Origin of the sequence: Mannheimia sp. ZY171111 (genome assembly GCF_017750945.1) — a bacterium.
Classification (GTDB): Bacteria; Pseudomonadota; Gammaproteobacteria; order Enterobacterales; family Pasteurellaceae; genus Mannheimia; species Mannheimia pernigra.
Window position 1 is genome coordinate 980,411 of the sequence record NZ_CP046532.1, and the last position, 57,671, is coordinate 1,038,081.

At 40.0% G+C, this 57,671-nt stretch carries 48 protein-coding genes and 5 pseudogenes (1 of these 53 cut by a window edge); 11 read left to right on the top strand and 42 right to left on the bottom strand.

All coding sequences use genetic code 11. The annotated features are described in order from the left end of the window. Positions 1 to 103 precede the first annotated feature (103 nt). A complete protein-coding gene (locus GM698_RS04695) occupies positions 104 to 1,702 on the top strand; it encodes a glycerol-3-phosphate dehydrogenase/oxidase (RefSeq protein WP_176807861.1) in 1,599 nt (532 codons plus the stop codon). Positions 1,703 to 1,952: 250 nt separating this feature from the next. Here GM698_RS04695 and GM698_RS04700 read toward each other — a convergent pair whose 3' ends face one another. The 31 genes and pseudogenes from GM698_RS04700 to GM698_RS04850 form a co-directional block, all read right to left on the bottom strand. Then, the gene (locus tag GM698_RS04700; RefSeq protein WP_238336870.1) at positions 1,953 to 2,219 is read right to left on the bottom strand and encodes a hypothetical protein; all 267 of its coding nucleotides are present in this window, start codon (positions 2,217 to 2,219) and stop codon (positions 1,953 to 1,955) included. Positions 2,220 to 2,223: 4 nt separating this feature from the next. After that, positions 2,224 to 2,631 carry a phage holin family protein gene (locus tag GM698_RS04705; protein WP_159628874.1) on the bottom strand — a complete coding sequence of 136 codons (408 nt, stop codon included), beginning with the start codon at positions 2,629 to 2,631 and terminating at the stop codon, positions 2,224 to 2,226. A gap of 89 nt (positions 2,632 to 2,720) precedes the next feature. Next, positions 2,721 to 3,035 (bottom strand): YqjD family protein, encoded by a 315-nt coding sequence (locus GM698_RS04710; protein ID WP_159628873.1) that lies wholly within the window; start codon positions 3,033 to 3,035, stop codon positions 2,721 to 2,723. A 212-nt stretch (positions 3,036 to 3,247) separates the two neighbouring features. Continuing rightward, a complete protein-coding gene (locus GM698_RS04715; RefSeq protein WP_209289727.1) occupies positions 3,248 to 4,720 on the bottom strand; it encodes an FGGY-family carbohydrate kinase in 1,473 nt (490 codons plus the stop codon). Between the two features lie 56 nt (positions 4,721 to 4,776). After that, positions 4,777 to 5,670: an SMP-30/gluconolactonase/LRE family protein gene (locus GM698_RS04720; RefSeq protein ID WP_209289728.1), complete on the bottom strand. Its 894-nt coding sequence runs from the start codon at positions 5,668 to 5,670 to the stop codon at positions 4,777 to 4,779. A gap of 195 nt (positions 5,671 to 5,865) precedes the next feature. Continuing rightward, positions 5,866 to 6,975 carry a substrate-binding domain-containing protein gene (locus GM698_RS04725; RefSeq protein ID WP_159628871.1) on the bottom strand — a complete coding sequence of 370 codons (1,110 nt, stop codon included), beginning with the start codon at positions 6,973 to 6,975 and terminating at the stop codon, positions 5,866 to 5,868. 18 nt (positions 6,976 to 6,993) lie between these two features. Then, positions 6,994 to 8,040 carry an ABC transporter permease gene (locus GM698_RS04730; protein WP_176812106.1) on the bottom strand — a complete coding sequence of 349 codons (1,047 nt, stop codon included), beginning with the start codon at positions 8,038 to 8,040 and terminating at the stop codon, positions 6,994 to 6,996. Positions 8,041 to 8,164: 124 nt separating this feature from the next. After that, positions 8,165 to 9,673, bottom strand: coding sequence for a sugar ABC transporter ATP-binding protein (locus GM698_RS04735; protein WP_245189289.1), 1,509 nt, complete (start codon positions 9,671 to 9,673; stop codon positions 8,165 to 8,167). A gap of 189 nt (positions 9,674 to 9,862) precedes the next feature. Then, positions 9,863 to 9,982, bottom strand: a pseudogene (locus GM698_RS04740) (TRAP transporter substrate-binding protein); the annotation flags it as partial. Between the two features lie 82 nt (positions 9,983 to 10,064). Further along, positions 10,065 to 11,051 (bottom strand): TRAP transporter substrate-binding protein, encoded by a 987-nt coding sequence (locus GM698_RS04745; RefSeq protein WP_176807855.1) that lies wholly within the window; start codon positions 11,049 to 11,051, stop codon positions 10,065 to 10,067. Between the two features lie 93 nt (positions 11,052 to 11,144). Continuing rightward, the gene (locus GM698_RS04750) at positions 11,145 to 12,422 is read right to left on the bottom strand and encodes a TRAP transporter large permease subunit (protein ID WP_159628867.1); all 1,278 of its coding nucleotides are present in this window, start codon (positions 12,420 to 12,422) and stop codon (positions 11,145 to 11,147) included. Then, the gene (locus GM698_RS04755) at positions 12,419 to 12,901 is read right to left on the bottom strand and encodes a TRAP transporter small permease (RefSeq protein WP_159628866.1); all 483 of its coding nucleotides are present in this window, start codon (positions 12,899 to 12,901) and stop codon (positions 12,419 to 12,421) included. The genes GM698_RS04750 and GM698_RS04755 overlap by 4 nt, the downstream gene beginning before the upstream one ends. 8 nt (positions 12,902 to 12,909) lie before the next feature. Next, a complete protein-coding gene (locus tag GM698_RS04760; RefSeq protein WP_176807854.1) occupies positions 12,910 to 13,371 on the bottom strand; it encodes a YhcH/YjgK/YiaL family protein in 462 nt (153 codons plus the stop codon). Positions 13,372 to 13,462: 91 nt separating this feature from the next. Next, a complete protein-coding gene (yiaK, locus tag GM698_RS04765) occupies positions 13,463 to 14,461 on the bottom strand; it encodes a 3-dehydro-L-gulonate 2-dehydrogenase (RefSeq protein WP_159631205.1) in 999 nt (332 codons plus the stop codon). 279 nt (positions 14,462 to 14,740) lie between these two features. Beyond that, positions 14,741 to 16,606 carry an SLC13 family permease gene (locus GM698_RS04770; protein WP_209289729.1) on the bottom strand — a complete coding sequence of 622 codons (1,866 nt, stop codon included), beginning with the start codon at positions 16,604 to 16,606 and terminating at the stop codon, positions 14,741 to 14,743. A 99-nt stretch (positions 16,607 to 16,705) separates the two neighbouring features. Next, positions 16,706 to 17,224 carry an MltR family transcriptional regulator gene (locus GM698_RS04775; RefSeq protein WP_159628863.1) on the bottom strand — a complete coding sequence of 173 codons (519 nt, stop codon included), beginning with the start codon at positions 17,222 to 17,224 and terminating at the stop codon, positions 16,706 to 16,708. A gap of 9 nt (positions 17,225 to 17,233) precedes the next feature. After that, the gene (locus GM698_RS04780) at positions 17,234 to 18,373 is read right to left on the bottom strand and encodes a mannitol-1-phosphate 5-dehydrogenase (protein WP_209289786.1); all 1,140 of its coding nucleotides are present in this window, start codon (positions 18,371 to 18,373) and stop codon (positions 17,234 to 17,236) included. Positions 18,374 to 18,430: 57 nt separating this feature from the next. Then, positions 18,431 to 20,305 (bottom strand): PTS mannitol transporter subunit IICBA, encoded by a 1,875-nt coding sequence (locus GM698_RS04785; RefSeq protein ID WP_209289730.1) that lies wholly within the window; start codon positions 20,303 to 20,305, stop codon positions 18,431 to 18,433. A gap of 197 nt (positions 20,306 to 20,502) precedes the next feature. Further along, positions 20,503 to 21,438, bottom strand: coding sequence for a KpsF/GutQ family sugar-phosphate isomerase (locus GM698_RS04790; RefSeq protein ID WP_209289731.1), 936 nt, complete (start codon positions 21,436 to 21,438; stop codon positions 20,503 to 20,505). A 10-nt stretch (positions 21,439 to 21,448) separates the two neighbouring features. Beyond that, a complete protein-coding gene (locus GM698_RS04795; RefSeq protein ID WP_025235009.1) occupies positions 21,449 to 22,246 on the bottom strand; it encodes a DNA-binding transcriptional repressor in 798 nt (265 codons plus the stop codon). A gap of 41 nt (positions 22,247 to 22,287) precedes the next feature. Then, positions 22,288 to 22,935, bottom strand: coding sequence for a hexitol phosphatase HxpB (gene hxpB, locus GM698_RS04800; protein ID WP_176812100.1), 648 nt, complete (start codon positions 22,933 to 22,935; stop codon positions 22,288 to 22,290). A gap of 74 nt (positions 22,936 to 23,009) precedes the next feature. Beyond that, entirely contained in the window at positions 23,010 to 23,378 is a 369-nt protein-coding gene (gutM, locus tag GM698_RS04805; protein WP_176812099.1) for a transcriptional regulator GutM, read from the bottom strand. An 84-nt stretch (positions 23,379 to 23,462) separates the two neighbouring features. After that, the gene (gene srlD / locus GM698_RS04810) at positions 23,463 to 24,251 is read right to left on the bottom strand and encodes a sorbitol-6-phosphate dehydrogenase (protein ID WP_176812098.1); all 789 of its coding nucleotides are present in this window, start codon (positions 24,249 to 24,251) and stop codon (positions 23,463 to 23,465) included. A 47-nt stretch (positions 24,252 to 24,298) separates the two neighbouring features. Continuing rightward, a complete protein-coding gene (srlB, locus tag GM698_RS04815; RefSeq protein WP_176812097.1) occupies positions 24,299 to 24,664 on the bottom strand; it encodes a PTS glucitol/sorbitol transporter subunit IIA in 366 nt (121 codons plus the stop codon). A gap of 73 nt (positions 24,665 to 24,737) precedes the next feature. Beyond that, positions 24,738 to 25,730, bottom strand: a complete 993-nt coding sequence (locus tag GM698_RS04820; protein WP_209289732.1) for a PTS glucitol/sorbitol transporter subunit IIB — start codon at positions 25,728 to 25,730, stop codon at positions 24,738 to 24,740. Between the two features lie 31 nt (positions 25,731 to 25,761). After that, entirely contained in the window at positions 25,762 to 26,316 is a 555-nt protein-coding gene (locus GM698_RS04825; RefSeq protein ID WP_025235004.1) for a PTS glucitol/sorbitol transporter subunit IIC, read from the bottom strand. Positions 26,317 to 26,551: 235 nt separating this feature from the next. After that, positions 26,552 to 26,857, bottom strand: a complete 306-nt coding sequence (locus tag GM698_RS04830) for a heavy-metal-associated domain-containing protein (protein ID WP_159628860.1) — start codon at positions 26,855 to 26,857, stop codon at positions 26,552 to 26,554. 17 nt (positions 26,858 to 26,874) lie between these two features. Next, complete coding sequence (locus GM698_RS04835; RefSeq protein WP_159628859.1) at positions 26,875 to 27,240, bottom strand: mercuric transporter MerT family protein; 366 nt, start codon at positions 27,238 to 27,240, stop codon at positions 26,875 to 26,877. Further along, a complete protein-coding gene (locus tag GM698_RS04840; RefSeq protein WP_176807850.1) occupies positions 27,215 to 28,321 on the bottom strand; it encodes a transglutaminase-like domain-containing protein in 1,107 nt (368 codons plus the stop codon). The genes GM698_RS04835 and GM698_RS04840 overlap by 26 nt, the downstream gene beginning before the upstream one ends. A 165-nt stretch (positions 28,322 to 28,486) precedes the next feature. Continuing rightward, a complete protein-coding gene (locus tag GM698_RS04845) occupies positions 28,487 to 29,530 on the bottom strand; it encodes a Gfo/Idh/MocA family oxidoreductase (protein WP_209289733.1) in 1,044 nt (347 codons plus the stop codon). A gap of 103 nt (positions 29,531 to 29,633) precedes the next feature. Further along, a complete protein-coding gene (locus GM698_RS04850) occupies positions 29,634 to 29,918 on the bottom strand; it encodes a hypothetical protein (protein ID WP_176807848.1) in 285 nt (94 codons plus the stop codon). 320 nt (positions 29,919 to 30,238) lie between these two features. Here GM698_RS04850 and msrP point away from each other — a divergent pair, with 320 nt between their 5' ends. Both msrP and msrQ read left to right on the top strand, forming a co-directional pair. Then, on the top strand, positions 30,239 to 31,192 hold the full coding sequence (gene msrP / locus GM698_RS04855) for a protein-methionine-sulfoxide reductase catalytic subunit MsrP (RefSeq protein ID WP_176807847.1): 954 nt from the start codon (positions 30,239 to 30,241) through the stop codon (positions 31,190 to 31,192). Continuing rightward, positions 31,192 to 31,776 (top strand): protein-methionine-sulfoxide reductase heme-binding subunit MsrQ, encoded by a 585-nt coding sequence (gene msrQ / locus GM698_RS04860; protein WP_176807846.1) that lies wholly within the window; start codon positions 31,192 to 31,194, stop codon positions 31,774 to 31,776. Before msrP ends, msrQ begins: the two co-directional genes overlap by 1 nt. A gap of 218 nt (positions 31,777 to 31,994) precedes the next feature. Here the strand turns inward: msrQ and GM698_RS04865 are convergent. The 4 genes and pseudogenes from GM698_RS04865 to GM698_RS04880 form a co-directional block, all read right to left on the bottom strand. Beyond that, positions 31,995 to 32,234 (bottom strand): annotated as a pseudogene (locus GM698_RS04865) (asparaginase domain-containing protein); the annotation flags it as partial. Between the two features lie 442 nt (positions 32,235 to 32,676). After that, on the bottom strand, positions 32,677 to 33,186 hold the full coding sequence (locus GM698_RS10585; RefSeq protein ID WP_245189290.1) for a transposase: 510 nt from the start codon (positions 33,184 to 33,186) through the stop codon (positions 32,677 to 32,679). Between the two features lie 240 nt (positions 33,187 to 33,426). Next, a complete protein-coding gene (locus tag GM698_RS04875; RefSeq protein WP_176807844.1) occupies positions 33,427 to 35,892 on the bottom strand; it encodes a TonB-dependent receptor plug domain-containing protein in 2,466 nt (821 codons plus the stop codon). Between the two features lie 292 nt (positions 35,893 to 36,184). Then, positions 36,185 to 36,367, bottom strand: a pseudogene (locus GM698_RS04880) (IS1595 family transposase); the annotation flags it as partial. A gap of 108 nt (positions 36,368 to 36,475) precedes the next feature. On the opposite strand from GM698_RS04880, the pseudogene GM698_RS04885 reads away from it, so the two are divergent. Continuing rightward, positions 36,476 to 36,657 (top strand): annotated as a pseudogene (locus GM698_RS04885) (transposase); the annotation flags it as partial. 69 nt (positions 36,658 to 36,726) lie between these two features. Here GM698_RS04885 and purL read toward each other — a convergent pair. Continuing rightward, positions 36,727 to 40,626 (bottom strand): phosphoribosylformylglycinamidine synthase, encoded by a 3,900-nt coding sequence (purL, locus tag GM698_RS04890; RefSeq protein ID WP_209289736.1) that lies wholly within the window; start codon positions 40,624 to 40,626, stop codon positions 36,727 to 36,729. Between the two features lie 173 nt (positions 40,627 to 40,799). Here purL and GM698_RS04895 point away from each other — a divergent pair, with 173 nt between their 5' ends. From GM698_RS04895 to GM698_RS04920, 6 genes and pseudogenes are all read left to right on the top strand, one after another. Then, entirely contained in the window at positions 40,800 to 42,011 is a 1,212-nt protein-coding gene (locus tag GM698_RS04895; protein ID WP_209289737.1) for an ATP-binding protein, read from the top strand. Positions 42,012 to 42,149: 138 nt separating this feature from the next. Beyond that, positions 42,150 to 42,896 (top strand): DeoR/GlpR family DNA-binding transcription regulator, encoded by a 747-nt coding sequence (locus GM698_RS04900; protein WP_176807839.1) that lies wholly within the window; start codon positions 42,150 to 42,152, stop codon positions 42,894 to 42,896. A gap of 207 nt (positions 42,897 to 43,103) precedes the next feature. Next, complete coding sequence (gene fucI / locus GM698_RS04905) at positions 43,104 to 44,870, top strand: L-fucose isomerase (RefSeq protein WP_209289738.1); 1,767 nt, start codon at positions 43,104 to 43,106, stop codon at positions 44,868 to 44,870. A 189-nt stretch (positions 44,871 to 45,059) separates the two neighbouring features. Beyond that, positions 45,060 to 46,493 (top strand): L-fuculokinase, encoded by a 1,434-nt coding sequence (gene fucK, locus GM698_RS04910; protein ID WP_209289739.1) that lies wholly within the window; start codon positions 45,060 to 45,062, stop codon positions 46,491 to 46,493. Between the two features lie 107 nt (positions 46,494 to 46,600). Then, positions 46,601 to 46,756, top strand: a pseudogene (locus GM698_RS10590) (RbsD/FucU domain-containing protein); the annotation flags it as partial. A 59-nt stretch (positions 46,757 to 46,815) separates the two neighbouring features. Further along, positions 46,816 to 47,466: an L-fuculose-phosphate aldolase gene (locus GM698_RS04920; RefSeq protein ID WP_209289740.1), complete on the top strand. Its 651-nt coding sequence runs from the start codon at positions 46,816 to 46,818 to the stop codon at positions 47,464 to 47,466. 71 nt (positions 47,467 to 47,537) lie between these two features. Here GM698_RS04920 and trkA read toward each other — a convergent pair whose 3' ends face one another. The 5 genes from trkA to GM698_RS04945 form a co-directional block, all read right to left on the bottom strand. Next, complete coding sequence (gene trkA, locus GM698_RS04925; RefSeq protein ID WP_176807835.1) at positions 47,538 to 48,914, bottom strand: Trk system potassium transporter TrkA; 1,377 nt, start codon at positions 48,912 to 48,914, stop codon at positions 47,538 to 47,540. After that, positions 48,915 to 50,243, bottom strand: coding sequence for a 16S rRNA (cytosine(967)-C(5))-methyltransferase RsmB (gene rsmB, locus GM698_RS04930; protein WP_209289741.1), 1,329 nt, complete (start codon positions 50,241 to 50,243; stop codon positions 48,915 to 48,917). 51 nt (positions 50,244 to 50,294) lie between these two features. Then, the gene (locus tag GM698_RS04935; RefSeq protein WP_176807833.1) at positions 50,295 to 50,720 is read right to left on the bottom strand and encodes a universal stress protein; all 426 of its coding nucleotides are present in this window, start codon (positions 50,718 to 50,720) and stop codon (positions 50,295 to 50,297) included. A gap of 38 nt (positions 50,721 to 50,758) precedes the next feature. Beyond that, positions 50,759 to 53,395: a TRAP transporter permease gene (locus GM698_RS04940; RefSeq protein WP_209289742.1), complete on the bottom strand. Its 2,637-nt coding sequence runs from the start codon at positions 53,393 to 53,395 to the stop codon at positions 50,759 to 50,761. A gap of 202 nt (positions 53,396 to 53,597) precedes the next feature. Next, a complete protein-coding gene (locus GM698_RS04945; protein WP_176807831.1) occupies positions 53,598 to 54,560 on the bottom strand; it encodes a TAXI family TRAP transporter solute-binding subunit in 963 nt (320 codons plus the stop codon). Between the two features lie 313 nt (positions 54,561 to 54,873). Here GM698_RS04945 and GM698_RS04950 point away from each other — a divergent pair, with 313 nt between their 5' ends. Further along, positions 54,874 to 56,292 (top strand): YadA-like family protein, encoded by a 1,419-nt coding sequence (locus GM698_RS04950; RefSeq protein WP_209289743.1) that lies wholly within the window; start codon positions 54,874 to 54,876, stop codon positions 56,290 to 56,292. 110 nt (positions 56,293 to 56,402) lie between these two features. Here GM698_RS04950 and selB read toward each other — a convergent pair whose 3' ends face one another. After that, on the bottom strand, positions 56,403 to 57,671 hold the 3' portion of the coding sequence (gene selB, locus GM698_RS04955) for a selenocysteine-specific translation elongation factor (protein WP_209289744.1). 579 nt of this gene lie beyond the right edge of the window; only the last 1,269 of its 1,848 coding nucleotides appear in the window; its start codon lies off the right edge, out of view — the gene reads right to left on this strand; the stop codon is at positions 56,403 to 56,405.

The following is a 57,671-nucleotide window of genomic DNA, read 5'->3' on the forward strand; positions in this document are numbered from 1 at the left end:
GATTTAGATCTAAATTTTCAACAAATCTATTTGAACTCATCTTATTTTCGTTTATGCTAATAAAGTAAAAATTAAGTTCAAATTCGAGCATAAGGAGCAAGAAATGCAAAGACATGAACAAGTCGCTCAAGTGCAAAAAACACAAAAATGGGATTTTATCATTATCGGCGGCGGTGCTAGCGGTTTAGGCGTTGCGATAGATGCAGCCTCTCGAGGTTACAAAACCTTATTATTAGAAAGCCACGACTTCGCTAAAGGCACATCAAGTCGCAGTACTAAATTAGTACATGGTGGTGTTCGCTATTTAGCAAATGGCGATGTTGCCTTAGTAAAAGAAGCATTGCGTGAGCGTGGTCGTTTAGCTAAAAATGCAGCTCATCTATTTAAAAATCAAAGCTTTATTATTCCAAATTATACACTTAAAGATTGTTTAATGTACCGCGTAGGTTTGGGCTTATACGATATGCTTTCAGGTAATTTAAGTTTAGGTAAAACTCAAAATATTGATAAAGCAGAGGCCAAAAGACGTTTACCAACATTAAACAGTTTGGGTTTACGTGCGGCCACTGTGTATCAAGATGGGCAATTTGATGATGCTCGTTTAGCAGTCAATATGGCACAAACAGTCGTAGAACAAGGCGGAACCGTACTTAATCACGCTAAAGTAACTTCCCTACATAAAACCACACAGGGAAAAATTGATGGTGTTACTTTTTATGATGAGTTAAACCAGCAAGAACATCTTGTATTCGGTACTGCGGTAATTAACGCAACTGGCGTATTTATGAATGATATCCTAAGTATGGATCACGGTAGTCCAAAAAAATTCGTTGTGCCAAGCCAAGGAATTCACTTAGTGCTAGATAAATCATTCTTACCAAGTAATGATGCGTTGATGATTCCAAAAACCTCAGATGGTCGAGTGCTATTTGCTGTACCTTGGCACGAAGTGTTAGTTGTCGGTACAACCGATACCTTAATTGAACAGCCATCTTACGAGCCAATTCCACTTGAGCAAGAAGTAAACTTTATTTTAGCAACGGCAGGGCAATATCTGACGAAAAAACCAACTCGTGATGATGTAAAAGCCGTGTTTGCAGGGCAACGTCCGCTTGCTGCACCTGAAAAAGCAGGTCAAAGCACGAAAGAAGTTTCTCGTAGCCACAAAGTATTAACCGACCCAACCAGTGGTTTAATTACGATTACAGGTGGCAAATGGACAACCTATCGTCAAATGGCGGAAGATACCGTGGAAGAAGCGTTAAAAGCCCACCCACAATTGGGCAATAAGCCCTGCAGAACGGTAGATTTATCTATTCACGGCAACATTCCTGCCGAGCTGGTGAATTTACAAGATCATCTCTATGTTTACGGTGCTGACATTCCAGAACTACGTGGATTAATGACCGCTTACCCTGAATATGCAGAAAAAATTCACCCGAGACTTGACTACACGATTGCAGAAGTAATTTGGGCAGTTCGACACGAAATGGCACAAACGGTGGAAGATGTATTAGCTCGCCGAGTTCGATTACTTTTCACCGATGCAAGAGCTGCAATTGACAGTGCTGTAAAAGTTGCCGCTATTATGGCAAAAGAAATGGGTAAAGATGATATTTGGCAACAACAGCAAGTGGCACAATTTCTTGATGTAGCTAAACATTATTTACTTGTTGAATATCAACCACAATTAATCTCTTAATCCATCACAATCTTAAAAATCTGTACCCCAAAAGTTAGACTGCTGATTAAGGTACAGATTTTTTATGAATAAACATAATAGAACAATTCACGAATATAAAAATGAAAAGAAAGGACCAAGCTCTATAAAATAAAGCACTCAGTCCTTGAATTAAGACAGGCTATTTAGGGCAGATAAAAACAAGCGGTTAAAATTTATAAAAATTTTGCAATTTTTTCAGTAATTTTAACCGCTTGTATTATCTAGAAATTCACTTATTTCTCTGCAATAAATATAAGGCAACCATACCTAAAATAGAATAACCAGTCCCTTTTGCACCTAAAAATCTTTTTATAAATTGCAATGCTGCTGTCATTCCAATTGGCGATGAAATTAATGATAAACCTGTATTTCTTACTCGTTTAAAAGGTTGGACAATATCGTTTTTCGTTTTTTGCGTTTCGGCTTTAAAACGCATTCTCAAGGCACTACCTTTCATAATTAAAAGTTCTTTTTCTGTTAGTTTTAAATCTTCCATTTCATCATTCCCCATTATGCTCATTAAAATTATCTTTAAAGGTTAATGCATTTTTGAAAGCAGCAATATCTAATTTTAGCTCGCCTAACGTACTTTTCATAAAATTAGCTTGTTTTTTCAATGAGGCTAGAATTCCCCATACAAATAACAAGACTAATAATAAACTTATGCCTGAAATAGCAAAGAATACAACAACTTTATACTCAGGTAATAAATAATTATCTAAGGCAAATAATAAGCTAATAAATGACACCAATAAAAATATAAAAATTAACAACGCTAAAACCAAAACAGAAACTAATTGATTTTTTTGCTCATTAATTTCTAATCTTGCCATCTCTCCACGAACTTGAATAATTTCCAACAAAGTGACAAGGCTATTTTTAAATCCAGATTTAATATTATCTAACATATCATTCCTTGTATTAAATAATAAGCCACACCTATATAGGTGTGGCCTACTTATTTCTTCAATTAAAACATTTTAACTAAAGAAGATTATTATCTTCTAGTAACTAAAACACCTAATAATAAACCTACCACACCAGCAACAGTAATTGCTTTATATGGGTTATCTTGAACTAAGGTGTCTGTTTGTTTTGCAACTGCTTTAGCACTATCAATAGTATCATCTTTTAATGATGCAAAACGATATTTAACATCATCAAATTGTTCTGCTAATCTATGTTTTAATTTTTTATATTCTTCTGTAGATGAATCTGCAGTGCCATTAAATAATTCTTCTGCATTTTTTAAAATGTCACGAATTTCATTCGTTAATTCTTCACGTTTTGAGTCTAATAAATTCTTAGCCATAATTACTCTCCCTATCATTTAGTTAATATGACATAAAACATAATTCATTTATGTCTCGTTTGTTAAAATACCGATTCCATACCCTAATGTCAATCTTTATTTTTACACTTTATTCATTTAATTTGAAAATAAATTACAATTTAATAATAAAAATCAATCATCATTTACGCATTTTTTATAAAATAAGACCGCTTGTAAAATCGCAAATACATTTAAATCATCGCTTTAAGTGCATCAGTTAATTTTTGATAACGCTGATATTTCGTCTGATAAGCGGTATAATTTTCTTTATTTGGTTCAAATACTTGCATTTCTGCGTTCAATACTGGCTTTTGGTTAAGATCTAAACCAACACCTTGCATTGCCATTAATGCTGCACCTAAACAGCCTGTTTCTTCTACTTGTGGCACTTCAAGTCTCATTCCTGTTAAATCGGCTAGCATCTGCATCCATACTTTTGATTTAACTGGTCCACCTGTAACACGCAATACTTTGGTTTTTGGAAAGCGGATAAACATACGGTTTAAATGCGTCATTAAGCTAAATAGCACCCCTTCATAAATCGATTGTAATAAGTGCATCTGCGTATGATAAGACTGCATTCCGTAGAAACTTGCTTGCATACCTAAACCTGCATTTGAACCATACAAGAATGGCACAAATAATACTGAGCTTTGTGCAGCAGGTAACGCAGCAATTCCTTCATTGATTTCCTGATAACTTAAATGGCTCCACTGCTTCACAAACCATTCCAGATTCCCTGCGGAAGTTGGACTCGCCTCGTGTACAATAAATTTATCTGGTTCGGCATAACGTCCATACACAAACGGCAGTGCTTGGCTTAAATCAATATTATCAGTAATCCCGCTGACTACTGACCAAGTACCTAATACAACATTAAGCTTGGTTTCATCATCTAAATCCGCACAACAAGCGGTTGAGACCACATCGAACAAGCCGCCAACGACAGGTGTCCCTACAGCTAAACCCGTTAATTTTGCAGCGTCATAAGTGACATAACCTGCAACCTTATTTGGCTTAATCACTGGTGGCAATTTTTCCAATACATCAGGCATACCCAATAAATCAGCTAAACTTTGATCGTATTCACCTTTTGCCATATTATAGAGATTGCTTTCAGAGATATTCGTCTCCTCACAATGCAACTCTCCTGTTAAACAAAAACGCAAATAGTCGTGCGACATCAATACTGAACCGACTTGTGCGTAACGCTCTGGCTCATTTTGCTGCACCCATTTCAAAATAGAAACGGGATGACCTGTCCATAATGTCTGACGAGTCAGCGGATAAAGTTGTTGTGGCACACCATCTGCTTGCCACTGTTTTACAATTTCAAGCGAGCGTTGGTCAGAAGATAAAATTGCTCGCCCTAATGGCTTATTTTGTTTATCTAAGAAAAATGCACCTTTACCTTGTGCAGAAATCCCAACGCCTTTGATATCACTTGGATTTACACCACTTTTTTCAATTGTTGAACGCACTACCTCAGCACAAACAGTCCATAACTGCAGCATATCTCTTTCCGCATAACCGGCTGTTTCGCTAATAACCGAAACATTTTCTCGATGAAGTGCTTGAATATTCCCTTGATTATCAAAAAGTGCGGCTTTGATAAAAGTACCGCCGCAATCAATGCCGAGTGTGTAATTCATTTTGCTATCCATTATTTGTAAAAAATTGTGAAAAAATAACCGCTTGTAAAGGCAAAAATATTTTATCTTTATGGGTTTATTGTTAAACGATAAACGCTATTTGAGCAAGTAACAAATAGTGTATGCTCATCATTACCAAAACAGCAATTTGAAGTTGGTTTACCAAGCACAAATCGCCCAAGTTCTGTACCATCAGCCAGAAGAGCGATGATACCTTCATCACAAGAGCAAAAAATCACGCTATTTTGTTTAATGCGAAAACCGTCTGGAATACCTGGATTTATTTCAACAACATCTCGACGGTTTTTAAGTTTGTTGCCATCTACATCAAAAACGACTAAATGGTGTAAACCATCTGCATCAAACTCCACACTTGACATATCTGCCACAAACAGCTGTTTTTCATCTGGCGAGAATGCCAAACCGTTTGGTCGCATTGTGTTAAAGGTGGCAATGTTGAGTTTATCGCTTTTCGGGTCGTAACAATAGACATAACAGCCGATAATTTCACTTGGTGACTGCTTGCCCTCGTTGTCGGACAAAATGCCGTACGGCGGATCGGTGAACCAAATCGTCCCGTCTGATTTTACTACCACGTCATTCGGTGAATTGAGCTTTTTGCCGTCTATTTTTCCGACCAAGAAACGATATTCGCCACTGGGTGTCGTTAAACTAATACCTCGATTACCGTGTTCGCAAGTAATTAAGTTGTCGTTCGCATCAAAAGCGTTGCCGTTGGAGAAATTTGACGGTTTGCGGAAAATTTGTGTGCCGTTTTTTTCAGTCCAGCGGTAAAGTGTGCAGCCTTTGACATCGCTGAAATAGAGAGCTTGCTGCGGTTTGCTCCACGCTGGGCCTTCTGCCCAAATTGCTCCGTCAAACAGCTCTTCGATTTCAAAATGTGTGCCGACCAGCTCCGCAAAGCGAGGGTCGGAAATTTGGGGGATAAATTTATTACTCATTTTTATTACCAGCTATGTTTCTATTCTGCCAAATCTCCCCTCTCTTTGAGCTACGAGGGGTTAGGGGAGATTTGGCAGTAGCCATAAGCGAAGAAATTACTTCATTTTTTATTTTTATTACAAGCGGTCACATTTTACAGAATTTTTGCAAAATCCAACCGCTTGTTAAGGGCGAATTTGATTCTTCCCTACATTTTACCTCACGCCCCAGATCGCTTTATAAGCATCTTTATAACCATTTTGTGGATCGTAAAGGTTATTTACACCGCCATCATAAGCTACATTTTCTTTGGTTACTAAATGAGCTGGTGTTACATAGCCTGACGCTTTTTCATTCGCAAAAGCACGATTTAGCTCATCAACTAACTGCCAACCATGTAAATTAAGTGGCTCTGGTACAGTTGCAAACTGTTTATCTCCGTTACGAATACGCTGATAAGCCGTTACAGAACCATCACCTGCTGAAATGCTTAATGGTTTATTTTTACCTGCGGTACGTAAAGAAGGAGCCATAAAGTCAAAGTAAAGGTCATTAATCGAAAGTGCGTACTCTAAATCATCACCATATTTTTGTAATAAGTTGAAAGTTAAGTTAGGCATACGGCTTGAAGTGTCTGCAAGCGGTGTATCAATAAATTCTAATACCTTGCACTCTTTACACTTTTCGATCACTTCTTTCATCACGTTTGCTTTGCGAAGTGCAATTTCGTAAAGCGAGTCGGTTAAAATAATCGCTTTGGCTTTACCGTTAGAATCTGCCACTGCCAGCATCGCTGATAGACGGGCAATTTCATCAGAATCAGAGGTGACATTATAGAAAATGCCATATTTATCAATTGCACCTGGCTCTGGCGTTGCGTGCCACGCTACAAGTGTAATGCTATTTTTAGTTGCTTTCTGGAGTGGAATTTTCGCCACATTCGGATTCCAACCGCCAATAACAATCGCATCTGGTTTACGAGCAATCGCTTGGTTAAGAGCTGCTAATTGGTTGTTTACCGTACCTGCACCGTCTAATACATCTAACTTCCAGCCAGTTACATCTACCGCTTCTTTCATACCATCAATCACACCAAGTACACCACCGTTTTTCATATCTGAGGCGATAAAAATCACTGTTTTGTCTTTTTGTAATTGTGGGCCTGTTTTTGGGCCGTCCCATTTTTCTTGTTTTGCCGTAGCCGCTGCGACAAGTTGTTTTGCTTCTTGTACGAATGGATCCTCATTCGCAAAAGCGTTACGACCAAATGCAACTGTGGTTAAAGTTGCAAGTACGGTTAAGGTTGTACGAAATGTGCGTTTCATAATCAAATCCTCTTAGGGTTAGTTGGTTGATTTTTTCTGTACAGCTTTTTGATTTAACAAGCGTTTGCGTTGAGCATAGCCTGCGATTGTGATAGAAAGCAACAATGTTGCACCATTAAATAGCGGCTCAACCCAGAAGGCTCCACCGAATTGTTGAATACCAGAAATACCGATAGCAAGAATTGCAATACCTACTACCGTTCCCCACACATTAATACGTCCTGGACGGATAGTGGTACTTCCTAAAAATGCACCTACTAATGCAGGAAGTAAGTAGTCCATACCTACACTTGCCTGCCCTACACCTTGTTGGGCAGAAATAAGTACACCAGTGAAAGCAGTAATGACACTTGAAACCACAAACGGTACGATAGTGTATTTTTTAATATTGATTCCGTTTAAACGAGCAGCGGCTGGGTTTGCTCCTACTGCATACATTGCACGACCAGTTGGGGTGTGCTCGGTGACTAACCATAATGCAATCGCAACCGCTAATACATAAAATGCTGAAATGGGAATACCGAAAAACTCCGTACTATTGAGTGCGATAAATTCATCTGGTAAATCACCCACAATTTGACGCCCGCCTGAGTGCCACAATGCAACTGCATAAAGCACCGTACCTGAACCAAGCGTTGCGACAAAGCTGTCAATATCTGCCAAAGCAACTAAAATTCCATTTAGCAATCCATAAAGAGCAGCGATGACCAAGACGACAAGAATTGCCATATACCAAGAGAAGCCATATTGTACTTGCAAGGTAATAACTAAAATGTGCCATAACACAATACCAAAACCAACATTTAGGTCAATTTTACCAACAATCATCGTAGTCGTTGCTGCTAAAGCTAAAAGTGCAATTTTCGATTTACTTTCTAAAATTGCATTGAGTGTCAGCATTGAGGCAAAAGAATCTGTAGTAAGTGAGAAAACAATCACTAATAGGATACAAAGACCTAATAAACCATAACGAGTGGACATTTGTGAAAACCACGCCATAAAGCCATCACGAGCGATAGAAACGGGTTGTTCTAACGCCGTTGATTTGATGTTTGTTTGAGCCATATAAACTCCCTATAAATTTTTTCGTAGGGTAGGTCCTGTGCCCGCCCGATACTCAGATGATTTGACGAGTGAGCACAGGACCCACTCCCTACAAGCGGTTAAAATAGGTAGATTTTTTGCAAAATCACACCGCTTGTTTAGATTTACTATCCGACGCTAACGCCAATAAATTCGCAAAAGTTACTTCTTCATTAAGGAGTTCGCCCGCAATTTCACCGCGATTGAAAACTAACGCTCGGTTACATAAATGAGCGATTTCCTCAAAATCGGTAGAAATCACAATAATAGCAACACCTTCGGCCAATGCTTTATTGAGTAAATCGTAAATTTCAGCTCTTGCACCCACATCCACCCCTGCTGTTGGATCTTCCAAAATCAGAATTGGAGTATTTAAGTGCATCCAACGGGCAAGAACGATTTTTTGCTGGTTACCGCCTGATAAAGCACTCGCATCAATAAACAGATTCTTCGGACGAATATCGAACAGTTGGAATTTATACCAACTCTCCCCCCACTCCTCGCGACGAGAGTAACGTTTGAGCGGAGAATGTCCACTTAGTACTGGATTGATAAACAAGTTTTCACTCGTTGTCATTGACATAAATACGCTTTCACGGGTACGGTCGCCTGCAACCAGAGCCACACCTTTGGCAATCGCATCTTGCGGATTTTTAGCAAAATATGGCCGCTTGTCTAACTGAATGACACCTTGATCAAGCGTACGTTCGCCAAACAGTAATCGACCAATTTCCTCTTGCCCTGCACCACGCAAGCCTGCAAGAGCAATCATTTCGCCTTTATGTAAGCTGAAGTTTACAGGGCCAGTATCGCCAACAACAACTTTTTCAAGATGAAGAATTTCTGGCATATCCGTTGGTAGAGCTACTCGTTGTCTGCCACGGCTCTCCTCTCCCACAATCGCTTTCACCAAACCTTTCACATCATAAAGTTTGGTTTGTCCTTCAGCAACAGGGAAACCATCACGCATAACTAAAATGCGGTCAGAAATCGCAATTACTTCATCTAAACGATGAGTAACATAGATCATTCCTACACCCTGCTCACGCAAGCGGTTAAGGACAGTAAAGAGATGTTCTACATCGGAAGCTGGAAGGGAGGCAGTGGGTTCATCTAAAACTAGAATCTCAGCATTGACTGCAACCGCACGGGCAATAGCAAGTAAGGCTTTTTCAGTACGGCTCAAATCAAAAACACGGGTATCTGCAGAAAGTTTAATACCAACAAAATCGAGGGCTTTTTGGGATTGCTCACGCACCTTTGCCCAGTCAATTAAGCCAAAGCGGCGAGGAAAACCCATTACAAAAGCCATATTTTCCGCAATCGTCATCCATTCAATTAAACCTAGATCTTGGTGAATAAACGCAATCGGCTTTTTATTGCCTTTTTCAATCGCATTCGCTGATTGGATTTTTTGGTTGTGGAATAAGATCTCGCCTTCATCACAATGGTAAATACCTGCAAGAATCTTAATCAGTGTGGATTTACCCGCACCGTTTTCCCCTAATAATGCAACAATTTCGCCTGAATGAATATCAAGGCTGACATCATTCACCGCAGTATGGCTACCGAAGCGTTTAATGATGTGATGCATACTCAATATTGGCTGTGTCATTTCTCCTCCTTATGAGGAAGTTGTTTGTAAATTCTTCGCGAATTATGACCGCTTGTATTTTCAAACCAAACGAACTATTTATTCGCTTAATTTTATCCCTCTTTAGTGAACAGGGAATGTTCGCTGTTTCTCAACAAATGCTTGTGAATTTCAGCCAATACTATCTCTTTGAATGGGGTGGTATTTAGGTTTTTCTTTCAGTAAATTATGACATTTTTTCGCTGCAATATGCTGAATATCGGAGCGAGGGCTTTCATAAGCAAAATGGAAAGTAGTTTCAGCTTGTGCGGTTGGGTTAAAAAATTTCATTGTTTTCTCCTACAAAAATGTAGAGTCTATACAACAACTCCCTCCGCTGGAGGGAGTTTTAGACTTATTAAATTAAGTCAAATTAGTTCGCTAACGCATCTACTTTTTTCAATAATTCATCACCGTGTTTTTCGATAAATGATTTACGAACATCGGCTTCAATAACCGCTTTAAATGGTGCGTTGTCTATTTGTTCAATGACCTCAATACCTTGTTTACGTAATTTTTCGATGATCTCTTTTTCATTTTTCACATTTAAATCACGTTGGAATTGGCCTGCTTCTTTTGCTGCATCTAATAATGCCTTTTGAAGGTCTGGGCTTAAGCTGTCAAATTTTGCTTTGTTCATCACCACGATTAACGGTGTATAGCCATGATTAGTTAAGCTCAAGTGTTTTTGTACTTCAAATAATTTAGCCGACCAGAAGATACCAATTGGATGCTCTTGTGCATCTACCGCACGAGTTTCTAACGCAGTGTAAAGCTCAGAAAGTGGCATTGGCACTGGGTTACTGCCCAATAAGTTAAACGCTTGAATATACATCGGATTTTGATTTGTACGTACTTTTAAGCCTTTAATATCTTCAGGTTTAGTGACTGAATGTTTAGAGTTTGAGAATGCACGGAATCCGACGTCCCAGAACGCTAAGCCTTTTAAGCCTTGGGATTCTAAATCTTTTAATAAACCTTGACCAATTTCGCCGTCCAATACTTTGTAAACGTGTTCACGATCTTTGAAGATAAATGGAATATCAATCACATTTAATTTTGGCTCAAGACCAGTGAAATTGGGTGAGCCAGACATTTCGATGTCGATCGTACCACCACGCACTCCACTGATCATCGTTTGTGCATTGCCTAAAGTGCTGTCTGGGAAAAGTTTTAATTTGATTTCGCCTTTAGTTTTTTCGTTTAACAACTCATTAAATTTTTTTGCTGCAATATGTTGACTGTCTGAACGAGGCGCTTCATAACCAAAACGAAGAGACACATCAGCAATTGCTGAAGAACTCATCACTGCAATGCCTGCCACTAATGCTGCTAAAGTTTTTAAATTAAATAATTTCATAGGGTTCTCCTGTGATTTAACATTATGGTTTACAAGCGGTCGTTTTTTGCAAATTTTTTACAATTTGTCACCGCTTATTGGGGTAAAAATTCATTACTGCATCCAGCTTAACGGCACTAAAATCAGCGACGGGAAGAATACAAAGAGTAATAACAAGGCAACCATCATTATCATATAAGGGAGTATTCCTTTGGCTGCTTGGTCAAACGGTAATTTTGATACACCTGTAATCACGTTTAATACATTACCAACGGGTGGCGTAATTAAGCCAATTGAGGTGTTTAAAATAAATAACACACCGAAATATACTGGATCAATTCCAGCTTCTTGCACTAAGGGCATTAGTACAGGGGTTAAAATTAATACCGTTGGCGTTAAGTCCATCACCATTCCGATAATAAATACTGAGAGCATAATCACTAATAATAATGTGGTTGGGCTTTCGATTAATGGCTCTAAAAGATCCGTGAGCATCATAGGCAATTCGGCAATCGTAATTAACCAACCCGTTACATTCGCTGCAGCAACCAAGAACATTACCACAGCTGTCGTTTTCGCCGCGGCTAATATGACTTTGTATAAATCTTTAAATTTAAGTTCACGGTAAACGAAAAGTGAAACAACTAACGCATAGAATGTGGCGACAGCCCCGGCTTCTGTTGGGGTGAACATCCCTGAGCGGAATCCGCCGATAATAATAACGGGTAACAATAACGCCCAAATACTGTTTTTAAATGAGATACAAAGTTCTTCTTTTGTTGCTTTAGAGAAAGTCATTAAATCTAAGCGTTTTGCTTGCCACCACCATAACATCGCTAAGCAAATACCCATCATAATGCCAGGAAAAATGCCTGCTAGGAATAATTTAGTAATAGACACACCACTTGCTACACCAAAGACAATAAACGGAATGCTTGGTGGAATGATTGGAGCAATGATTCCTGCCGTACCAATCAAGCCTGCAGATTTATCCAGCGGATAACCTGTGGTTTTCATCATTGGCAACAGCATTGCCGCAACTGCTGCGGTGTCAGCAACAGCTGAACCTGAAAGGCTCGCCATAATCATAGCAGCAAGAATTGCTACAAAACCTAAGCCACCACGCTTATGACCGACCAATTTCATCGGCAAATCAATAATACGTTTGGATAACCCGCCCTCATTCATCACTTCACCTGCAAGAATGAAAAACGGAATCGCCATTAACGAGAAGCTATCTGCACCACTTACAATTTGCTGAGCAAGAATTTGAGCATCGAATAAATCTAAATGCACCATTAATGCTATACCACAAACAAGTAGTGAGAAAGCAACTGGAATGCCTAGTAAAATTGAGCCGAGTAACACAGAAAGGAAAATTACGACAGTCATTGACTTTCTCCTCTTGCAAGTACACTTATGGTTGCTACAACACGCGCAAGAATTAAGATCCCGATTAACACACCAGCAATTGTGCTAGCAAGGAAAGTAATGCCTTGGGGTAAGCCTGAAATAGGGGCAAGATTATTAATATTTAACTGAAATTGAATCCAACTACCATCTACGATTAAATAGCAGCAAAATAGCATGGCCAGATCGGTAAAAATACTTAATATTTTTCTCGCAACAGGGGGGAGCTTTTCGGTCAGCATCGTGACACTTACATGCTGATTATGACTAAAGGCTAATACTGCACCTAAAAATGCCAGCCACACAAACATAAAACGAGAAATTTCTTCAGTGATATTAATACTGCTATTAAAACCGTAACGTAACACTACGTTAAGGAAAACCAGAATCGACATTGCAGATAAAATAATCACCACAAATGCCTCTAGCATTTTTCCAACTAATTGAGCAAAGGATTTCATAAAGACTCCTAGAGTTCACTAATCGCAATTTTAACCACAACTTTGCGGATTTTAGCCTCGCCTGCAAAAATAGCGGTGCGGTGCGTATCCTCAGGGAAAAATATGGCAAAATTACCTGGCTTGCAGCGGAATTCATTTTCATTTTGTACGGCAGAGTAGAATTTTATATCACGTTCTACGTCGTATTCCTTAGCCACAGGATTATTACCTAAATCAATAGCCGCTGCCATCAACTCTACGCCTTTATGCAGATACTGCACATCTAAATAGTGTTGATGCACTTCAGGTTGATAAGCTGATTTTTCTTTAGTGTCTAAATCTAACACCTGCACATAAATTTGACGCCCTTTTAGCTCGTAAACGCCTGCCTCCATTGCATCAAAATCGGTATTTTTCAGATAATCCAATGCCAATTGAATCACTTTCGGATACTGAACTGGGTTGTAATTTGAAATATGACCGAAATACATTTTTTGCTCCGTTTTTGCAAAAATTTAGAGAAATTGAACCGCTTGTATTCTTCGTGTTTAGCACCAGCGTTCACGCTGGTGCTATCAGAAATTATAAGGCTTGTAATCTCTCCCAAACGCTATCATCAACAGGAATGCCATTTTCCTTGTTATCGGCAAGAATTTGGGTAAATTCGTGTCCAGGTAAACGAACAGCCACATCTGGATCTGCTCGCTCCGCAGTGCGGACGTAATCCATAATACGATTAAGTTTTTCGTCTTTAGTTTTGCCATCAATTAAGCGATCTACTTCAATCGCGATATACACTTGCGAGACGCAATATTCATCATCTTTATCTTCAGTTACCGCAGCAGTGGATTCGCCATTAGAAAGTAATGTTGCAATCATATCTAATACGATAGATAAGCCCGAACCTTTCCAAAATCCCATAGGCATTAAGCGGCGGTTTTTCTCAACAGTTGCAGGATCACGAGTTGGGTTACCCTCATCATCAAAACCAGCGTCAACAAAGGTTTGACGACCTGCTAAGCGGTGCACTTCCAACATTCCGTAAGAATACATTGAGCAAGACATATCCACCATTGTGATTGGCGTAGTGGGGATCGCAATAATTAATGGGTTAGTCCCTACACGGCATTCTTTAGCACCCCAAGGTGGCATAACAGCTAAAGCGTTCGTCCAGCAGATACCAATATAGCCCTTCTCCGCTGCTTGCCAGCCGTAAGAACCGCCACGCATCCAGTGGTTTGCGTTACGCAGAGCCACGACACCAATACCATTTTGTGATGCAAGCTCCATCGCTCTATCCATCATTTTTTTAGCAGTTAAATTGCCAATTGCTTGATGAGCATCCCACTGTTCAATCGCGCCCAAAGAAAGTACTTTAGTCGGCACAGCTTCAGGCACAATATCGCCATTTTCTAATTGTTGGATAAAACGAGGAAAACGGTTTACACCGTGTGAATATGCGCCTGCTTGAGTCGTATCGGCAAATACAGTAGCACACTCTTCTGCAATGTCTTCACGCACATTACGGGCAAGAAGAACACGTTTAAATTGGGCTTTTAAGTCATCGTAAGAAACTCGAATAGTCATTTGGAATACCTCAAATTAAAATTTCAAATAGTAAAATCACGTTTCATAAGGTACTCCTAAGGAAGTTTAAAGTCAATCAAACTGAAAATATAAAAATCATTTTAAATCAACAAGTTATAAATATTTTTGTAAATTTGAGAGGTAGATCACACTTTTAATAAGGTAAACAAGCGGTCATAAAAAGCATTGTTTTTGCACATTGGATTTGCCAAAGGATTGTGAATAATTTTCGTAAAAATTTACCCAAATATGACCGCTTGTATCTAATGAAATTTAAACTGGGAAAAGAATAGGAATCACAAATACCGAAACCAACATCACTAATACCGTAAACGGCACGCCCACTTTAACAAAATCAATAAATTTATAACCTGCTGGGGCAAGTACCATTGTGTTTACTGGCGAGGATACTGGTGTCATAAAAGCAGCAGAGGCTGAAACAGCAACCGTCATCGCAAATGGAGCAGGTGAATAGCCGAGTTGTTGTGCAATTGCGATCGCAATTGGCATCACTAAAATAGCGGTTGCCGTGTTGGAAATAAAGGCACTAATAATAGCCGTAAACACAAATAAGGCGATGAGAATAAAATGCACATCTGAGCCGTGCATCACATCAAGCAAAAGGCGAACGGTTAAATCTACCCCACCCGTTTTTTGCAGTGCGATAGAAAATGGCATCATACCCACAATTAAAATAATGCTTGGCATATGAATGGAATCATAGGCACTTTTTACATCTACACAGCGAAATTTTCCTAACATTAAACAAGCAATCAATGCTGCCATTACATTCGGCACAACGCCTGTAATCATTAATATCACCATTGTTAGCACAGAAAATAATGCGTGAGGGGCTTGGCTTAACGCAGGCGGTGCGTTTTTGCTTTCCGCAGGAGCTCGTAATAAGAAGAAATCACGATGATCATCGTCCATTCGGTGGATTTGTTGCCAAACGCCCATGACTAATAACACATCGCCAAATTTTAATGGTGTATCAAGCAATGTTTCTTGTATGATTTCATCACCACGTTTTAAACCTACAATGCTTAAATGGTATCTTGAACGAAACTTTAACTCTCGAATTGTTTTACCAATACATTCTGCCTCAGGCATTACTGAGATTTCCGCCATTCCTACCGAGCGATAGTGTGTAGAGAAAAATTCGCCTTTTAACTCAATGGGGCGGAGTCTGAGCGCTTCATAACGTTGCTGATAGGCTTCGTCCTCTAAAGCGGTATCAAGCAGTAAAATATCTTTGGGTTGGAATATTTCATTCACAGAGGCATTAATCGTGATTTTTCTGAAATGTTTATTGCGTTGAATGGCAATAATATTCAAACCATATCCAATGCGTAAATCCAATTGCCCAATAGTTTTACCAACACAAATTGAGTCAGGTTCTACTAATAGCATTTTTGCCCTGCCTCTTAATTGATATTCATCAATTAAATGAGACATAGAAAAGTGTTTAGCTGTACTTAACTCTTCACGCTGCTCGCCATTATCTAGCCAACGGCGAGCAACCAACATATATCCAATACCTAATACTAAAATCATTAAGCCAATTGGCGTGAAGCTGAAAAACCCAAAACCATTAAAGCCTAATTTAACTAATTCAGAATGAGCAACTAAGTTTGGAGGCGTGGCAATTAAAGTCATCATTCCACTAATTAATCCTGCAACACTTAGTGGCATCATTAAACGGCGAGAAGAAATGCCCATTCCAGCACAAATAGCTAGCACAACAGGAATAAAAATTGCCACAATGCCAGTAGAACTCATAAAAGATCCAAGTAAAGCAATAGAAAACATTAACAATACTAATACTTTAGTTTCACTTGCACCTGAAACTCGCATCAGCCAATCACTCACTTGGTTTGCGACACCTGTTCGTACTAGGCCTTCTCCCACAATAAAAAGCAGAGCAATCAACACGACATTTGGATCGCTTAATCCTGCCAGCACTTCTTTCACCGACAAAATGCCTGTCAAGCTAAAAAAGAGCATTACAATTAAGGCAACAATATCCATACGTAGCTTGTTTTGGATAAATTGCCAAATGGCAAAAACCAGTAAAAGCATTACCCAAAGGAGTGGTTGCTGTAAAAAATCAGGTACAAAAACAAGAAGTGATTGCATAATCATATCCTCCAAAATAGTTAGAGATAGATTACACCGCTTTAGAAAAAGAAAAAAGCCAAGAAGATCAAAAAGAGGGAAAATAAGTGAAAACTCACTTTATAGCGGACTTTCAACATTAAGCTGCTCATCAATTTCGGTAATGGCTAAAATCAGGCTAGAGCGTACCATTTTTTCTAGTCGCATTTGCTGCATTTGAAATAACATTGAATCTTTATTGCCGTTTGTCGCCTTTACGTTCAGCAATTGGTTGATAGGCAAAAAATCAATGTGATTTAAATCTTTGGCAAATTGCACCACCGCAGGGTGGGAGAAAGGAAAATCGTCTTCCTCTTCGCTTAAATGGGATTTCACTTCAAGAAAAAGCGAAATATCTTCAAATACTTTAGGGGAAATCACACCTAAGCCAAGCAGGACTTTTAAACGAACTGAAAGATCGGCAAGTGGACCTTGATGTTCAAACAAAGAGTCCACAACCGATTTTAATGCAAAATCCGTTTTACGAAACACTCGCTCAATCAACTGTGCTACCGAATTCGCAAACAGTTGATTGGCCGTGGTGAGGAAGCCTTTTAAGGTGGCTTCCTCACTCAGTTTATCTATGCAGTCCACAATCATTTACCAAGCTTATTGATATAACCCGACCACTTTATCAATAACAGCTTGATCCGTTAAGCCTGTATATTTTTCAACTGCATCCGCCACACTGTGATTTGCAAGAAATTCTGCTAATTCGACCGCTTGTGGATCTTCCTCATTACGATATTGCAATGCCATTACCACGCCATTAACTAAATGAGTGTGCGGTAAGCCGTACTCCAACGTGCCTAAAAGTGGTTTGGTTAAACGATCACTTGGGCTGAGTTTACGAATGGGCTCGCGACCAACCCGATTTACATTATCGTCTAGATAGGGGTTTGCAAAGCGTTTCAAAATTTTCTCAATATACGCATTGTGCGCTTGCTCATCAAAGCCGTAGCGTTTAATTAATACCGCACCGCTTTCTTCCATTGTCGCCCTTACTGCCGCTTTTATATCATCAATAGCAATCGCTTCTTTAATCCATTTTACGCCCGCTTGTTTACCTAAGTAGGCACAAATTAAATGCCCAGTGTTAAGCGTAAATAATTTACGTTCCACAAACGCCATTAGGTTATCGGTTAATTCCATTCCTTTAATATCTGGAATGGTGCCTTTAAATTGTGTTTTATCCACAATCCATTCACTAAATTCTTCAACGGTTACCTCTAGCGGATCTTGTTCATTTAATTCTGCTGGTGGCACAATTCTATCTACGGCAGAATCAACAAAGCCAACTATTTTTTCAATTTCAGCTTGTTGTTCGGCAGTTAAGTTTTCAAAAATTTTGTTTTTAAAGAAAGTGGTACCACGTACCATATTTTCACAGGCAATAATATTTAATGGCTGAGTATTTCCACTTTCTACACGAGCCACTAACGCTTTAGCAAAAAGTGGCGCAATAAAGCCTAATACGTTCGGGCCAACCGCAGTAGTAATTAAATCAACTTTTTTTACTTGCTCAATCACTGCCGCTTCATCTTTAGAATTGATTGCAGCGATATTTTTAACCATTTCAACACGGCTTGCCTCACCAACAATTTTCACACCGTATTGCTTGTTTTGGTTTATTTGATCAATTTGCGTTTGGTTAATATCAGCAAAAGTAACGAATACACCGCTATCTGCTAATAATTTGCCGATAAAGCCACGCCCAATATTGCCTGCACCGAAATGGAGTGCGTTCATCATTTGTTCTCCGAAAAATTAATATAAAGACAAAGGGGCGAAAGTCGCCCCATAATATTATTTAGCCAATAATGCTAACACTTTTTCCACATCATGAGTTTGGGTTAATGTTTGCATTGCTTTTTCGTCATCTAAAGCATTGGTAATCGCACTTAAAATCTGAATATGATCGTTACCTTTTGCCGCAATTCCTACCACTAATTTTGCCACACCGTCTTCTTCATCAGTAAAGCGAACGCCATTCGGGTATTGGCAAAATACAATGCCTGTTTTGAGTACGCTATCTTTCGCATCAGCTGTACCGTGCGGAACCGCTAAGCCTTCGCCTAAGTAAGTAGAAACTAACTCTTCACGGGCAAACATTGCCTCAACATAACTTGGTTGCACAAATCCTGCGTTGACTAATTGCTCCCCCGCAAAGCGGATTGCCTCTTCTTTGCTGCTTGCCGTTAAACCTAAGAATACTTGCGATGCTTGAAGTTTTAAGCCTTCCTCTTGTCGGCCTTCAACAACTGGATTTGCAAAATTTTGTGCATTTTGAACCGCTTGTAGAGCGGGTTGATTGCCTAATTTTGCTACTAAACTATCATAGAATGCACCATCTAAGAAATTGGTTAAGGATAAATGCTGAGCTGAGCTCACACGTTGTTGAGCACGAGGCGTTAAGTCTTTATGGGTAATAATTAATTGTGCATCTGGCGGTAAATCGTTAATCGCTAAGTTCTGCACCTCAATATTTAAGCCTGCTGCTTGCACCTTTTTACGCAACAGACTTGCCCCCATCGCACTTGAGCCCATACCTGCGTCGCAAGCTACGTAGATTTTACGGATATTACCATCTACAGCCACAACCGCAACGCCTTTACTTTCTGCTTTCATTGCGTGAGTTTGTGCTTGGGCATTTTCTAATGACGCCTCATTTTTTTGTGTTTTGAGTAAAACGGAGGCAATTGCGAAGGTTACCGCACAAGAAAGCACTACAGAAGCAATTACCGCAAAGTGTGCCCCCGGTGCTGTCATTGCTAAGATGGCAAAGATTGAACCTGGCGATGCTGGGGCAATTAAGCCTCCACCTAATAATGAGTTAGTTAAAACACCTGTTGCACCCCCTGCAATAACGGCAATGATTAAACGTGGGCTCATTAACACATAAGGGAAGTAAATTTCGTGAATACCGCCTAAGAAATGGATAATCGACGCACTACCTGCAGTTTGTTTTGCTGTACCACGACCGAAGAACATATAAGCAAGTAAAATACCAAAGCCTGGGCCTGGATTTGCTTCAATTAAAAATAGGATAGATTTACCTACTTCTTGTGCTTGAGCTGTGCCAAGAGGTGTAAATACACCGTGATTGATGGCATTATTTAAGAATAAAATTTTGGCTGGTTCAACAATAATAGAAGTTAATGGTAACAAACCTGCTTCAACTAATGCCCCTACACCAGCACCTAATAGAGCAGAAATTTGAGTGACAATACCACCGATAAACGCAAAGGATAACATCGCTAAAATCATACCGATGATACCAACCGAGAAGTTATTTACCAACATCTCAAAACCGCTTTTTACTTTGCCTTCAATCGCTTTATCAAACGTTTTAATTGCCCAGCCACCAAGAGGCCCCACAATCATCGCCCCTAAAAACATAGGGATTTCAGAACCGACAATAATGCCCATAGTAGTAATTGCACCCACTACCGCACCACGTTCTCCACCCACTAATTTACCGCCGCTATAACCAATTAACAGTGGAAGTAAATAAGTAATCATCGGGCCAACCAGCTTAGCGAAACTTTCGTTTGGCAACCAACCTGTTGGAATAAACAACGCCGTGATGAAACCCCAAGCGATAAATGCACCAATGTTTGGCATCACCATATTAGAGAGAAAACGTCCAAAACCTTGAACTTTCACTTTTAAATTAGACATAAAAACCTCGAAAAAGGAGAGAAAATTAGGATTGAATAAATCGTGTGCAAAATAGCACCCTTTTCAAAAGTTACAAAAATATTTCTCTTAAAAATGTGAGGTAGATCACATTAATTTTTCTGTGCCTAATTTTAAAATGTGATCTAGATCACATTTTTATTTTTTACAGTAAAGAGGCTAGCATAAGATAACATTAATCAACTCGAAAACTCGATCAAGCCTGTCACTTTTCCATCATCATCCACGGCGATGAGAGAGTGAATTCTTAGTGCTTTCATTAAATCTTCTGCTTTAGCTAAGAATACCGAATCGTTAATCGTTTTCGGATGGCGAGTCATAATCTCTTCTGCCGTTTTATTCAGGCTCTCTGCCCCAAATTTTGCTAGCGTTCGGCGAATATCGCCATCGGTAATAATCCCTTCTAGTTTCTCACCTTGCATAATTACCGCAACGCCCATTCTCCCTTCGTTCATCACAGAAAGGCATTCAGTAAAAGTACTTTTCAGATCAACTCTTGGTACTTTTCGTACCATCACATCTCGCACTCGATTGAGCAGCCTACGCCCTAAACTTCCGCCTGGGTGAAAGCGTGCAAAATCTTCTGGGCGAAAATCACGAGCTTTCATTAATGCGATTGCCAACACATCGCCCAATGCCATAGTCACTAAGGTTGAGCTTGTTGGTGCGAGATTATTCAAACAGGCTTCACGCTCCACGCCAATATTTAAAATCACATCTGCATTTCGCCCAAGCGTGGAATAAGGATCGCCTGTCAACGCAATAATTTTATTGCCAAAACTTTTCAAGCTTGGAATCAATTTATTTACATCATCGGTTTCGCCGCTGTTGGAAATCAAAATGACAACATCAACAGGCTTTAACATTCCTAAATCGCCGTGGAATGCCTCTGTCGGATGCAAAAAAAAGCTAGGTGTGCCTGTAGAAGCAAACGTCGCCACCATTTTTTTACCAACTAATCCCGATTTTCCAATTCCGCCTACAACCACTCGCCCCTCACAAGCCAGCATCATCTCCACGGCTTCGTTAAATTCTTCAGATAAGCGATGATTCAGCGTAATAATCTGCTGAGCATAAAGGCTCAACGCTTCTTTTGCACTGTCTAGATGATTCATTTTTGTGCCCTTATACAACTAACAACTCAATTCCTTTCGATTTAATTTGTTCTCTCATTTCTTGAGATAATCCTTCATCGGTAATAATAGTATGGATTTTCTCTAAACCACAAACGATATTGGGGCTTTTACGTCCAAATTTACTGGAGTCCGCAAGTAAGACAATTTTATTTGCAGCATCGCACATTAGAGAACTGACTTTATATACTTCATTGAAAGTCGTTAATCCAACATCTAAATCTAATCCATCAGTACCGATAAAGAGTATGTCAAAATTTGAACCAATAAAAGCTGATTCAGCAAAATAACCGTGAAATGATGCTGATTTTTCACGAAATGTGCCACCGGAAATAAGTAAGTTATACGATTTATTGAGTTTTAAAATTTCATTAAAAATCGTTAAACTATTTGTCATTAAAGAGAGATTATCAAATGGTTTTAGATAGGGGATCATTTGAAGCACTGTACTGCCCGCATCAAAAATAATAGAGTTTCCTTCATTAATTAATTCTGCGGCTTTTTGTCCAATACGTTGTTTTTGTTGAAGATTAATCCCTGTTTTTTGTGAAATTGGTTTATCTTCCTTATCTGTAGTTGCTATTTTTTCTTTTCTATCAAAGGTTTCATCCGAAATTAACACAACACTACCATAAGTTCGTAGCACTTTATTATCATCTTCTAAAGCAGTGAGATCTTTACGAATAGTTGCCCCTGTTAGCTTAAAATAAGCTGCAAGCACATCCACTTCCGTTCTACCGTGATTGGCTAAATACGCTAAAATTTGTTGTCGTCTTTCAAATGGTTTCATTTTTATCTCCAATTAGCAACGATTGGAGATTTCAATCTATGCTAATACTGTTTTAACTTTGTGATTACATCTAAAAGGGAAAACATTCTTTCATCAGCAATCGAAAATTTTTCGTTTTGATAATGTGGATTAACTAAAAAAGTGGTTAAATTTGCCGCTTTTGCTGCGATTAAGCCCGTTACACTATCTTCAATAACAATGCATTCTTGTTTCTCAATACCAAGTTTCTTTACTGCTCTCAGATAAACAGCCGGGTGTGGCTTGCCGTAATCTTCGTCCATTGCGGTACATTGAATAGGGAAGTAATCCCATAATTTTAAACGATCAAAAACCGCCTCGATAATAACCGGTGGCGATGATGTTGCCACAGCAAGTCTGATATTATTAGACTGTAAGAAATCCAATAATTCATATAATCCTGCTAACGCATAGCCCGATTTTTGTATCGCATTACAACCATAAGTAAGAATAGCCTCACTTAATTCGGCATTGGAAATCGTTAAATTGAATTTTTTTATCCAAGTTTCGCTAAGTTCATCTATGCGTTTACCCCTTGTGAATTTTTCACAATCTTCAACCGTAATGTTAATTCCTAACGCTTCTAATACTTCAATTTGGGCTTCCGCCCATTGGGGTTCTGAATCAATCATTACCCCATCCATATCAAAAATGACACTGCTTATCTTCATTCTTTCCTCTCTATATTATCTCATTTCAAATAAAAAATATTCAAAATGAAATAAAAATTATATTATTTTTGATCCTAAGCATTATATCCGGAAGAGATAGCTACTTTTAAGGCAAACTGTGAGCGTTTATCCGTTGGAAAGATTTTTTCTGGTACAATTTCATCAATGGATAAGCCAATCACATCATCTAATTTTTGTGGTCGAGCAAAAACAGAGAATCCTTTCATACAAAGGCTATCAACAATTTTTTTCTGCTCATCAAATGCCAACACAATAATGGATTTTGGATTAAAGCGACCACTGTTACGCCCAACAGTTACTTTTCCTTTCCGGCTAATTTCCATAAAGGCTTGATTAAATGCTTTGATTTGAAGCCCCCCGAATAAAATTTGTAAAAGCCACATTACTATAGCAAAAATAATGAAGACGGTTGTTGAATTCATTGCTCCTCCCAATAAAATACAAGCGGTCGATTTTGTTCATTTTTTTGCAACTTCCATAATGAACAGAACCAACCGCTTATGCTATTAGAACATCACCTGTCCGCCAGTAATATTGATAGACTGTCCTGTGCAATAAGATGCCTCTTCGCTGGCATAGAATTTCAATACATTTAATACATCTTGATAATCACAACCACGTTTTAAAGGCACTTTATCAATATAAACTTGCTCAACTTCATTTTCCAGAATGCCGAGTTTTGCCGCATATTGTGGAATTAACGATTGGAACATCGGTGATTTCAATAAATTACCTAACATTAATGAATGCACGGTAATGCCTTTATCGGCTAAGTCTAACGCTAAAGACTGAGTTAAACCTACACCGCCAAATTTTGCTGCACTATAACCTGAATTATATTTACTACCAACTTTACCCGATTTTGAGTTAATTTGAATAATCCGTCCTTTAACTCCATCACGAATCATTAAACGAGAGAAATGTTTTGCGGTTAAGAAATAACCTGTTAAATTCACTTTTACCGATAAATCAAAATCGTTTAAATTGAAATCCCAAATAGGTGATGCTTTTGCCGTTCCTGCACTATAAACTAATACATCAGCACGCCCAAATGCGGCATCGGTAGCATTAGCTAATGCTTCAACACTGGGCTCATCTCCAGCATCTACTTGCACGCCAATCGCATTACCTTCGCCTTGTTTTGCATTAATATCTTTAGCCACTTTTTGTGCATTTTCACCGTTTAAATCAGCAACAACTACACGATAGCCAGCATCAGCTAACCCTTCAGATAAAAAAGCTCCAAGTGTTTGACCACCACCTACAACGATAGCCACTTTTTTTTCATTTTTCATAATGTATTCCTCTAAATTTTCAATTTGAAATAAATTGTAATCCGTTATTAATCACGCTTGATAATCAAGGTTGAATTTTCCGATAAACCTTGCGGTGGTGTTCCGATAACGTGAACACTTCCCGGAAATTCAGCCTCTGTTGAACGATCAAAGCGGAAAGTGATGTGTCCGAGCGATGATAAGTTTTCTGATGCAACGCTACCGACTGCCGTAATTGGATAATCTACACCATCAAACTCTGCAATATCGCCTACTTGTAAAGGGCTACTTAATTCAGATGGATTATGAATGAAGCAATAATCTTCCAAGTCTGCAGGAGCACCCTGTTTAAAAGTAATTAACATATTGTCTTGCAAGGATTCTTGAGCAAAATTACCAATTTTAGTAAAGGTCGTTGTATAAATAATTGCCATATAGATGTTCTCTCTTTATTTACAAGCGGTGCATTTGGCAAAAAAATTTGTAAATTTAACCGCTTGTAATTCATTATTGATAGATAAATGCTGAAACTGCCCAAGCAACCAGCACTGTTGGTGCACCTGTTAAGAAACGACCAACCAATACGGAAGGAACACCCACTCTTACGGTATCTTGTTTTGCTTCTGCCATTGAAAGACCGACAGGAATAAAATCACAAGCAGCTTGAGCATTAATTGCGAATAAAGCAGGTAAGGCTAGATGTGGTGGAATATTGCCTAAACCAATTTGTGTACCTACTAACACCCCAATAACTTGTGCAATAACCGCTCCAGGACCTAAGAATGGCGAGAGGAGAGGGAATGAGCAGATCAAGGCTAAAATCACTAATCCGATTGGGCTATTAGCTAACGGTGTCAAGCCGTGTGCAATCACATCTCCTAAGCCTGAAGCAATGATGATCCCGATGAGGGCGGAAACAAATGCCATAAACGGTAAAATGGTTTTAAGCACGGTATCAATCGTATCTCGTCCTGCTTGGAAGAATAATGCTGCAACAGAACCCATCCCCATTCCAATTTTTGCTAATAAACCATCACTTTGCTCGGTAATTTTTTTACTTGAGTCATACTCTTTCACTTGGCTTGGAACGACTGTTTTGGGCTCAGTAACTACAGAAGAAGCCTCTTCTGCATCAACTAAGCGAATGTTATGCTCTTTTACCGCTGATACATAAATATCTTCTACGATAAATTCAGCTAATGGACCTGATTTACCTGTTGCGTGAATATTAATAGTTGGAATACGACGTTTCGGATAAAGCCCACAACGTAATACACCACCGCAATCAATAATCGCAATGCCAATTTCTTCCGCCGGTGGCTCACCTTCTTTGAAGCCGTCTATAGCTTCCCACCCCGTTAATTCCACTAATTTATTCACGATGGCAGGACGTGTTCCTCCTGTCATATAAAGCACTTTTTTGCCTTCTACTACAGGTAATGTTAATGGACCGCCCCAACCGCCATTGCCTTTTTCAATATAAATAGCTTTGTTACTCATAATACATTCCTCTACTTTTCATTCTGTTTAATTAGTGAGATAAATGAACTTCTTTATCTAATGTAATACCCATTCGCTTTTCAAAAAATGCGGTAGTGAAGTCCGTAATCCAACCACGGAAGAAGTTAGTAAACATACCTACTAACAAATAGCTGATAGCTAAAGGACCAAGTGGTAAGCCTAGTGTGGTTAATCCACTGGCGATACCTAAGTAAACGAATAATTCACCCGGATTGATATGAGGAAATAATCCATTCATTGAGTGGCAACTATAAGATGCAGCTGCATAGTAGCTTGGTTTGTAACGCTCAGGTAAGAAACGCCCTAAGCTCAATGTCATCGGATTACAAAAAACAAATGTTCCGATAACAGGTAAGATTAAATAGCGAGAAATCGGGTTTCCTGCACTGCGTTGAGCAAGTCTTTCAATACGATCTTGCCCAATGAATTTGATCAATGCATTCATTACTACCAGTAATGAAATTAAAAGAGGCAAAATACCGTTTATCATTCCAACTAAGGTTTCACCACCTTTTTGGAACAAACCGATAAACCATTCTGCTCCGTGTGTGATTGTTTCTATCATAAAGACCTCCGTATTTTTCAAAATAAAAATTACATTTTTTCATCTCTGTGTCGAGATGTGCAAATAGTAAAACAATTTCATTTTGAAAACTGTGATTAAGATCACAAAACCAGAAAAACATTTCAAATTAAATTAATTTGGTTTTATTTTGAATAAAATAGATAAATACTTTGATAAGAAAATGAGAGAGGGATTAATAAAAGAAAAAGCTCAAACCTTTGTTTGAGCTTATTTCTTACATCACTTTTGCAGAATAATGTAATTTTTCAACCGCTTGTATCAGTGTTTGGTTATCCACATCCTGTGTGGTAACAATCTTAACTTTACGATCTTTCATTGAGGCTTTGGTAGAAATAACCCCAGACACCGCTCGCAGCTCTTTATTTACGAGATAAACACATAATTGACAGTTCATTTCTTCAATATGCAAAACCACGTTTTTTTCAACTTGTTTTGTGATAGGTTCAGGCGTTCTTTCTTGTGCATAAATCGAAGAAATCCCACTCCAAACCAAGCTCATTATGATTAAAAAATATTTCATTTTATCTATTCTCCGCCCTACATTTCTAAAATATAAGGCAAAATATATGGGTAAGTTAAAAAGAAAATGACCACCACAAACACCAGCCAATATAAAATGACGAGTGTTTTGCGAGAAAAATATTTGGTGCAAATCATTTTATTGGAAAAATTGAGCAACCAAAAACCGTAGCCAAAAGCGGCAAGCGATAAAATTAACATCGGAATTTGTAAAAATGCAAACTGATTAAGCCCAATTAACCACGGAGACGAAACGCCAAACAACAAATAAACCAGTGGTGCAATGCAACATAATGTCGAACTTACCGCAGTAACTACCGCGGTGATACACATTGTGATAAATTTATTGTTATCACCATTACAGTTCTTTTGAGATAAATTCATAGCCAAATTCTTTCGCTTCAAAAGAGTTTAATGGATCTCCCCCCACTTCCGCATAGGGATAGCCAAAGTTATTAAGTGGAGTAAGTTCTGGTTGTGGGTATAAATCAAAATCACGTCCGTGATTGAAACCAACCCAGTTCATTTCCCAGTTACCAAATAGGTATTTAGACACCGTTTGCACATCTGGATCTGAAACCTCTTTTTTCTCTGCTAAACGCATTTTCGCAACATCTGCAGAATCCACGGGTACCCACCCAAAACCAGCTAGATAGAACTCCGCACGGCAATGCTGTCCAGTATTTTCATTCGCAATCCCCTCTTTTGAGCTACCAAATGCAGTTTTGGAGTATTGCCCCATTTTTACCGCCTGACCTAAACGGATACCAAACACTTCACGGGCGGGAATATCCGAAGCACGAGCTAAAGCCACAAAAACAGAGTTAATATCAGTACATTTACCTTTTAACACTTTAGTGGTGAGGATTTTCTCCACATCACCATCGCCACAACCTAAAACTGAGTTATCACGTTCCATATTCTCTACAATCCACTTGTGGATAAGTTCCGCTTTTTTCAGCGGATTTTGCTCGTTACCCACAATTTTATCGGCATATTCTTTTACAATGCCATCTGTTTTAATATGAGCCGTTGGTTTTAAGTACTCCAACACATCCACCGAATAGATAATTTTCTCTGGCATTTGATAATGTGCTAACGCACCTTGAGCCATTGGCTCACGATCTTGGGTTTCAATCACCATTTTCACCTTCAGATCACGTTTTGGAGCGTCTTGATCCCAAGTCGCAAACAAGGTTTTCGCCCCATAAGCGTTATTTTCTGTGATATACGCGTTTTTGTAACTTCCCTCAAACTCAATGGATTTAACGGTTTGATAATCGGTATCAGACGGTAACGGAATCCATAAATTCGTAGTGCCTGAAGAACCTTGCGGCACCACTAAATCATAAGATTGGGTAAATTCATAAGTATGAGTATTGGTGTGGAAATTATTGTGTTGAACAGGGGCCGAAAAAGCAGTTGCACAGCTTGATGCAACAAGAGAAGCAATAAGTTTATTCATTAGAAATGATCCTTATTAGAGTGAAGAAACAGTTAAAACTTAACATATTAAGTATTCTAACTACGGATGAGGTTGCATATTAGCCAATAAAAAAGGGGAAAGCAATGGGGGAAAATGAATATATTTCCCCCATTTTTCTGCAAGCGGTCAAAAATCATAAAAAATTTACAAATAGATTTTTTGCCCTAACTTTGCACTTTCAAATACACGCTCAATCACTTTCAACACAAAAATGACTTCCTCTAGTTTAATCACTGGCTCAGCATTGTAGGCGATCACTTGGTACAAATCATCAAACAAATTTTGGTAACTAGCTTGAGCATTGGGATAAGGCTGGCGAACGACATTACCTTCCAACTCAGTATGTAAAATACCCCAGTTTTCTTTTTCCTCCATATTCCACTCTTTGCCAAGAGGCTGCACGCCATTTTTCAACAACGTTTCTTGATTATCGGGGGTCTGTTTCAGATAAGAGCCTAATTTTCCGTGTAACACAAATGTTGGACTTGGCTCACGAGCATATCGGCTGGCTTTCAACACCACTTTAAAATCATTGGCATAATAGAGCTGAATATCAAAATTATCATCAACCAACACACCCTCGTGTTGATAACGCACATCAGCATACACCGCTTTGGGCTTGCCAAATAAATACAACACTTGGTCGATTAAATGCACGCCCAAATCATACACCAAACCTGTACCACGATCGCCCGCCTCTTTCCACGCTTTACTATTTTTCTCTTTAGCATAACGGTCAAAACGCACTTCACAATCTACCAACTCGCCCAGCAAATTTTGCTCAATGAGCGATTTCGCTGTGGCTATATAGCTATCCCAACGGCGGTTTTGATAAACATAAAGCACCTTGCCTTGTTGCTTTGCAAGCTCTGCCAACGCTTCTGCCTCTGCCACTGTGGCAACCAAAGGCTTTTCCACCAGAACGTGTTTGCCTGCAAGCAATGCCTCTTTTACCATTGCATAATGGGTTTGATTTGGAGTGGTAATCAGCACTAAATCCACTTCAGGCGTTAAAAGCAAGCTGAAATCTCGCACCGTTTCCGCGTTCGGCAACCACTCCGCCGCATAGTTAGAAGTGCGTTCATACACTTTTGTGATATTAAAACGAACATCTTGCTTCAAAAATGGAATATGAAAAACACGGCTGGAAAAACCAGCACCCGCAATGGAAATATTGATGGGTTTCATAGAAAATCCTCATAACATTTTGATGTTATCAGCTTAAATAAACAAGCGGTCAAATTTTAGGAAAATTTTGCAAAAAATAGATAAAATACGACCGCTTATTTAACTAATCATAAGTTTTGCAAACAATCTCTTTTTCTTCACAAAATATGCTACTGTGGTTTGCAAGGCATTGCTTTTGTACATTTAATTTGGCTCTGCCTCGGCTACTATGTTCACTACGGTATTCCTGAGTAAATGGCTTTAGAGTACAAATGTGAACCTCTTTGGAATCAATTTGATCTGAGACACCAATGATAATAGGCATAGGGATACCAGCTTGTCCTGTAGGAGTAACTGGCACGACACAGCCACTTAATAGTATGCTTAAACTTATTAACCAATAACGCATATTTTTCTCCTTTTAAAATGTATAATAAATCAGAGCGGAGCATCTTTATTGTTACTGTAAGCTCTTAATATCTTGCCCAATTTCTTGGTATTTTTATTAAAATGGCAAAATCCAAGTTTTAAGTGCAGCTTATCGGTTAGTTGTAGGGTAGCAAATTTAACCATTTGCTTTCTAATCTTTTCTCTCTGTGTAGAAGATAGACTCTTCATATATCTCCTTTAAGTAAGGAATGCCCAATAAAAAATTACACTTATTTTGTAAGAATTCTCGATCAGCTGAGTCCAAAATAATAACAACAATTCATAAAAAAGGATAGCTCGATGAAAAAATTAACCATTCAAGATGTGACACCTGAAACTATTTTCTACCAACGCCGCAAAATTATTACCGCGTTAGGGTTAGGTATTGCGGCTTCTGCATTGCCTAAAGTAAGTATGGCAGAAACACAAAGACACTTGCAATCACTGCAGTTTAAACCAGATCCAAATAAAGGGCTTGAACTCACTCCCGAAAACAAAGTAATAGGCTATAACAATTTCTATGAGTTTGGTGTGGATAAAAGTGCCCCAGCAAGAAATGCGGCAAACTTTAAAACCGATCCTTGGACATTGGAAATTAGCGGTGAAGTTGAAAATCCATTTAGCTTAAATCATCAACAATTGCTTAATACGTTTCCACTGGAAGAACGCATTTACCGTTTTCGTTGTGTTGAAGCGTGGTCAATGGTTGTGCCGTGGATAGGCTTTGAGTTAGCTCGCTTAATTGAGATGGCAAAACCAACCACTAAAGCCAAATATGTGGTCTTTCACACTTTATATGATCCTGCACAAATGCCAGGACAAAAAAATCGTTTGCTAGGCGGGGGGATTGATTATCCTTATGTAGAAGCGTTACGCTTAGATGAAGCCTTAAATTCACTCACATTACTGTCCGTCGGTTTATACGGTAAAACCCTACCACCGCAAAACGGCGCACCTATTCGCTTAGTCGTTCCTTGGAAATATGGTTTTAAAAGTATTAAGTCGATCGTCAAAATCACCTTTGCCGAAAAACGTCCACTCACTACTTGGGAAAGTCTTGCTCCAAATGAATATGGCTTTTATGCTAATGTGAATCCGAATGTTGATCATCCACGTTGGTCGCAAGCCTCTGAACGCGTAATTGGTGCCAGCGGGTTATTATCCGTCAAACGCCAGCCAACGCTAATGTTTAATGGCTACGAAAATGAAGTGGCAAATTTATACCGTGGCTTAGATTTAAAGGTGAACTACTAATGCTAACCTGGTTACGTATACTCATTCATCTTGGCTGTTTATTACCGCTAGTTTGGGTAGCACAGCTATTATATACGGGTAATGAAACAATATTAGGTGCCGATCCGATTAAAGAGCTGGAGCATTTTCTCGGTTATGGTGCAATCGTCATTTTTTGTATAATGTTTCTACTTGGTATTGCCCTACAATACCTAAAGAAAAACCAGTATCAAATTTTACGCCGACCACTGGGATTATGGGCGTTTGTATGGGCAACTCTACATATTTCAAGCTATCTATTGTTAGAATTAAGCCTTGATGTCAAATTATTTTTTAGCGAGCTTGCTGGTCGCCAATATTTGATTTTAGGCGCTACTGCTTTTTTCATTCTAAGCATAATGGCTGTCACTTCGCTGCCTATGCTAAAACGAAAATTAGGAAAACACTGGGGGACGATTCACCATTGGGCTTATCCTGCATTAGTATTGGCGATGGTGCATTATTATTGGTCGGTAAAAAGCGTAACATTCGATCCAATTATCATTGGGGTCTTAGTGCTATTTATTGTTACTCATAAAATACAGGCTAAATTTGCAAAAAAATAGCAAAATCACACCGCTTGCAGCAGTCAAACCACATACAAAAAATAATGGCATAAGTGACTCACTTATGCCATTTTTTATATGCTTTAACGTTTATTAAAAATCTTAAAAATATTGTTGGCTTCCTCTAAATAATGCAAGATTTTCCGCATTCATATTGCCGTTACCAACACCTGCTACGACAATACCTTGATAGCCTACATCTAACAAGGCTTTAGTAGGCCAATTTTCACAATCTGCTCACCTTTGATATTCGCCAATGTTTTCATTTCTGGCACTGCTTCAATTAAGGTTTCGATATTCAATTGCCCTGCTTGATAAGCACTACTATTTGCATTCTGCTGACTACCAGCAATCGTTCCGCCTGTCGCTAAAATAGTGATATTAGGTAATTCTGCCGCATTAGCTGTTACAAATAAGCTACCTAACATTGCTGCTAATGCTAATTTTTTGAATTTCATATAAGGCTCCTTAATTAAAAAACTAAAGACAGATAATACCGATAAATCAGTGTAAATTATTTGATCTGATACATAAAAGCGGGAATTAATTACTGGGTAGAAATAGGTTATATCGCTATTTTCATTTGGGTTATCTACTCATAGAATACCTTTAACTAAAACATAATAAGCAGAATTTACGCAAAATTCTCCGACAGACAAGTAAAAATTTACAATTTTTCGACAGAGATCGCAAAAATACAAGCAGTTTATTTCAATTATATTTCCATTCCCAAGGCTCAGACACAAAACCACTTACCACTGGATTTTGATGAATATAATTTAACTTTTCATCAAAGAATTTCTGCGAATAGATTTCAATAGGTTGGTTATGATGTTGCTAGAATTGATATTGTTTTACATTACAACGTCGTTCAGCCGCCCGAGAAAACATCCACAGCAACTATTCCCGACGGTTTTCTTGCAAATTATCTTTAATTCTCTGAATAAGTATTTTAGCGGTGAATGTTTTGAAATCTCGTATTAAATCAGAAGGATTTTGATTTTCTGCTTGAAATAATAAATGGATATGAGTTGGCATAATACAATAGGCATACAAAATCATTCCCTTATGTTTTCTGCAGTAATCTAAGGCATCAACAATTACCTGAAAATAAATTTCTCTCACAAACACACCAACCCAATAAACAGTTGCAAAACTGACAAAATAAGCACCGCTCTTTTCGTGGAATTTATATTTTCGGCTCATAGCCTTTCTCAACTTAAAAAGGAATAAGAAAAATACCCTATTCAAAATTAAATTCCACAAGCCAATATAATTTTTTCGATCTAGATCGCAAAAATCATTAAAACTTGCAAAGTGTTGATAAAATTTAACCGCTTGTGATAAGCCAAAGAAATACTGAAATGATAGCAATGGATGGATAAATAAAATGATGACGCAAGCGTCCACGCTTGTGCCAAAAACAAAAGCCCAAATAAACCAAATTTTACTTGGCTGATTTAGGCTTTTATCTTATGACTGAAATACTTTCAGAACAGGAATTAACTGGCACAAGCGTGGACGCTTGCACCATCTGGGTTAAATCCTTATATTATAAGGTTTTAAACTACTGTGCAGACTCAATTTTAGTCACTATGCCAAATAATTAGTTAAAGGAAATTTAAGCTAGCTTATCTAGGACAACCCCATTTAGAATTTATAACTTGTGCTAAACACTATAGTTCTCCCTCTTGCATAATTATTGAGCGTATAAATAGGTTCATCACTGATATCAGAATTGTAAACCCTCTGACTTGCTGCATCATTATTAGCATCAAGAGGATCAATGTACTTTTTGTCAAAGACATTTTGTAGTTCTAACTTTAATATAAGCGACTTGATTGGTTCGTAGCTCACGTAAAAATCAACAATAATAGGTTGTTTATTTACGGTTTCTTCGAGCCGATGAGTTTCTTTCACAATATGTGTTCCAGGATAATAAGTATAGTTAAACTCATCTATCGCAATACGTTTACTTTTTCCGTAATATTTTGCCACTCCGCCAATTTGTAGTCTTTGATCAAACCATCTTGTCCCTAACTCCAATGAGCCATAGTCTCTTGGTAACGCTGAAATTTTGCTGGCACCAAAACCTTGAGTTTTAAAACCATAATGAGAAGCGGCATCTACCCTTGAACTTGCATCTGTAAAGGATACGGGTTGATTCGTATTTTGACGAGCATAAGCTAAGTTGCCATAGAAAGAGCCTATATCATAACTAAATTCTAATTCTATCCCTTTGATATTTACTGGTTTTTCATAGTTTTTGTGGAAAATGAATAAACCAGGAGCACTACCAACAGCGGTATGTTGTACATTATAAATATAGTTTTTTAAGTGAGTGTTATAAAATAGCACTTTAAATCCTAATTTATCTTCTTCACTAAATACCCGTTCTTTGAATCCATTAATACCAAACTGTGTTGTTTTCGCTTGCTCTGGCTGTAGTGCGGTATTTACACCATAGTCACCTAAGTTAGAGAAGAATATTTCTTTAATATTAGGGGCTCGATGTGTTTGAGAATAACTAATAAAGGGCGTGAATAAATCGTGAATATAAGCAGACAAGGTTGCTGAATAATTAATTCGTTTATGTTTTCCTGTTGCTGTATGAGGAAAATTGACATCAGGACAGTTAAACTCTCCCCATTCAGGATCATTAGGAAAATCCTCATCTGGAATATATGTACAATGTTTTTTTCGCAAGTTGTCTAATTGAGATTGTAAGGACTTTAAATGTTCAAACTGCCTGTTTCTACTTGCCTGCCTAATATTTGATTCCAATTCTTCAATCGTAAAAGGGAAATATTTAAAACGCTGACCAATAAACCGGGCGGTATTAATATTTGCGTTTATATCCAATCCCCACATACCATAGTTAAAGTGATTGTCGAGATAAAAAGTATCGAACTTCTGTTCGCCATCAGGCTGGAAAGTTGAAGTATAAAGCGATTTACGAACGGCTGTCATTCCTACAGAATCGTTGTTTTCGCTGGTTTCGCCATTCTCTAAGTTATAGTTTAATTCCGCAGGATGTCTATTTTTACTATAGCGGTTCTTTAAACGATTAAAACCTAATATTGCTTCCCATTCTCCATCTTTAAACGGAGACACTTTAAAGGTGTTACTCAAATTTAAGGTTGTCGCTTTGTTGTTAATTGCCAAACCTTGAATTAAATATTTATTATTAATTCGGCTCCCTTTGTTGTAGTTTTGTTTGCCTTGATTTTCCGCATAGGCCACTTGAACATCTAACCAAGGTGACTCAGGCAAGTGAAAACGATAATTTAACTGGTTGTTTTGGTTTTTTAAATGTCTACCCGCTACCTGACTTTGGTAATCACGATAAGAAAGTGTGATGGTTTGGTATTTATCGCCATATTCCAATTTAGCCATACGACTCATTGGTTTTTGTTTTAAATGAGCTGCATTGAACGGTGAGGTGGTAGAACTTTCTTTATCTAGATCATCAATTTTACTAAGGTCAATCGAGCTATCCGTAACTTTTCGTCCGCCTCCTATTTTATAATTTTGAGAGATTTTGCGCCAACTATGCCCAAATAATGCTCCTATCCAAGTAGAGTCATTGAATTGGTATTTGCCAGCGAGCATTCCCATATAATTTGGGCCTATTGCATTATTACCAAAAGTCATTTTAGACATAGCACCCATGGAATTTCCTTGTGTAACTAGATCATTGACACCGACAGTTTTAAAGTTTGCTGCTCCAAGTAATGCATTGGCACCACTACTACCACTGAAGGTTCCTCTCTCCACATTAACAGACATTAAAAAAGCAGGATCAATAAAAGCTCCAAATTGAGATGTGCCTCCTGATCGCCCTCCATCATCTGTCGAACTACCATAGAAAGTTTGGCTAATTCCATCAATAATAGTATTAGCTCGCCCAAATCCAGAACCTCCTCGAATATTAACAGAAACCACACCTTGAGATTTATCCATTTGTGTAAATGCGCCAGGCATAGAACGAACAATAGTCTCTAAGCTTTGGTTTGATTCCAAGATTTTATCTCGGGTGCTTATTGCCCCTGTTTTAATGAAAACTTCATCTGTTTTTTTTATTGCTTGGGCTTTAACCTCAACCGTATCTAACATATAACCTTCCTCTGCGAATACCCTAGGTAAGGGGCAGATAAGTGTTGTACAAGTCAGGTGAAATACATATTTTTTGATCTTCATTTCTATTGTCTTTCCTATAAAAAATGTAATTAAATTTAAATCGCAACGCTAAAGACACTGAAGAAAAAAGTGTGCCTTTATTGCGCGAGTCTAGTATAGCACAAGACGAAAATAGTAATCATGTTCAATATTATAAAGGATACGTTAGACGATTAGCATAAATAGAAATATGCACTTAAATAGAGGATTATAAAAATAAGGGGCTATCCTAGAAACTCAATTTAACCAATTGTTTTAAAAAGAAAACTTGATATTTTAAGTCACTGTGATTAAAACGCCATCTGTATTCTTTCAAATAGAATTCATGTACTTTAGGAACGCCGTTAAATTTACGCAAATAGCATTTTGCCTGACTCTCCAAATTCTCAATTCCGTTAATGTGATTTTGCTTGCTAACTAAAAACCACTTTCTATTAAGGTAGAATTGACCGTTCAAATAAATCACGTTCATTTTCTGTATAAGACGTAATGGGGCATTTAAAAGGGTGAACAGGGTCCAATAAGATTTTTCAATAAGTTTCCCTATTTACGTAAGCATAAATTGTGGGGCAACCCACTTTTGTGGCAAGAGGCTACTGCGTAGACACCGTAGATGTCAATGCAGAAATGATAAGAAAGTACTTGAAATATCAGGAAAAGTACGAATTAGAGAATAAACAACTTCGTTTATCAGATATATAAAAATTCGGGTTCTATGAATTCGAATTTTAATCGCCCCCTATGGGGGCAGATCACTACGAAGGTAGATTTTTAATACTTCAACGCCACTCTCGCACTTCTAAACAACCGCATCCAAGCCCCATCTTCCGTCCAATCTTCGGGGCACCAAGAGTTGCTGACCGCTCGGAACACTCGTTCTGGGTGTGGCATCATAATAGCGACTCGTCCGTCCGTGTTGCCGATGGCAGTAATACCCAACGCCGATCCGTTCGGGTTGGCTGGGTATTGTTCGGTTGGGTTGAGATGGCTATCGACATATTGGGCAATGACCAAGTTCTGTTTTTGCAAGTTTTCGAGCTGTTCCGACCGCTTGAATTCCACCTGCCCTTCACCGTGGCTGACTGCAATCGGCATATGGCTGCCAGCTATTCCATTGAACCAGAGCGAGTTGGTGTCGTTGATTTTCACCATTGCGGCACGAGCTTCAAAACGTTCGGATTTGTTACGCACGAAGCGTGGCCAGTTTTCTGTGCCTGGAATAATTTCCGCTAGATTGGAGACCATTTGGCAACCATTACATACCCCTAATGCCAGCGTGTTCGGGTTAACGAAGAATTGGCTGAATTGATCACGCAACATTGGGTTGAATAGGATTGATTTCGCCCAGCCGCCGCCCGCACCCAGTACGTCGCCGTAAGAAAAACCACCGCACGCCACCATTGCGTTGAAGTCGTTTAGGTTGCGTCTACCAGAGATCAAGTCGGACATATGCACGTCAATTGCATTAAAGCCAGCACGGTCGAACGCTGCCGCCATTTCGTAGTGGCTGTTTACGCCTTGCTCACGCAAGATAGCGATGGTTGGTTTCGTGCCTTTGTTGATGAAAGGCAGGGCAATATCTTCATTCACATCATAGGTTAAAAACGCCGATAAGCCTTTGTTATTCGCGTCTTTTTTCGCTTCAAACTCTTGGTCTGCACATTCAGGATTATCACGCAAACGCTGCATTTGGTGGGTTAATTCCGCCCAGATGCCTCGCAGTTCGGAGCGTTTTTGGCTGAATACCATTTCGCCATTTCGGGTGATTTCAAAGCCATCACCCTGTGCGACTGAACCGATATCGTAGGTAAGATTTGCAAGATTTTCCGCTTTTAATACCGCTTGTACGCTCTCTAAATCAGAGGTTTTAACTTGAATAACTGCCCCAAGTTCTTCGTTGAACAGCACGCCTAAGTCGTCTGTTCCCAAGCGGTCGATTTCAGCACGAATTTTGCAATTTCCGGCAAATGCCATTTCCGCAAGGGTCGTGATTAAACCACCGTCTGATTTATCGTGGTAAGCCAGTAGCTTGCCATCACGAACCAAGGTTTGTATTGCGTTAAAGAAACCTTTTAAGCGTGCCACATTCACCACGTCCGCCGGTTTGTCGCCGATCTGTTTATACACTTGAGCCAGAGCGGTCGCACCTAAGCGGTTGTTGCCTTCGCCTAAGTCGATTAACAGCAAGCGAGTGTCGCCTTTGTCGGTACGAAGTTGTGGGGTAACGGTTTTACGCACATCTTCCACACGGGCGAATGCGGAAATCACGAGAGAAAGAGGCGCAGTTACCGATTTTTGTTCGCCGTTCTCTTCCCAAGTGGTTCGCATCGACATTGAGTCTTTACCCACTGGGATTGTAATGCCAAGTGCAGGGCAAAGCTCTTCGCCCACGGCTTTTACGGCTTCATAAAGCCCTGCATCTTCCCCCTCGTGACCTGCTGCTGACATCCAGTTTGCTGAAAGTTTAATCCGTTTAATATCACCAATGTTGGTTGCAGCAATGTTAGTAATGCTTTCTGCCACGGCGAGGCGAGCTGAGGCAGCAAAGTCAAGCAAAGCAACAGGTGATCGCTCGCCAATTGACATTGCTTCACCGTGATAGCTGTCTAAACTTGCGGTGGTGACAGCACAATCCGCCACTGGAATTTGCCACGGACCGACCATCTGATCTTGTGCAACCATACCGGTTACCGAACGGTCTCCGATAGTAATCAGGAAGGTCTTTTCCGCCACCGCAGGCAAACGTAATACACGATGAAATGCCTCTTTGAGATCAATATCAGCGGTGACAAGCGGTGGATTTTTTACGGTTTTTGACGAAGCATCTCGTTGCATTTTCGGAGTTTTACCAAGCAGTACATTCATCGGCAAATCGATCGGCTTATTGTTGAAATGGGTGTCAGCAAGGGTTAAATGCTTCTCTTTCGTTGCCTCGCCAATCACCGCAAATGGGGCTCTTTCCCTTTCGCACAATGCTGTGAAAATGTCGAGTTTTTCAGGGGAAACGGCAAGCACATAACGCTCTTGCGATTCGTTACACCAAATTTCAAGTGGCGACATTCCTTTTTCATCGCACAAGATGTTACGCAAATCAAACTTACCGCCACGTTCGCCGTCGTGAACCAATTCAGGCATCGCATTTGATAAACCGCCAGCCCCCACGTCGTGAATAAATAAAATTGGGTTCTCCGCCCCCATCTGCCAGCAACGGTCGATCACTTCTTGGCAGCGACGTTCCATTTCTGGGTTTTCACGCTGAACCGAGGCAAAATCCAAATTCTCTTTCGATTTGCCCGAAGCCATAGACGAAGCCGCACCGCCACCCAAGCCAATATTCATCGCAGGGCCGCCAAGCACAATTAATTTTGCTCCCACTGGGATTTCGCCTTTTTGCACGTGTTCAGCACGAATGTTGCCAATACCGCCAGCAAGCATAATTGGTTTATGGTAACCCCGCACTTCCTCGCCTGCAAAACTATTTACTTTTTCTTCGTAAGTGCGGAAGTAGCCAAGCAATGCGGGGCGACCGAACTCATTATTAAATGCAGCACCGCCAAGTGGGCCTTCGATCATAATATCTAACGCAGAAGCAATACGGCTCGGTTTAGAGAGGGGATTTTCCCATGGCTGTTCAAAGTTTGGAATAACCAAATTTGAGACCGAGAAGCCTGTCAAACCTGCTTTCGGCTTCGCTCCACGCCCAGTTGCCCCTTCGTCACGAATTTCACCGCCCGAACCTGTCGCTGCACCAGGGAATGGCGAGATAGCAGTCGGATGATTATGGGTTTCCACTTTCATTAAAATATGCGCATCTTCTTGATGGTAACGATATTGCCCGTCTTGATCTGGAAAGAAACGACCAACGGTTGAACCTTCCATCACGGCGGCATTGTCTTTATAAGCGGAAAGCACATAGTCAGGCGTTTTCTCAAAGGTATTTTTGATCATTTTGAACAGGGATTTTTCCTGTTTCACGCCGTCAATCGTCCAGTCTGCGTTAAAAATTTTGTGGCGACAGTGTTCTGAGTTAGCTTGGGCAAACATATAAAGCTCGATGTCATTCGGGTTACGCCCCAGTGCGGTGAAATTTTGCACCAAATAATCAATTTCATCTTCCGCCAACGCCAAGCCTAAATTGATGTTCGCGTTCTCTAACGCCTTGCGACCACCGCCTAAAATATCCACCGAAGTGAATGGTTTTGGTTCTTGTTGGGCAAACAATTGAGCGGCATCGGCAGCGTCTTTCAGCACGGTTTCCATCATACGATCGTGCAGCAAGCCTTTGAGCGTGGTAAGTTGGGACTCGCTCAGCTCGGCAGAAAATTCAAAATAGTACACCACGCCACGCTCAATACGCTCAACCGCGTCTAAGCCACAATTATGGGCGATGTCCGTTGCTTTAGACGACCAAGAGGAAATGGTACCAACCCGTGGGGTCACAAATAATGCAAAACCCGTTGGCTCTTGCTCTTTCAATGTAGGTCCATAATGCAACAGTTCTTGAATTTTCGCTGTTTCGGCTTCAGCAAGCGGTCGATTTAGGGCAATAAAATGCAAAAATTCGGCATACACCGATTTAACAGGAAGTTGATTTTGCTGGAATTTTTGATGAAGTTGGTTTAAACGAAATTCAGAAAGGGCTGGCGAGCCACGAAAGATCTGCATAGTCATTGATGATATTTTCCTATCTAAAATGAAAATTTGTGCTGATTATAATTCATTACGCAAACGGTTGCTAGCATTGAAAAATAAGGGAAAGATAATTCTCTTCAAATTTATTTGCTAGCATCGAATAAATTTATTTGTTACTATCAAACAAATTCATTCAATACCAATAAACACTTATGATACTAAAATCCGATCTCCTTGATATAATTAGCATTCAGCAACAACAATTAGCCTTTCAACAAAGCTATCCTAGAGAAATGTTGCCACAACTGCGTTTTTATAACGAAATGGCATTAATTATTACTGGCATCAGACGTTGCGGCAAAAGCACATTGCTTACCCAACTTTTACAGCAACAAAATCTACAAACAACGCTGTTTATCAATTTTGATACGCCAAGGCTGTTTGATTTCCAATTCAGCGATTTCCGTTTGTTAGATGAAATCATTCAAGAAAAACAGGTTAAAATCCTTTTTTTTGATGAAATCCAAGTTATTGATCAATGGGAAATCTATGTGCGAGGCAAGCTCGATGAAGGGTATCAAGTGATTGTGACAGGCTCAAATGCCTCATTATTAAGCCGAGAACTCGGCACAAAATTAACTGGCAGGCATATTAGCAAAGAGCTGTTCCCTTTTTCATTTTCTGAATTTTGTGCGTTTCTACAATTACCGCAAAATGCGGAAAGCGTGGAGAAATATTTGCACAAAGGCGGTTTTCCACAATATTTGAAAACGCAAGAAAATGAACTGTTTGAACATTTAATCAACGATATTTTATACCGTGATATTGTGGTGCGCTACGCTATTCGGGACGAACAATCAATGAAACGGCTTGTACTGTTTTTAGCCAGCAATGTAGGGAACTTAATTTCAGCGAGTAAGCTCACCCAAAGTTTAAATGTAAAAAGCACCTCCACCGTGCAGGAATATTTAACTTACTTAGAAAACGCTTATTTGATACAGCTTATCCCCAAATTTGCGTACTCTTATAAAGCTCAGTTAGTGAACCCTCGCAAGGTCTATTTTATTGATAACGGCTTACAAGAAGCAATTTCCCCCTCTTTTACGGCAGATCTCGGTAGGAAATTAGAAAATGCCGTATTTTGGGCATTACGCCGCCAATATCAAGAGATCTATTATTACAACGAAAATAATAAAGAGTGTGACTTCGTGGTGTGTAAAAATGCTCAACCACAACAGCTTATTCAGGTTTGTTTAACGCTGAATGCCGAAAATCGAGAACGAGAAATTCAGGGTGTATTAGATGCAATGCGTTTTTTCGACTTTGATAACGGCTATATCATTACGTTAAACCAAAAAGATAAAGTGATCAGTGACGGAAAAACCATTGAGATTATTCCTTTTACCGAATTTTTTGTGAATTAACGTGACATTTGCAAAAAAATCAGGAAATTTGACCGCTTGTAAAACAAATGTGATCACGCTCTAAAAATCCGATTTATCCACTCGACAGACCGACCTACAAGCGGTTAAATTTATGTCTAAATTTACTAAGGACTATTTATGCAGCAACGACAAGATAAAATCATCGCTTATCTCGCCCAATTTGATGAGGCTAGCGTGCAAGAATTGGCTGAACATTGTTCAGTTTCTATTGAGACTATCCGCCGAGATTTAAATAGATTAGATAAAAACGGGCTGCTACACCGCACACATGGTGGGGCGGTTAGTCATAAGAAAAGAGATATCGGACGTTCATTTAGTACTCGCTTACGAGCAAATAGCGAAGCTAAACGACATATTGCAGAAAATGTTGTCTCTTATTTACAACCAGAATCCGTGATTGCCCTTGATGCTAGCTCAACCTCTTGGAACGTAGCACAACGCATTCCAAATATTCCCTGTACGATTGTAAGTAGCTCTATGCGGATTATTCGCAGTCTTTCACATAAACCACACATTAGAACCGTTGCGACGGGTGGGATATATTCAGAGAAATATGATGCTTTTTATGGACCGCTTTCTGAGCAGCTATTATCTCGCTTGAAAATTGATATCGCGATTATCTCTTGTACAGGTATTGCAGACAATGTAATTTGGGAATCCAATGAAATTAATATTTCCTTCAAACGGAAATTGTTGGCAAATAGTAAAGCGGTGTTTTTGTTGGTTGATCACAGCAAATTTGATCGTAAAGACTTAATTCAAATGGAAATGCTCTCTTGTGTTAATAAACTGTTTGTCGATCAAATACCCCCTAAGGTTGTACAAAATTACTGTTTAGAAAACCAAATTCAACTCATTATCTAGTTATTTCTTCCTCCTCAATATGCCCGATTTTGCCCGAAAAAAGTAAAATCGGGCATATTTTTTTAGACTTTCAACTAAAAACTATCCAAATTTTGTGATCCTAATCACAAAAATTAAACGATTTTAGAATTTCTCTTCATCAGATCTATTGCCTGTGCATAATAAATTCATCAATACAGTTTTTAAACCCAATCGGGAGAACTATTTATGACAACGTTAAAATCCACCCCTGTTAAAATTGGTATCCGCCCAACTATTGACGGTCGCCGTTTAGGAGTGCGTGAATCACTTGAAGATCAAACAATGAATATGGCGAAAGCCGTAGCAAATTTAATTCAATCTGAACTCCGTCATCCAAATGGCGATGTTGTTGAGTGCGTAATTGCAGATAGCACCATCGGTGGTGTTGCCGAAGCAGCGACTTGTGCGGAAAAATTCAAACGTGAAAATGTCGGTGCAGTTATCACCGTTACCCCTTGTTGGTGCTATGGCTCAGAAACGATTGATATGGATCCACATATACCGAAAGCGATTTGGGGCTTTAACGGCACAGAACGCCCAGGTGCAGTCTATTTAGCCGCAGCTCTCGCAGGACATAGCCAATTAGGTTTACCCGCCTTCTCAATCTACGGCACTGAAGTACAAGAAGCTGGAGACCAATCCATTCCTGCGGATGTGCGTGAAAAATTATTGCGTTTTGCTCGTGCAGGTTTAGCGGTGGCGACTTTGCGTGGTAAATCTTATTTATCTATCGGCTCCGTTTCAATGGGGATTGCTGGCTCTATCGTAAACCAAGAGTTCTTCCAAAACTATTTGGGTATGCGTAATGAATATGTGGATATGACCGAAATCAAACGCCGTCTAGACCGCAACATTTACGATGAAGCCGAATTTAAATTAGCGATGGAATGGGTGAAAGTCTATTGCAAAGAAGGGGTTGATGTTAATGCTCCAGAAAACCAACGCTCGCCAGAAGAACGTGAAAAACTTTGGGAAGATGTGGTGAAAATGACCATCATCGCCCGTGATTTAATGGTGGGCAACCCACGTTTAGCTGAATTAGGCTACGGCGAAGAAGCATTAGGTCACAATGCCATCGCTGCTGGTTTCCAAGGGCAACGCCATTGGACAGACCATTTGCCAAACGGTGACTTTTTAGAAGCAATGCTAAATTCCACCTACGACTGGAACGGTGTGCGTCCGCCATACATTATGGCAACCGAAAACGACAGCTTAAATGGCGTGAATATGTTATTCGGTAACTTATTAACCGGTCAGGCTCAAGTGTTTGCTGATGTGCGTACTTACTGGAGCGAAGACTCGGTTGAGCGGGTCACAGGCTGGCGTCCGGAAAGTGGCTTTATCCACTTAATCAATTCAGGTTCAGCAGCGTTAGACGGCACAGGTCAGCACACTGACAAAGACGGCAAACCAACCATCAAACCTGCTTGGGAAGTAACAGAAGAAGATGGAAAACGCTGTTTAGAGAATACACATTGGTGTCCAGCGGTTCACGAATACTTCCGTGGCGGCGGTTTATCATCACAATTCTTAACCAAAGGCGGAATGCCATTTACGATGCACCGCATCAACTTAATCAAAGGTATTGGGCCGGTGTTACAAATTGCGGAGGGTTGGTCTATCGACTTACCAGAACACGTTCACGATACCTTAAACAAACGCACCAACGAAACTTGGCCAACCACGTGGTTCGTACCACGCTTAACAGGCAAAGGGGCATTTGCTGATGTGTATAGCGTGATGGCGAACTGGGGAGCAAACCACTGCGTAGCCACTTACGGACACGTGGGTGCAGACTTAATCACCCTTGCTTCAATGTTACGCATTCCAGTTTGTATGCACAATGTGGAAGACAAAGACGTATTCCGCCCAAGTGCGTGGAATGGCTTTGGACAAGACAAAGAAGGTCAAGACTACAGAGCTTGTGCAAACTTCGGACCGCTGTATAAATAAGTAAAAAATCGCCCTCTCCCCTTGCGGGAGAGGGACAGCAACACAATTCGTTCAAAATGGTGTTGCAGGGAGAGGGGGCAACAAGCGGTCACTTTTCTCTCACAATTTACCCCCTCTCTGATTAAATTGCTGAACGCAATTTAATCGGTCTCTCCCACAAGGGGAGAGAGTAAAATGAAGGAGATAAAAATGCCAATTTCCCTTATTTTTGACTGTGGTGCCACCAATCTACGAACTATCGCAATCGACCAAACAGGTCAAATTGTGGCGGCACATCACTTACCGAATAACACGCAGCCTGATGCGGAAAATCCTGAGTTTCACATTTGGGATATTGAAGAAATTTGGTCAAAACTAATGATTTGTGCCAAACAAACCCTTGCTCAACTTTCGGAACAACAACGACAACAAATTGTTGGGATTTCCGTCACGACATTTGGCGTGGACGGTGCATTTTTTGATAAAAACGGCAAGCAGCTTTACCCGATTATTTCGTGGAAATGCCCAAGAACCTTGCCAATTATGGAAAATCTCGCCCATTATATTGATGTAGAAGCCTTATATCGCCGCAACGGCGTGGGGCATTACAGCTTTAACACCTTATTCAAATTATTGTGGCTAAAAGAGAACAAACCTGACATTTACACCCAAGCAGAGAGCTTCTTATTTATTTCGTCCATTTTGACCTACCGACTAACGGGTGTACAAAGCACCGACCGCACAATGGCAGGCACCTCAATGATGACAAATATTGAAAACGACGCTTGGGATAACGAAGTGTTAGAGCTGCTCGGCTTAACCGAAAAACACTTCCCACCAATGAAAAATGCAGGCGAGGTTGTGGGAACATTAAAAAGAGAGATTTCCCACGAGTTAGGGCTAAGCGGTCAAATTCCAGTGATTTCTTGCGGACACGACACCCAATTTGCAATTTTCGGTTCAGGGGCTGGCTACAATCAGCCTGTTTTAAGCTCTGGCACTTGGGAAATTTTAATGGTTCGCTCCCCCAAAGCAAAACCGCAACCGCAATTTGTGGAAAATGGCTTAACCATTGAGTTTGACAGCCAGTCAGGCTATTTCAACCCAGGTGTGCAATGGGTGGCTTCAGGCGTGATGGAGTGGGTTGGCAAACGCTTCTTCTCTGATGCGGCAGATACACCGAACTACTACGCCACAATGATTGGCGAAGCAACAGAAGTACCAGCTGGCTCAAACGGCGTGAAATTGGTCGGCAACTTTGACGGCACAACAGACCAAACAGGATCCATTACAGGTTTATCTATGCACACCTCTCGTGGCGAAATTTATCGAGCAGGTTTGGAGTATATGGCTCACCTCCTAAAAGACGGACTGAACGTATTACAAGAAGTCGGCAACTTCAATGCGGAAAGTTTGATTTGTGTAGGCGGAGGTTCTAAAAATGCGTTGTGGAACCAAATCCGAGCCGATGTGCTAAATCGCCCGATTGATGTGGTGGATTTCCCAGAAAGTACGGTGTTGGGGGCAGCAATGTTCACCTTTGCTGGAGCTGGAGTGTTTGACAGCCCGAATGTCGCACAACAGGCAATGAAGCCAAATGTGAAACGGGTTGAGCCATCAGCAAATAATCAATTTTATAGATAGCGTTTCCCGCTCTCTCCCACAGGGGGGAGATATATGTCCTCGCCCCTTGTGGGAGAGGGACAGATTTGAGGTTCGTTCAGAACCTCAAATCAGGGAGAGGGGTAAAATTAGATGGTATTTCTGCCCTATTCGAATTTAACCAATATGTTGAAGCCCCACTAGCAATTTACAACAGAGCGAAAGCCGCTTATGCGGTGGTGATTACTGGCGAGTTGGCGAAATATGGCAATATTATTATCAAAAAAGGCGTCACACCAGTTTAAGTACAAGCGGTTAAAAAATCAGAATTTTTTACAAAAACAAAATTAAAAGGAGTTCCAAAATGGAAAGACAACAACTGGCAAGACAAATTATTGACACCTGTCTTGAAATGACCCGAATCGGGTTAAACCAAGGCACAGCAGGTAATGTCAGTGTGCGTTATAAAGACGGTATGCTGATTACCCCAACAGGCACACCTTATGAAGAAATGACGGAAGATTCTATCGTGTTTGTTGATGGTAACGGTAAGCACGAAGAGGGTAAACTCCCCTCAAGCGAATGGCAGTTCCATTTGGCAGTTTATGAAGCTCGTTCAGAGCTAAATGCAGTGGTGCATAACCACGCAAAAAACTGTGCCGCAGTTTCTATTTTAGGTGAACCGATACCCGCTATTCACTATATGATTGCGTGTACTGGCACCGACCATATTCCGTGCGTACCTTACGCCCCCTTTGGCACCCATCAATTAGCCGATTATGTGCGAGAAGGAATTAAAAGCAGTAAAGCAATTTTATTGGCACATCACGGCTTAATCACTGCCGATAAAACCCTAGACAAAACCCTCGGTGTGGCTCACGAAGTAGAAGTGATCGCAGAATGGTATCTGAAATTACTCGCTACAGGTAAAGCTATCCCAACGTTAAACAAAGAACAGATGGATATCGTATTAGAAAAATTTAAATCCTACGGTTCTTGGGTGGAAGAAAGGTAAGTTACAAGCGGTCATTTTTCACGAAAAACTAACCAAACAGAAAGGGCATTGTTTAAAAATGCCCTTTCTGTTTACAGGAAAAACACCCCAATTTGGAAGAGTTTTTCAATTTCATCGATCTGTTTTTTATCATTCACAAAAATAATGACTCGGTCATTTTCTTCAATTACTGTTGATTTATGGGCAATAATCACCGCTTCTCTACGAACCACCGCACCAATAATGGCACCTTGCGGTAACTTAATTTCTCGAATTTGTTTGCCAACCACTTTAGAAGAGGTTTCATCACCGTGAGCAATAATTTCTACCGCACCCGCCACGCCGAGTTTTAACGAAGACACTTGTAAAATATCGCCTTTTCGTACATAGCTAGCAAGGGCAGAAATCGTCGCTTGTTGTGGCGATATTGCAATATCAATCGTACCGCCTTGAATTAAGTGTAAATAAGCCAAACGCTGCACTAAAACGATCACTTTCTTCGCACCAAGCCGTTTAGCAAGCAAGGCTGACATAATATTAGACTCATCATCGCTCGTCACGGCAAGGAATAAATCAATATTTTCAATATGTTCTTCAAACAATAGCTCTTTATCCGAGGCATCGCCAGTTAAAACGAGGGTTTTAGACAGTTTTTCCGCCAATTTTTCAGCACGTTTTGGGTTACGTTCAATAATTTTAACACTATATTGATCTTCCAAATCGTGAGCGAGTGAGGAACCGATGCTCCCTCCGCCTACAATCATAATGCGTTTGTGAGGACGCTCTAAGCGTTGCAGTTCACTCATTACCGCTCGAATATGTGAGGTTGCACAGATAAAAAACACCTCATCGCCTGCCTCAATAATGGTAGAACCTTGTGGCACAATAGACTTGTCTTGGCGAAAAATAGAGACCACACGCACTTCAATATGAGGAAGGTGATCACGCAACGCCGAAATCGGGTAACCAACCAGAGGGCCGCCATAATAGGCTTTCACATTTACAATGCTCACTTGCTCATTCGCAAAATGGGTAATTTGCAACGCCCCCGGATAGTGAATAAGGCGAAGAATATCTTTTTTTACTAGCATTTCAGGCGCAATAATATGATCGATGGGCAACACATTATCGTTAAACAGCAGCTCTTTTTCTCGCACATAATCCGCACTTCGAATACGGGCAATTTTAGTTGGCACATTAAACAGAGTATAAGCAATTTGGCAGGCAATCATATTCACCTCATCGCTGTCTGTTACTGCAACCAACAAATCTGCATCGCTTGCCCCCGCCTCTCGCAATACTTGTGGCGAAGCAAATTCGCCTCGAATCACTTGTAAATCGTGCTTGTCTTTAAGTTTATCTAAACGAGAGGGGTCATTATCAATTAAAACCAAATCGTTATTTTCGCTGACTAAATTTTCTGCCAGTGTTGAGCCCACCTGCCCCGCACCTAAAATGATAATTTTCATTTAATTTGCCACTTTTTGTAATTTTGCGTAGAAAAATCCATCGCCACTATTTTGCTCAGGAAAAAACTGTTTCTCTAGCACTTTTTCGCCGTTAAAATCCATTTCCACTAATTTTGCAGTTGGCATTTCTTGTACAAATCGTTGAATTTGCTCACTATTTTCTTCGGGTAGCACTGAGCAAGTTGCATAAAGCAAAATGCCATTGGGTTTTAGTCTTTCCCATAAGGCATTGAGAATATTTCTTTGTAGTGTTGCCAGCTCTGCAATATCGCTTTCTTGGCGAAGCCATTTAATATCTGGATGACGGCGAATAACGCCTGTTGCAGAACAAGGGGCATCAAGCAAAATGCGATCGAACATCACACCTTTTTCTAGCCATTCATCAGGTTTGGCAGCATCGCCACACATTATCTCTGCGGTTTGTCCAAGTCGGGCGAGGTTCTCACGCACGCGGTGTAAGCGGTTTTCTTCAATATCTAACGCCATCACTTTCGCCAGTGGCGATTTTTCTAAAATATGGGTGGTTTTTCCACCCGGGGCGGCACAGGCATCTAAAATCAGCTCGCCATTTTCTGCCCCTAATAATTCCGCCGACCATTGGGCGTGAGCATCTTGCACGGTTGCCCAGCCTTGTTCAAAATGAACAAGTTGATTAACAACAACGGGTTTGTCTAACAAAATCGCACATTCGGGAATATTCGCTGAAGTACAAGCGGTCGAATTTTCCGAATTTTTTGCAACTAAATCATTAAGCAGTGCCGCATAATCTTTTGCTTTAATATGTTGCTGATTAACACGAATCCACATTGGAGGGCGTTGGTTATTTGCCTCAATAATTTCACGCCAATGAGGGTAGGCTTTTTTTAACTTGTTTACCAACCATTCGGGGTGCAGGGTTTGCCAATGCTTATCCACTTTCGCCAAAATGCTTTCTTGTTCACGCAAAAAACAGCGTAACACACCATTTGTTAAAGCACGAAAACTATCCAATTTTAATGCTTTAGTCGCATTCACCACTTCATCAACCGCAGCGTGGGCAGGCACTCGCATATAAAGAAGTTGATATAACCCCACCAACAACAAACAATGCACCAAACGCGTTTTGCCTTTGAGCGGTTTTGCCACCAATAATTTGATGATAGCCTCAAGGCGAGGCAACACTCGGCACACCCCAAAAGTAATTTCTTGCACAAGCGGTAAATCTTTTGGGTTAAGTTGTTTTTGCGCGTCAAACATCAGCGTAGAAAGCGATTTACCTTGCTCAAGTACTTGTAAAAGAATATTTGCACTCATCGCTCGAGAAGAGAGTGCAGCAGAATTTTTTTTCATAAATAAAAATGCCATTCGGATAGAATGGCACTATTGTAACTGAATGCGTTATTATCTTAAAACTAAAATTGGTTTAGTGCTATTACGAGCCACTTTTACCGTATTAGAACTCAGCCCCTTCGCATTCGGCTTACTACTTGCAAGCATCAGAATTAAATCGACCGCTTTCTCTTCTGCAATACGACAAATTTCTTCATAAATTGTGCCATACGCCACAATGTGCTGCACTTTTGAGCCCGTAGGAAAATGGGCTTTAGTAAAGTCGTGCAATTTTTGATTCGCTTCTGCAACCACTTCTTTATCAAAATTTTTCGGCAAAAAAGCGGAAATCAAACTGTTATCTACCGGCTCAATAATAGATGCCACACGATAAACCGCATTTGGATTATTTGCGGTAATCTGCAATGCTGTATCGACTGCATATTTTGCACTTTTAAGATCGGTTAAATCAATGGCAATAAGTATTTTGTTATACATAATTAAATCCTATAGGGAGGACATTGCCTCCCTTTTATTTATGATTTTTTCACTCTACGGCGTTGGTTTGCCACAACACCAAACACAACCAATAAAGCAGGAATGAACATCCACTCTTTCGCTGGAGCGGATTGTGGAACAGCCACATAAAGTAACGTTTGATCCCAATTCAAGCCAGCTTTAGCGGCTGGAGAATCAATTTCAACCATATCAATCACGAGTTTTGGCGTGTCTATACCATCAACGTGAATTTTCTCATCGGTTTGAATAAGCGTTAAACCTACGTTTTTCAAACGCTCTTCACCCGTTGAGCCTTCTGGTACAGGTAATTGAGCGTAAAACTCAATTTCTTTACCGTAAGGATTTAACCCTTTCACTTTTAAGGTCACATTTTGACCTACCTGACTTTCAAGCAACTGTTCTTCAAAATGCACTGGCTCAATATGACGTTCAGACGGATAAATACGATCCATAAAAAAGCCTGGGCGAAATAATGCAAAGGCTGCAATCACAAGTAATGCCGTTTCCCACCATTTATTTTTAGTTAAAATATAATTCATGGTTGCCGAGGTAAACGCTAACACCCCAACCGTTGCAGTAAAGAACACCAACCAACCCTGTCCTGGATAGTGAAGATCAATCAACAATAAATCCGTATTAAAAATAAATAGGAACGGAAGAATTGCGGTTCTCAAACTATATAAAAAAGCCACTAAACCTGTTTTAATTGGGCTACCGCCTGAAATTGCCGCGGCAGCGAAAGAGGCTAAACCGACAGGCGGCGTCACATCTGCCATAATCCCGAAATAGAACACAAATAAATGCACCGCAATAAGTGGCACAATTAATCCATTTTGACGCCCTACTTCCACAATCACGGTTGCCATTAATGATGACACCACAATATAGTTTGCCGTTGTAGGTAATCCCATTCCTAAAATCAAACTAAAAATGGCAACTAAAATCAACATTAACACAATGTTACCCATTGACAGAATTTCAATCACGCTTGAAAGCTGAACACCAAATCCTGTTAATGCAACAACACCCACAATCACCCCTGCCGTTGCGGTAGCTAAGGCAATACCCGTCATATTACGACCACCTGCCTCAAGGCTATCAATCACATCTTTTAGCCCCTGCTTGACAAGTTCAACCGTCACCGCCTCTTTGCGGAAAACGTGTAGTAAAGGACGCTGAGTTAATTGAATGAAAATCAGCGTAACGGTTCCCCAAAATGCAGAAAGCCCTGGTGAAAGCATTTCAACCATTAAGCACCAAAGCAATACCACAACAGGAATTAAGTAATGTAAGCCAGCATTTACCGTTGGTTTTTTCTTCGGTAACGACACAATACCTGAATTTGGATCATCTGCCTCTAAATCAGGAAAGCTCGCCACCCGACGAATGGCTAACAAATACCACACCGCTAATAAAGCACACACAATCCCAAAGGCAAAATCAGGCGTAATGGCACGAATCCAACCTAAACCGTAATAAACGCCAATCACCAAAGCTAACACCACTAAAATTGAGGTCACTGCTCTTAATAAAAACACCAATATTGGGCTAGGCGGCTCACTTCTTGGCAAGCCTTGCAAATTCATTTTACAGGCTTCCAAATGCACGATATACACCAAGGCGATATAAGAAATCAACGCGGGTAAAAACGCGTGTGTAATCAACTGGCTATAAGGCATATTCACATATTCAATCATCAAAAACGCCGCAGCCCCCATAACAGGCGGCATAATCTGCCCATTTACTGATGAAGCAACCTCTACCGCACCCGATTTTTCTTTGCTAAAGCCCACACGTTTCATCATTGGAATGGTAAACGTGCCTGTTGTCACCACATTAGCGATAGACGAACCCGAAATCAAACCAGTTAATGCCGAAGAAACCACTGCGGCTTTTGCAGGACCACCACGCAAGTGACCTAAATAAGCAAACGCCGTTTTAATGAAGTAATTCCCTGCCCCTGCTTTATCTAACAACGCACCGAATAACACAAATAAGAACACATATTTAGTGGAAACACCCAATGCAACCCCAAACACCCCCTCTGTGGTAATCCATTGCTGGTTAATGATTTGAGAAAGAGAACCAGAACGATGGCTTACAATCCAATCAGCAGGAAAATACTGCCCAAAGAAATTATAAACCAAGAACACCATCGCAATAATCACAAGTGGCAAGCCAAGGCTACGGCGAGTGGCTTCAAGCACCAATAAAATCCCCAAACAGCCTGCAATAATATCTTGCGTATTAGGCGCCCCGAAACGTTTAACTAATCCATCATAAAAGAAAATATAATACAACGCCAAACAAGCCCCCACTATCGCAAATACCCAATCGATCTTCGGTATCCGATGTTTAGGGGAACTTGCAAAGGCAGGATAAGCCAAAAAGGCTAAAAACACCGCAAACGCCAGATGGATAGAACGAGCTTTCGTATCATCCACCACCACATTCAACGAAAAGCCTAATTGAGTGAGCCACTCTTGGAACACAAACGGCAATGGAGAGGCATAATAAATTTGAAAGAGAGACCAAAGAATAGCCCCATACACAATCGCCTTCTTCGCCAAACCAGAGGGGGTTCGCCCCCCTGTATCATTTGATGCCACCATATCTTGCAGGTCATCATAATCCGCTTTAGATTCAACCGACATAACAGATTCCTCAACAACACAAGCGGTCAAATTTTGCTAAAAATCTGCAAATTTTCTCAAAAAACGACCGCTTGCTAAGCTAAATACTATGGATAACTTATCAATCAAACGAAAAAATTGATAAATTATCCACAGTCCATAAATGCAAAAAAACCAGCACGCCAAAACGTGCTGATTAAACCCACATCACAAAATACAAAGGTTACTGCATCCAACCTTTTTCTTTATAATAACGCACCGCCCCCTCGTGCAAAGGGGCAGAAAGTGCATTTTTAATCATCTCTTCTTGTTTTAAATTCGCAAATGCTGGGTGTAAACGTTTAAAACGATCAAAATTATCAAACACCGCTTTAGTCACGGTATACACTTTATCGGCATCCACATCAGAAGATGTTACCAACGTTGCATACACCCCAAAGGTGTCTGTTGGCTCATCTGAGCCTTTATATAACCCACCAGGAATGGTTGCTTTTGCATAGTAAGAATGATCGGCAACTAATTTATCAATTTCAGGCCCCACCACTGGCACTAATTTTGCCTCACAAGACGCAGCGGCTTCTTTTAATGCCCCATTTGGGTGCCCCACGTTATAAGTAATCGCATCTAAATTGTTATCACACATAACCGATGCCATTTCTGCAGGTTTTAATTCGGAGGCCACTTTAAAATCTCTATCCGTCCAACCTTTTGCGGCTAAAATCACATTCATTGTTGCACGCGTGCCCGAACCTGGGTCACCCACATTCACCCGTTTTGCCTTTAAATCATCGAAAGAGGTAATACCCGAATCCGTCCGTGCCATTACGGTAAACGGCTCGGGATGAAGGGAGAAAATGGCACGAATTTTATCATTTTTCTTCCCCTCAAATGAGCTTGAACCATTATAAGCGTGGTATTGCCAATCTGATTGAGCAATCCCCATATCCATTTCTTTCACTGCAATCGCATTTAAATTTGCCACCGAGCCGCCCGTTGATGGTGCATTACATTTCACCCCAGTTTTTGCCGTATCACGGTTTACTAACTGACAAATCGACTGCCCTACCACATAATAAACCCCCGTTTGACCACCCGTACCGATAGTCACAAACGTTTCAGCCGCGTGAACAGATGCCCCACCCATTACTAAGCTGGCAAGAAAAGAAAGTTTGACTAATTTTTTCATGATTGGCTCCTAAAAATCAGCATAAAAAAGCATTTATTTTAAGCAAACGCTCAAAACACCATAAAAACTAAGGCAATTTTTTAGCACAGATTATTTGATTAGTAAAACAATTTTTCTCGCCCCCCACACAAAAAACAGGCTAAAACTGAAAACAAATTGACAACCACCACATTCAACACTACCATTAGGGCTGATCGTGGTTATATACTTATATGATGATCATCACTAGCTAGTATTTCTTGTTTGTTACCCCCATAAGAACTTGCAAGAAATTTTTATTGTATACAATTCAATTTTTTATGGAGTTTCTATTATGAACAAAATTTTTAAAGTGAAGAAAAACGCACTTGGTCAATCTGTGGCTTGCTCAGAATTAGCTACGTCTCGCTCAAAATCACGCGTGGTAGCCACCGCATTAGCGCTTGCCGTCGCAAGTGGTGTAAGTATGGCCCAAGATGTTCAGTTTGAGCTTGATAACAATAAAATTCAGCAGCTTGCCAGACCTGATATCACGTCACACCCATCAGGTATAGGTAAACAATTAGCTGAGTTGGGTAACGCAAAAGGACAATTAAGCTTGAAGTCATTTGCAACAGATGTAATTTTAGCATTAGCTGGCTCAAGTCAATCAATGTACGATATTAAAGAGGATATAAACGTTCTAGCAGATACAGTTCTAGCTAATAAAGTTGATATTGTACACAACAAAGCAGACATTGATGCAACAGTACGTTATGTAAACGGTCTTAAAGACATAGTTAATGACAATGTAACCGATATTGCAGAAAATAAAGCATATCTTGATAGTGTCGCTGAAAGTGTTTTAGCCAACAAAGTCGCTAGTACAACGAACAAATCTGATATTGCAGAAAACAAAAAGAACATTGCAGCGAATAAAGAGCATGTAGACGTTCTAACAGATACAGTTCTAGCTAATAAAGTTGATATTGCACACAACAAAGCAGACATTGATGCAACAGCACGTTATGTAAACGGTCTTAAAGACATAGTTAATGACAATGTAACCGATATTGCAGAAAATAAAGCATATCTTAATAGCATCGCTGAAGGTGTTTTAGCCAACAAAGTCGCTAGTACAACGAACAAAGCAGACATTGATGCAACAGCACGTTATGTAAACGGTCTTAAAGACATAGTTAATGACAATGCAACCGATATCGCAGAAAATAAAGCATATCTTGATAGCGTCGCTGAAGGTGCTTTAGCCAACAAAGTTGCTAGTACAACGAACAAAGCTGATATTGCAGAAAACAAAAAGAACATTGCAGCGAATAAAGAGCATGTAGACGTTCTAACAGATACAGTTCTAGCTAATAAAGTTGATATTGTACACAACAAAGCTAAGATTCATATGCTAGAAACTTCAGTAAACAGCTTCCAAAATCAAACCTTAGATCTTACCTCAACGAAAGCCAGAGTATCTGCGTTAGAAAACAGAACTAGTGCGTTAGAAACCAGAGTGAACAAACTGAATAAAAACCTGAGTGCAGGTATTGCAGGCACAGCGGCGTTATCTATGATGCCAACTGCGGGCGAAAAAGGTGCTCACTACATTACCGCAGGTGCAGGCCATTACAACGGCCAACAAGCGATTGCTATCGGTTTAACAGGTAACTCTAATAGCGGTAAATTTAACTATAAAGTAGGTGCTTCTGCAACCACATCTGGCTCTCCAGTAGTAGGTGCAGGTGTAGGTTACCGCTGGAAATAATCATTAATAAATGATTGTGTAAAACATAAGGCACTTGCGTTTGGCAAGTGCCTTTTTTGTGCATTCATTTATGCGTTATTTATTGCGGTTTATTTTAGCTTTACCCCTACCTAAAACGTTTTACTATCTCTTAATAAATGCACATCACCTTTACGTCTTAAAAAGCCTGAACGATCAAAATATTCCATTAACTGCACGGTTAATTTTCGCCCATAGCCTAATTCATCACGCAATTGATTGACTGAAATATCCCCCTGTTTTGCCACAAGCTGCTTAATTAAGGTCGCGAATTCACTGATTTGTTCACTTAATAAAAAGCGATCTTTCACAATAGGAATAAGATAGCCTAATTTTCCTGCTTTATATAAAAGATTACGCATTTGCCCCTCCTCTACAGAAAGCTGGCTTGCTACATCACGCACCCAAAGTGCTTGGTTGGTTGCCTCAAAAAGCGGTCGAATTTGTTGCCAACATTGCCATTCAGTATGGGTAAATTCAATACGATGTTCTGGCAAATGTAACCAGCCTCGGCTGTTTGCTAATCGGTTTTCTGCCACTAGCTCTTCAATAAATTGATTGGCTAAACTTTCGGGCAAATCCAATAATGCCATACGATAAAGCCGTGCTTTGGTGACGCCTATTTGATCTTGATGTTGTTGGTGGTAGGTTGTGATGTTTTCTATCACCCGTTGTTGGGCTTGGGCTTTAAATTCGTGATTAAATAGCCATTTTGAAGAGACATCAAACCCTAATTTTGCCACCGCTTTCGTAGTCAATTGCTCCGCCCATAATAGCAATGGCAAATCAATGGCTTTTTTTTGCAGATAGAGATTAAGACGTGCGGCAAAATCATCACAAGCGGTCGTTTTTTCAAGATTTTTTACCCACGCTAAACGCTCATCGGTGCGTTTGTGGCGTTTGGGTGAGTGGATTTCTAGCACCACCGCCCCTGCTAATGTTTGGCTGTCATCTCCATTTCGGATAATCAGTTTGTCGTTTATGGCAATATGCAGCGGCTCGTCTAAAATCACTTCTGCAAAAAATTGCTGATTTTTGACCGCTTGTTTCCCCTCAAGCAAATTGAGTTTGCCTGTAATATGGCGGGCAAAATGGTAAATGTGGACGATGCTGTTTTCTTTAAAAGATTGGTTGGGCGTAAGTGAAACCGTGATGCGATCGGTGGCAAAGTGAGGCTCAAGCGTTGTTATCCAATCGCCACGCTTAATCTGCTCTTTTTCAACATTCGCAATATTTAACGCCAAACGCTGCCCTGCAGAGCCTGTTTGCGAGGGGGTGTTTTGGGCGTGAATGGCTTTTACTCGAACCGTTTTACCGTTCGATAAAAACAACTCCGATCCCACGCTCACACTGCCTGCAAC

Excerpts from the sequence above, each read along its gene's own strand:
- GM698_RS04830 (WP_159628860.1), bottom strand. The coding sequence starts at position 26,857 with ATGAAATATTTTTTAATCATAATGAGCTTGGTTTGGAGTGGGATTTCT.
- GM698_RS04875 (WP_176807844.1), bottom strand. The coding sequence starts at position 35,892 with ATGTTAGATACGGTTGAGGTTAAAGCCCAAGCAATAAAAAAAACAGAT.
- hxpB (WP_176812100.1), bottom strand. The coding sequence starts at position 22,935 with ATGAAGATAAGCAGTGTCATTTTTGATATGGATGGGGTAATGATTGAT.
- GM698_RS04700 (WP_238336870.1), bottom strand. The coding sequence starts at position 2,219 with ATGGAAGATTTAAAACTAACAGAAAAAGAACTTTTAATTATGAAAGGT.
- rsmB (WP_209289741.1), bottom strand. The coding sequence starts at position 50,243 with ATGAAAAAAAATTCTGCTGCACTCTCTTCTCGAGCGATGAGTGCAAAT.
- GM698_RS04835 (WP_159628859.1), bottom strand. The coding sequence starts at position 27,240 with ATGAATTTATCTCAAAAGAACTGTAATGGTGATAACAATAAATTTATC.
- GM698_RS04755 (WP_159628866.1), bottom strand. The coding sequence starts at position 12,901 with ATGAAATCCTTTGCTCAATTAGTTGGAAAAATGCTAGAGGCATTTGTG.
- GM698_RS04725 (WP_159628871.1), bottom strand. The coding sequence starts at position 6,975 with ATGAAACGCACATTTCGTACAACCTTAACCGTACTTGCAACTTTAACC.
- GM698_RS04745 (WP_176807855.1), bottom strand. The coding sequence starts at position 11,051 with ATGAAATTATTTAATTTAAAAACTTTAGCAGCATTAGTGGCAGGCATT.
- GM698_RS04900 (WP_176807839.1), top strand. The coding sequence starts at position 42,150 with ATGCAGCAACGACAAGATAAAATCATCGCTTATCTCGCCCAATTTGAT.
- GM698_RS04760 (WP_176807854.1), bottom strand. The coding sequence starts at position 13,371 with ATGTATTTCGGTCATATTTCAAATTACAACCCAGTTCAGTATCCGAAA.
- GM698_RS04770 (WP_209289729.1), bottom strand. The coding sequence starts at position 16,606 with ATGCAATCACTTCTTGTTTTTGTACCTGATTTTTTACAGCAACCACTC.
- GM698_RS04780 (WP_209289786.1), bottom strand. The coding sequence starts at position 18,373 with ATGAACGCACTCCATTTCGGTGCAGGCAATATTGGGCGTGGCTTTATC.
- msrP (WP_176807847.1), top strand. The coding sequence starts at position 30,239 with ATGAAAAAATTAACCATTCAAGATGTGACACCTGAAACTATTTTCTAC.
- GM698_RS04705 (WP_159628874.1), bottom strand. The coding sequence starts at position 2,631 with ATGTTAGATAATATTAAATCTGGATTTAAAAATAGCCTTGTCACTTTG.
- GM698_RS04950 (WP_209289743.1), top strand. The coding sequence starts at position 54,874 with ATGAACAAAATTTTTAAAGTGAAGAAAAACGCACTTGGTCAATCTGTG.
- GM698_RS04935 (WP_176807833.1), bottom strand. The coding sequence starts at position 50,720 with ATGTATAACAAAATACTTATTGCCATTGATTTAACCGATCTTAAAAGT.
- purL (WP_209289736.1), bottom strand. The coding sequence starts at position 40,626 with ATGACTATGCAGATCTTTCGTGGCTCGCCAGCCCTTTCTGAATTTCGT.
- GM698_RS04695 (WP_176807861.1), top strand. The coding sequence starts at position 104 with ATGCAAAGACATGAACAAGTCGCTCAAGTGCAAAAAACACAAAAATGG.
- fucK (WP_209289739.1), top strand. The coding sequence starts at position 45,060 with ATGCCAATTTCCCTTATTTTTGACTGTGGTGCCACCAATCTACGAACT.
- GM698_RS04825 (WP_025235004.1), bottom strand. The coding sequence starts at position 26,316 with ATGATAGAAACAATCACACACGGAGCAGAATGGTTTATCGGTTTGTTC.
- GM698_RS04775 (WP_159628863.1), bottom strand. The coding sequence starts at position 17,224 with ATGATTGTGGACTGCATAGATAAACTGAGTGAGGAAGCCACCTTAAAA.
- GM698_RS04720 (WP_209289728.1), bottom strand. The coding sequence starts at position 5,670 with ATGAGTAATAAATTTATCCCCCAAATTTCCGACCCTCGCTTTGCGGAG.
- GM698_RS04715 (WP_209289727.1), bottom strand. The coding sequence starts at position 4,720 with ATGGATAGCAAAATGAATTACACACTCGGCATTGATTGCGGCGGTACT.
- GM698_RS04785 (WP_209289730.1), bottom strand. The coding sequence starts at position 20,305 with ATGTCTAATTTAAAAGTGAAAGTTCAAGGTTTTGGACGTTTTCTCTCT.
- GM698_RS04840 (WP_176807850.1), bottom strand. The coding sequence starts at position 28,321 with ATGAATAAACTTATTGCTTCTCTTGTTGCATCAAGCTGTGCAACTGCT.
- trkA (WP_176807835.1), bottom strand. The coding sequence starts at position 48,914 with ATGAAAATTATCATTTTAGGTGCGGGGCAGGTGGGCTCAACACTGGCA.
- srlD (WP_176812098.1), bottom strand. The coding sequence starts at position 24,251 with ATGAAAAATGAAAAAAAAGTGGCTATCGTTGTAGGTGGTGGTCAAACA.
- GM698_RS04920 (WP_209289740.1), top strand. The coding sequence starts at position 46,816 with ATGGAAAGACAACAACTGGCAAGACAAATTATTGACACCTGTCTTGAA.
- GM698_RS04750 (WP_159628867.1), bottom strand. The coding sequence starts at position 12,422 with ATGACTGTCGTAATTTTCCTTTCTGTGTTACTCGGCTCAATTTTACTA.
- fucI (WP_209289738.1), top strand. The coding sequence starts at position 43,104 with ATGACAACGTTAAAATCCACCCCTGTTAAAATTGGTATCCGCCCAACT.
- srlB (WP_176812097.1), bottom strand. The coding sequence starts at position 24,664 with ATGGCAATTATTTATACAACGACCTTTACTAAAATTGGTAATTTTGCT.
- GM698_RS04735 (WP_245189289.1), bottom strand. The coding sequence starts at position 9,673 with ATGACACAGCCAATATTGAGTATGCATCACATCATTAAACGCTTCGGT.
- GM698_RS04945 (WP_176807831.1), bottom strand. The coding sequence starts at position 54,560 with ATGAAAAAATTAGTCAAACTTTCTTTTCTTGCCAGCTTAGTAATGGGT.
- GM698_RS04940 (WP_209289742.1), bottom strand. The coding sequence starts at position 53,395 with ATGTCGGTTGAATCTAAAGCGGATTATGATGACCTGCAAGATATGGTG.
- msrQ (WP_176807846.1), top strand. The coding sequence starts at position 31,192 with ATGCTAACCTGGTTACGTATACTCATTCATCTTGGCTGTTTATTACCG.
- GM698_RS04820 (WP_209289732.1), bottom strand. The coding sequence starts at position 25,730 with ATGAGTAACAAAGCTATTTATATTGAAAAAGGCAATGGCGGTTGGGGC.
- GM698_RS04790 (WP_209289731.1), bottom strand. The coding sequence starts at position 21,438 with ATGAATCATCTAGACAGTGCAAAAGAAGCGTTGAGCCTTTATGCTCAG.
- GM698_RS04845 (WP_209289733.1), bottom strand. The coding sequence starts at position 29,530 with ATGAAACCCATCAATATTTCCATTGCGGGTGCTGGTTTTTCCAGCCGT.
- gutM (WP_176812099.1), bottom strand. The coding sequence starts at position 23,378 with ATGAATTCAACAACCGTCTTCATTATTTTTGCTATAGTAATGTGGCTT.
- GM698_RS04895 (WP_209289737.1), top strand. The coding sequence starts at position 40,800 with ATGATACTAAAATCCGATCTCCTTGATATAATTAGCATTCAGCAACAA.
- GM698_RS04795 (WP_025235009.1), bottom strand. The coding sequence starts at position 22,246 with ATGAAACCATTTGAAAGACGACAACAAATTTTAGCGTATTTAGCCAAT.
- GM698_RS04710 (WP_159628873.1), bottom strand. The coding sequence starts at position 3,035 with ATGGCTAAGAATTTATTAGACTCAAAACGTGAAGAATTAACGAATGAA.
- GM698_RS04730 (WP_176812106.1), bottom strand. The coding sequence starts at position 8,040 with ATGGCTCAAACAAACATCAAATCAACGGCGTTAGAACAACCCGTTTCT.
- GM698_RS04850 (WP_176807848.1), bottom strand. The coding sequence starts at position 29,918 with ATGCGTTATTGGTTAATAAGTTTAAGCATACTATTAAGTGGCTGTGTC.